Origin of the sequence: Stenotrophomonas sp. WED208 (assembly GCF_040984485.1) — a bacterium.
In the GTDB taxonomy this organism is placed as follows: domain Bacteria; phylum Pseudomonadota; class Gammaproteobacteria; order Xanthomonadales; family Xanthomonadaceae; genus Stenotrophomonas; species Stenotrophomonas riyadhensis.
Genome location: NZ_JAZARB010000001.1, coordinates 3500537 through 3557135, shown reverse-complemented (window position 1 = coordinate 3557135; position 56599 = coordinate 3500537). Strand labels below are relative to the sequence as shown.

Sequence of the window (56599 nt, the reverse complement as noted above, 5' to 3'; positions counted from 1 at the left end):
CCGGCCTGCGTGAGGTGCCGGTGGTGCGCAACGTCACCCCGCTGCATGCCTCGGCCGGCCAGCTGGAGCTGAGCCTGGAGATGACCACCGGCCTGGCCGGCTTCAACCGCATGCTGGGCGACAACGGCGTGCTGGTGCCGAGCGCGCCGCTGCCGGCCCTGCCGACGCCGATCGACGACACCACCGGTGCCCCGGTGGCCCCCCCGGTCAGCAACGAGTACCGCCTGCGATGACTCTGACCCCGGAAGCCGAAATCGCGCAGTTCCTGCGCCGCCTGAAGTACATCCTGTTCGCCGGCCTGATCGGCTGGGTGGTGTGGCTGCTGGCACCGATCCTGACCCCGTTCGTGCTGGCGCTGGCGCTGGCCTGGCTGGGTGACCCGCTGGTGGACCGCATCGAGGCCACCGGCCGCTCGCGCATGACCGGCGTGGTGCTGGTGTTCGCGGCGATGGTGCTGGTGATCGTGGCGCTGCTGCTGGTGCTGGTGCCGATGATCGAGCGCCAGATCACCACCCTGATTGCGGTCGCGCCGCAGGCACAGGCGTGGCTGATGGAAAAGGGCATTCCCTGGTTCGAGCAGAAGACCGGCCTGGAAGTGATGCAGTGGCTGGACCCGGACCGCCTGATCGAATGGGTGCGCAGCCACTGGCAGCAGGCCGGCGGTTTCGCCACCACGTTCATGGGCTACGTCTCGCGTTCGGGCTTTGCGATGGTGACCTGGGTGGTCAACATCCTGCTGCTGCCGATCCTGGCGTTCTACTTCCTGCGCGACTGGGACAAGCTGGTCGAGCGGGTGGCGTCGGTGATTCCGCGCAACCAGGTCGGCACCATCAGCGCGCTGGCGCGTGAGTCCAACGAGGTGCTGGGCGCGTTCATCCGCGGCCAGTTCCTGGTGATGCTGGCGCTGGGTGTGATCTATGCCGGCGGCCTGTCGCTGGTCGGCCTCAAGCTGGGGCTGCTGATCGGCCTGATTGCCGGCCTGATCAGCTTCATTCCCTACCTGGGCGCGACCACCGGCATCCTGATGGCGGTGGTGGCCGCACTGGTGCAGGCGCAGGGCTTCGACCTGAAGCTGCTGATCCTGGTCGGCGTGGTGTTCACCGTGGGCCAGCTGCTGGAGAGCTATGTGCTGACCCCGCGCATTGTCGGCGACAAGATCGGCCTGCACCCGGTGGCAGTGATCTTCGCGGTGATGGCTGGTGGCCAGCTGTTCGGCTTCCTCGGCATGCTGCTGGCGCTGCCGGTGGCGGCGGTGACCAACGTGCTGCTGCGCTATGCCCACCAGCGTTACCGGCAGAGCGAGCTGTACGTGGGCGAGAAGCCGGCGATCGTGCTTGATGGCGTGGTCGACGCCCCCCATATCATCATTCCGGACGACAAGGGCCCCGACCTGAAGTGATGGGTGTGCCGCAACTGCCGCTGGCCCTGCATTACCCGCGGGACCAGCGCCTGGAGACCTTCATCGGCGCGCCGGACGGCGCGCTGGCGCAGCTGCGCGCGATCGCGGTCGGTGCCAGCCACGATTGGGTCTATCTGGAAGGTGCGGCGGGCACGGGCAAGACCCACCAGGCACTGGCGATGTGCTCCAGCGCCGAGCAGGCCGGGCGACTGCCGACCTACGTACCGCTGGCCAGCGCCGCCGGCCGCGTTCGTGCGGCGCTCGATGGGCTGGAAGCGCGCGAACTGGTGGCGCTGGACGGCCTGGATGAGGTTGCCGGCAACCGCGAGGACGAGATCGCGCTGTTCGATTTCCACAACCGCGCGCGCGCTGCGGGCGTGACCGTGCTGTACACGGCGCAGAAGGCGCCGGGCGAACTGGGCCTGGTGCTGCCGGACCTGCGCTCGCGGTTGGGCCAGTGCGTGCGCGTGTTGCTGCAGCCGCTGGATGAGGAAGGGCGGGCCGCAGTGCTGCGCGAACGCGCGCTGCGGCGTGGGCTGGCGATCGACGAGGCCTCCATCGAGTGGCTGCTGTCGCATACCGGGCGTGAGCTGGGTGGCTTGATCACGCTGCTTGACTGGCTGGACCGCGAGTCGCTGGCGGCGAAGCGGCGGATCACCGTGCCGTTCCTGCGCCAGGTGCTGGAAGAAGGCCGGCCGCGTTACTGAGGGTGGGGTTTGCTTTGCAGGGCTGCGCCCTGCACCCGCCGAAGCAACGTCAACGTCAACGTCAAAAGCTGGCTTCCTGAGGGGAGGCGGGGTGGCTCAGGTTGCGGGGGACGGCGCAAGTACGTCCATGTAGCCTCGGTCGCGCCATCCATGGCGCTCACGCCCCCGCAACCTGAGCCACCCCGCCTTCGACAGGTTCCCGCGATCTGCCGGGACTGCGTACTGCATTGCTGTTGATGGGTGTCGACCTTGGTCGATACGTGTCTTGCTTGTGGTGGGTGTCGACCTTGGTCGACACCAGAGCGAGCGTAGCGACGCGACCCGCTTTTGCTTTTCTTTTTTCTTTTCCGTGGCTGGACGCCCACGGAAACTGTCAGAGGCCGGTCGGGTGGGCCATGCAGGGGCGTTGGCGCCATGGATGGCGCCATCGAGCTTACATGGACGTACTTGCAGCGTCCCCTGCATGGCCCACCCGACCGGCCAAACACGCGATCCGCTCTACGCGACCAACCACGAGGGGCTCAGCCGTTCGCCGCCAACTCAGCATCCAGCGCGCGCAGGCGATCCACGGTCCCGACATCGGTCCAGCGCCCGCGATGGTGCTGCCCCGTCATCAATCCCTGCGCCATGAAGTGCTTCTGCAGCGGCACCACCGAGAACTTCGGCGGGAGCCGCTCGCTGCCCGGCGCATCACCGATCACCGCGCGCCAGTCGGCCATGATCGATGGACGGTACACGCCGATGCCGGCATAGGTCAGGCACGCCCCTGCGCGGTCGTGGTGCAGCAGGCCCTGTGCATCCAGGCGGTAGTCACCGTCCGGGTGCTGAACCGGATTGTCGACCAGTACCAGATGCGCCTGGCCCTGCGGTTCGCGCGGCAGCGTGGCGAAATCGAAATCGGTCCAGATGTCGCCGTTCACGACCAGGAACGGGGCATCGCCCAGCACCGGCAACGCGTTGAGGATGCCGCCGCCAGTTTCCAGCGGGGTCGCTCCTTCGTACAGGAAATGCAGGCGCAGGCCCCATTGGCTGCCATCGCCCAGTGTCGCCGGAAACTGCTCGGCCAGCCATGCGGTGTTGACCACCACCTCGCGTATGCCCAGCGCCGCGAGGCGTTCCAGGTGCCAGACGATCAACGGCTTGCCAGCCACGTCCAGCAGCGGCTTGGGCGTGCGCAGGGTCAGCGGGCGCATGCGCTCACCCAGCCCAGCGGCAAAGACCAGTGCCTTCATCGGGCCACGCGCATCGGTGCGGCCAGCTCGGCCAGCGCCGGTTTGATGCGGTCGTCCAGCAGCTGCTGCAGCGGCGCCAGTTCGCGGTAGCGCGGCAGCACCTCATCCAGATAGGTGATGAAGCGCGGTGCATCGTCCAGGTAGTGACCCTTGTTGTCGCGGTAGCGCAGGCGGCAGAACAGGCCAAGGATCTTCACGTGGCGCTGGATGCCCATCCAGTCGGCATCGCGCAGGAAGGTGGCGCGGTCGGGCACCGGCAGGCCGGCGTCGCGGGCACGCTCGTGGTACTGCGCCAGCCACTCGTCCACGCGCTGCAGCGGCCAGCTCAGAAACGCGTCCTTGAACAGGCTCATCGCATCGTAGGCGATCGGGCCACGCACCAGGTCCTGGAAATCCAGCACCGCGGGGCCGTCGTCGACCGGCATCAGGTTGCGCGGCATGTAATCGCGGTGGGTCATCAGCTGGGCCTGGCCCAGCGCGTTGTCCATCAACCTGCGGTGCACCAGCTGCAGCCCTTCAATCTCGCCACAGTCCAGCTCCAGCTTCAGGTGGCGCTGCAGGAACCATTCGTCGAACAGGCCGGCATCGCGTTGCAGCAGCGCTTCACCGAACTGGCCGAAGTCGGCCGGCACCGGAATCGCCTGCAGGCGCAGCAGCTGTTCGATCGAACGGCCGAACCATTCATCGGCATTGCGCTCGTCGAGGATCCTGGCCAGGGTCGGGCCGCCGAGATCTTCCAACAGCAGGAAGCCGGCATCCAGGTCCTGCGCCAGCAGCGCGGGCACGCGCAGGCCGTTGTCGTGCAGCAGGCCGCGCATGCGCAGCCACGGCCGCGGATCTTCCAGCCCCGGCGGGGCGTCCATCACGATGTGGCTGCCGCGCGTGCTGGTGGTGCGCCAGTAGCTGCGCATGCCGGCATCGACCGAGGCGCGTTCGACCACCGCGTTGGCATCATCGAGCTGGGTACGGGCCCACTGCAGGCGCTGCGCGCTGCGCTGGGGATCAGAGGCTGGTTCGGTCATGCAGGCATATCCGGGCGCGCCGGGCGCGCCAACGTCGGCAACAGGAAGGGAAGGGGGAGCGGCGTCAGCGGCGGCCGCTGAACAGGCGCAGCACGGCCAGTACGGCCACCGCGCCCACCACCGCACCGAGGAAACCGGCCGGTTCGCCGGGGGCGTACCAGCCCATGTACTGGCCGAACCAGCCGGCCAGCAGGGCACCGAGAATGCCCAGCACGATGGTCAGCAGGCAGCCCATGCGGTTGTTGCCGGGCATGAAGAAGCGCCCGAGCAGGCCGACGAAGAAGCCCACCAGCAGGATGTACAGCCAGCTGCTGCTGCCGAACAGACCATTCATGCGCGCGGATTCCGCTTGAGTGTGGACGCAGCCTAGCAAGGCCAGGCTGCGTCCGTCACGGGTGCCGGATCAGCAGCAGCCGTGGTCGCCGTGGCGGGTGCCGCTGTCGGCAGCCACCGGCGAACCGCTGGTCTCGCCGCGCAGGCTGGCGGCGTAGTGCTCGCTGATCACCTTGGACACGCAGGCGGTGACCTTCTTGCCCATCGGGATGTGCAGGAACTCGTTCGGGCCGTGCGCGTTGGAGTGCGGGCCGAGCACGCCGGTGATCATGAACTGGGCGCCCGGGAACTTCTCACCCAGCATGCCCATGAACGGGATCGAGCCGCCTTCGCCCATGTACATCGCCGGCTTGCCGAAGAAGGCCTGGCTGGCGTCGTCGATGGCCTGGGTCAGCCACGGCGCCATCGCCGGGGCGTTCCAGCCGGTGGAGGCCTTTTCCAGGTCCAGGGTGACGTGGGCGCCGTTCGGCGGATCGCGCAGCAGCGCTTCCTTCAGCAGTTCACCGCAGGTCTTGCCATCGGCGGTCGGCGGCAGGCGCAGCGACAGCTTCACCGAGGTCTGCGGGCGCAGCACGTTGCCAGCCGATTCCAGCGCCGGCATGCCACCCACGCCGGTGACCGACAGTGCCGGGCGCCAGGTGCGGTTGAGCACCAGTTCGGTCAGGTCTTCGTTCATCGGACGCAGGCCGTCGACCATCGGGAACTTCTCGAAGATCTCGGTATCCACCACTTCCGCGGCGCGCTTGGCCTGTTCCTGGCGCTCGGCCGGAATCTCAACGTTCATGCCGTCGATCAGGATGCGGCCGGTGTCCTGGTCCTCGATGCGCGACAGCAGCTGGCGCAGCAGGCGGAAGCTGGACGGCACCACGCCGGAGGCATCGCCGGAGTGCACGCCTTCATTGAGCACCTTCACGGTGAAGTTGCCGCCGGTCAGGCCGCGCAGCGAGGTGGTGCACCACAGCTGGTCGTAGTTGGCGCAGCCCGAATCCAGGCAGATCACCAGCGACGGCTTGCCGATGCGGTCGGCCAGATGGTCGACGTAGGCCGGCAGGTCATAGCTGCCCGACTCTTCACAGGCTTCGATCAGCACCACGCAGCGCGCGTGCGGCAGGCCCTGGGCCTGCAGTGCCAGTACCGCAGCCAGCGAGCCGAAGATCGCGTAGCCGTCGTCGGCGCCGCCGCGGCCATACAGCTTGTCGCCGCGCAGGACCGGGGTCCACGGGCCGAGGTCGTCGTCCCAGCCGGTCATTTCCGGCTGCTTGTCGAGGTGGCCGTAGAGCAGGATGGTGTCGTCGCCAGTCTCGGCGCCGGTGGCCGGAATTTCCAGGAAGATCAGCGGGGTACGGCCTTCCAGGCGCACCACTTCAACCTTCAGGCCGGGCAGCTGCTGGGCCTTGGCCCAGTTCTCCATCAGGGTGACCGCCTGTTCCATGTAGCCGTTCTGCACCCAATTGGCGTCGAACATCGGCGACTTGTTGGGAATGCGGATGTAGTCGACCAACTGCGGGACGATTTCGTTGTCCCACTTGTCATTGACGAATTGGCCGAGCTTGGCGCTGTCCATCTGAAACTCCAGTTGCATGGGCTGATCCGCCCATTCTACGCCTGTGCTGCGGGTAGGGTTTTTCCTACATCACGTCGGGTATTTGGCTGGCTTACGGAAATCCGGGAAACCGATAGGCTGTGCACATGTGGTGACGGACACTGTTCCTGCCGACGGGATTGCCGGTCGGGACGGCCAGAATCACAGGGAGATACACGTCGTGCCTTGGTTTGTCGTGTTGAGGGCACTGGTGCTGGTCGTGGGGATCGCTGGGGCGCATGCCGCCGAACCGATCGACATCAACCGCGCCGATGCCCAGGCGCTGCAGCAGGGATTGACGATGGTCGGAGCCGCCAAGGCCGAGGCAATCGTCGAGCACCGGCGCAGACACGGCCCGTTTCACCGCGTCGAGGACCTGACGCAGGTGAAGGGGATAGGGAAAGCAATCGTCGAACGGAATCGACAGCGGATCACCGTAGGCAACAGGCTGTTGCCAGCGGATCCGGTACCCGGATCGGTACCGGTGCGGACCGTACCCAGGCGCTGACAGCAGGAATCGTCGGAACCGGCAGGAGGCTGGTTCACTGGACACGGGCAGGAAGTCCGTGACCACCGACCGCCGCAGGATGCGGCACCAATCACCAGGATGGTGGCATCACAGACCTGTGGAAGGGGCTGAGATACAAACAGGACAGACGCGGCCGCGTGCAGGATGCATCGCTACCCCCACTGCGCAGGATGCGAGGGGGCGGCAGCAGGCCGACAAGGACGTAACGATTGCCCGGTACGACACATGGCTGTGTCGCCGGGCAGTTTCATTTCCGGCGCCTGGTTTTGCCGTGGCCACCACGGGCCGATGGTGTACGGTGGCCGCTCCGCATGGAAAGGACACCGCTGGATGTTTCCGCACCGCCCCACCACCCTGATGCTCGCCCTTGCACTGGCCCTGCCGCTGCTGGCCCAGGCTGCCGCGTCGACGCCGGCTGCCAAGCCCGCAGCTGCCACTGCCGGCAGCGCCGACGTGCGCGGGCCGACCGATCTCAAGCCGGGCGAATACCTGTGGCATCCGGAAATCTCGCCGACCGGCCCGATCGTGCTGGTGGTCAGCCTCGATGAGCAGCGCGCCTACGTCTACCGCAACGGCATTGCCATCGGCCTGACCACGATCAGCTCGGGCAAGGCCGGGCATGAGACGCCGACCGGTGTGTTCACCATCCTGCAGAAGGACAAGGACCACAAGTCCAACCTCTACAACAGCGCGCCGATGCCGTACATGCAGCGGTTGACCTGGGATGGCATCGCCCTGCATGGCGGCAGCCTGCCCGGTCATCCGGCCTCGCATGGCTGCGTGCGGCTGCCGCAGGCCTTCGCGCAGAAGCTGTTCAGTGAAACCCAGCGCGGCGATACCGTGGTCGTGGCCGATGCCAAGAGCTCGCCGATGACGCTGGCCTATCCGTCGGTGCTGGCACCGGTCAACGCGCGCGGCCAGGCCCTGCCGGAGACCGAGGGCGGGGCGCCGGCGCAGGCCTGGTGGGATGACAGCGCGGCCCCGGCCGGGCAGGTCGGCATCCTGGTCAGCCTGCACGACCAGCGCCTGTACGTGCTGCGCGATGGCGTGATGATCGGCGAGTCGCCGCTGAAGGCCGACGCCTTGCCGGCGTTCCAGGGCACCACCCTGTTCGTGATGGGGCAGGGCTACAGCGATACGCCCAGCCCGTTGGACGCGAACCAGCGCCTGCACCAGTGGACAGCCTATCCGCTGCTGGGCCAGGACCGTGCCCAGGCAACCCCGGACCTGCTGGCCACGCCCTCGCTGCCGATGGCGCTGCCGGCCGATTTCGCCCGCCAGCTGTACCAGGTGCTGGTACCGGGCACGACCCTGCTGGTGACCTCGCTGCCGGCGGTCCGCCCAAGCCCGGCTGAATCCGGAATGCAGCCGGTCTTGGAATCCGAGCCGCCAGGGTCCACCCTCAAGGGCAACTGAGTCTCTCGTTGTGCCCATGACTGCATCCCGCCTGTGCCGGCTGGCCGCGTTCGGCCTGCTGGCGACCTCGGCCAGCGCCCCGGCGCTGGCACAGACGCCCGCCCTCGCCACCAGTGCCGATGATCTGGCTGCCCTGCTGTCGCGCAGTGCGCCCAAGGCCGACCGCCACGTGTTGCAGCTGGCGGCGCACGCCATGCGCTGCGCGCTGCAGCGGCCGGAGCTGGGCATCAATGGTGATCGCCTCAGCGTGATCGATTATTCGCGGCCGTCCACCGAGCCGCGTCTGTGGGTGTTCGACCTGGCCCACCAGCGCCTGCTGTTCGAGGAATGGGTGGCGCATGGCCGCAACAGCGGTGAGAACCGCACCGAACACTTCTCCAACCGCGATGGCAGCTTCATGTCCAGCCTCGGCGCGTTCACCGCGCAGGAGACCTACGTGGGCGGCAATGGGTATTCGCTGCGCCTGGCCGGGCTGGAGCCGGGCTTCAACGACCGCGCGCGCGAACGCGCCATCGTCATCCATGGCGCCCCCTACGTGAACCCGGCGACCGCGCAGCTGCAGGGACGGCTCGGCCGCAGCCTGGGCTGCCCTGCGGTACGCCTGTCGGTGGCCAAGCCGCTGATCGACGCATTGCGCGGCGGCACGATGGTGTTCGCCTACTACCCCGACCAGGACTGGCTGAAGCACTCGCAGCTGCTGGGCGGCGAGTGCGGTGGCCAGGGCACGCTCGCCGCGCGGTGATGCACGACGGCGCGCGGCATGATGCAATGCGCCGATGAACATCGACTCCCTGCTGCACACTCCGAGCCAGGTGATCTCCAGCCTGGACTATCGCCGCGAACGTTGGCGCAACGGCCTGGGTTGGACCCGCGAGATCCTGCGCCTGCCCGCGCAGGGGGATGACTGGGCGCTGCGCCTGTCGGTGGCCGAAATCGAACAGGATGCCGCGTTCTCTGCCTTCCCCGGCGTGGAGCGCGAACTGGTGTTGCTGCAGGGCAATGGTGTGCGTCTTCGTTTCGAGGATGGCCGTGTGGCCGAGGTTCTGCCGCCGCACGGGCGCGTGCGCTTTGCCGGCGAGGACGCGCTGCACGGCGAACTGGTCGATGGCACCACCCACGACTTCAACCTGATGTGGAAGCGCGAGTTGCTGCAGGCCGAACTGCTGCACCGGCCGCTGGTGGGCACGATGTTCTTCTTCTGCGAACCGGGCGTGGCCTGGGCGCTGCATCTGCTGGCCGGCCAGGCGGAGTTTGGTGCCGACAGTGGTTTGCCGGCGCTGCAGGCGGGAGACACTGCGTGGTTGGCGGCCGGTGAACGGCAACGCCATGCGTTGCAGGGAGGTGGCGAGTTGTTGGCGATACGGGTGAGTGCGGCGGCGGGATGATTCCTGGGCGCCGGTTGGCACTATCCACGCATGGCGTGGATCTACTGCAAATGCGGTTGCCACCATGCCTGGACACGCCGTTGTAGATCCACGCCATGCGTGGATGCGGCCACCGATGCCGCGTCACGGTGCGAACCAAGGTTCGCACCCACCAGAAAGCGGTTCGCACCCACCAAGAATCGGTTCGCACCCACCAGGATGCGGTGGCCTCAATACACATCGCGCCGGTAACGACCGGCCAGCAACAGCGCTTCCTTGCCCGCGGTACCCAGCACCTGCTCGATCACTGCATCCACCGCCGGGGCCATACCCTGCAGGCTGCCGCAGACCAGGATCGTGGCGCCTTCATCCACCCACTGGCGTAGCGTTGCCGCTTCGGCCAGCAGCCGGTCCTGCACATAGCGGTGCGCACCGCCATCGCGGCTGAACACTGCATCCAACCGCACCAGCGTGCCGTCGGCCAGCATCGCCTGCAGTTCTTCACCGAAGTGGAAGTCATGCGCGGCGGTGCGCTCACCGAACAGCAGCCAGGTGCGGCGTGCGCCACTGCGTACGCGTTCGTGCAGATGCGCGCGCAGGCCGGCGATGCCGGTGCCGTTGCCGATCAGCAGCAGCGGCACGTCGGCGGCCAAGCCGTGGAAATTGTCGTTGCGGCGCAGACGCAGCTGTACCGGTTCGCCGATGGCAGCGTGGTCGCACAGCCAGCCGCTGCCAATGCCGGGTGTACCGTCAGCGCGCAGCTGGCGGCGCAGCAGCAGCTCAACCGCACCGTCGGCCATGACCGAGGCGATGGAATACTCGCGATGCGGCAGCGGTTGCAGGGTCGCCAGCAAGGCAGGCAGATCACCCGGGGGAACCAATGAGGGCAGGTGCGAGCGCGCGACACGGGCCAGCAACGTCTGCCCATCATCCAGCACGGTGTCCGCGTCGAAGCGTTGTGCATCCAGCCAGGCACGCACGGTGTGCGATGCGTGCTGCGGGCCGATCTCGGCGATGTCACCGGCCTGCCACTGCGCATTTGCATCGGCCGGGGGCTGCAGGCGCAACCAGTACACCGGACCACCGGGGCTGCCCGGGTTCAAATGCTCGCGTTGCAGCAGCGTCCACGGCTGGTACTCGGCCGGACTCCAGTCGGGCAGTTCGCTGGCGTTACCGCCGAGTTGTCCCAGCAACTGTTGCCAATGACGCAACGCTGCCGGATCGGCGTTGTCGACCTCGATGGCGTCGAACAGCGGATGCGCGCCGTGTTGGCGCAGCCAAGTGTCCAGCTGGTGGCCGAATCCGCAGAAGTGGCCATAGCTGCGGTCGCCCAGCGCGAGCACCCCGTAGTGCAGGTGCTGCAGCGGGGGCGGGGTGGCCATCACTCCGCGCAGGAACGGCAGGGCGTGGTCGGGTGGATCGCCTTCGCCGGTGGTGCTGGCAATGAACAGCGCGCGCTGGCTGGAAGCCAGCAGTGCTGCATCCACCTCATGCAGCCCGCGCACGCGCACTGGCACGCCGGCACCGCGCAGGGCCTCGGCGCTGCGTTCGGCCAGTTCGCGGGCGAAGCCGGTCTGGCTGGACCAGACCAGCAGGATGGGCGCGGTGTCTCCGGTTGCGGCGTCGTCGCGCGGGCGCCCACGCCACCACAGTGCCGCGCAGGCCAGCGCATACAGCACCGTGGCGAGCACCGCGATCTGCGAGTGCCGCGCCGGTGGTGCGCCCCGCCACCACGCTTCGCCGAGATGCAGGCGAAGCAGTGCCCAGCCGATCGCTGCCAGCAGGAGCAGAACCAGTGCGTTGCCGAGCCAGGCGCGCGATGGACGTGCGCTCATGCGTCCTGCTCGTCGAGCAGGCGCTGGAAGGCGCTGCTGAGGAATTCCTGCGGGCCGTCTGCCGCACGCTGCAGGTAGCGCGCAGCCAGTCCTTCGCGCTCGGCCAGTGCCATGCCCTGTTCGCGACCGAGTACGGTCAGTGCGGTGGCCCATGCATCGGCGTGCATGGCGTCGTCGGTTACCACCGTGACCGCCGCTGCAACCTGCCGCACCGGTCTGCCCGAGCGCGGGTCCAGGCTGTGACTGTAGGCCTCGCCATCGGCCTGGTACTGGTGCCAGCGATCACCGGAGGTGGCCACCGCCTTGCCGTCCAGCGCCAGCACCCGTGGCGGGGTATCGGTGTGCACGTCTTCTTCGGGTGCGGATTCCACCAGCACGCGCCACGGCTGGCCGTCCGGTTTGCGGCCGTAGCCGGCCAGTTCGCCGCCGACTTCGATCAGCGCGGCAGTGATGCCTTGTCCACGCAACCAGGCGGCCACGTGATCGACGCCGAAGCCCTTGGCGATCGCAGAGAGATCCAGTTCCAGTCCACCCGGTTGCAGCAGCGCATCGTCCTGCCACTGCAGGCGCTGCCAACCGCAGTGATCACGCGTGGCCTGCAGGGTAGCGTCGTCGGGCTGGCGGCGTTCGCCGGCATGTGCCCCGAAGCCCCACAGTGCAACCAGCGGACCGATGGTGGGATCGAAGGCGCCGCCACTGGCGGAAGCGATGGCCTGTGCGCAGGCCAGAACGTGACGGGTTTCGGCCGGCAGCACGCACCATTGGCCGGCGTCGGCGCGGTTGTAGCGACTCAGATCCGAACCACGCTCCCAGGTGCTCATCTGCGCGACCACCTCGTCCAGCCGCGCCTGGATGCCAGCATGCAGCGGGTGCAGGTCGCGCTGGCGCGACGCGACCAGCGACACGCTCCAGGTGGTGCCCATGGTGGTGCCACCGAGGCGGGCGATGTCGAGCAGGGAATCGGTCATGGTGGTGTGCTGCAGGCGCGATGCCGGGGCGTGCCCGGCATCGCGGTCCACGTCATTACTGCGGCAGCACTTCCAGCGTGGCGACGTAGCTCAGGCGGCGCTTGGCGGCCTGCTTCACCGAGGTCTTGTTGTCTTCGGTGCCGGTCTCCAGCCAGTACATGCCGGCTTCCGGCCAGGTCACCCTGATCTCGCCCTTGGCATCGCTGGTGACCTTCAGCTCGTCCTGCGCGTTGCGGTAGCGGGTGGCGCCACGCACGATCTCGAACTCCAGGCCGGCGGTCGGCTTGCCGTCGACCAGCACGCGGAAGGTGGCTTCCTCACCGGCGAACAGATCGTTCGGGTGGCCGACGGCGACCAGCTCGATACCACGGTTGGTCGGCTTCAGCGCGGTGTCGTTCGGGGCGCCGTTGGTGACGAAGGTCTCCACGCGGCCGACCGACTGGCTCACTTCCAGCTTCTTCGCATCCTTGGGCAGTTCGCCGAAGGTAGCCACGCTGCCGCGCCAGCGCTTGCGCTCGCCGTTCTGCTCGTAGGTGGCGAACAGGCCGTCATTGACCGACGCGATGCGGTAGGTGCCCGGCTGCTTCAGCTCGACATCGAACACGCTGCGGTACTTGCCGGTGGACGCGTTCTGCGGCTGCACGGTGCTGCCGTCCGGCGCGGTGATCACCAGCGACTCCAGGCGCAGCGGCACGTGGTTGAAATAGAACAGGTCGTTGGAGACCGCACCGTCGACGGTGATCCACGGCGCATTGCCGGCGATCACGGTCTGCGAGGGCAGCAGCCAGGCCTTGTGGGCCAGGGCGGAGAAGGGAAGGGCAGCGGCCAGAGCGGCGGCGAGGACGAGCGTGCGCTTCATGCGGAAGACTCCAGTTGGAAGGGGGCGGATCCCTTTCCATCGGAAAGGGCTCTGACCCCGGGGGATAGGGCGATGGGGTCAGAGCCCTTCCTGCGGAAGGGATCCGACCCCGGGTCAGGCGGTTAAGGTTTGACGGCGAGGGTGACCTGGCCCAGTTCGGTGGCGCCCTGCGCCTTGCCGTTCTGCGCGGCGGTGGCCGGCCAGGTGAAGGGGATCTTCAGCAGTTCACGGCCGCCGACTTCGCGCACCGCTTCCACCACCAGGGTGTAGTTGCCCGGAGCCAGCTGCTTCAGCGCCGGCTGCTTGTCGTTGAACGACAGCGCGTGCTTGCCGGCCGGGCGGGTCGGGCCGGTCACGCCGTCCACCGGCACCTGCAGGGTGCGGCCGCTCTTGCGCCACCACTGGCGCAGGTCCGGCAGCCACTTGGTGCCGTGGCCTTCGCTGTTGCTGGTCTGCTGGTACCAGACCGACAGGTTGGCCGCGACCTTCTGGTCGGCGCCTTCCAGCCACACCGCCACGTACGGGCGGTGGTACTCGGCCACGTTGAGCTTGGGCACTTCGACGTTGATGTCGAGGGTGGTGGCATAGGCCGGCGAGGTGGCCAGCAGGCCGCTGAGGGCGATGGTCAGGGTGACGCGCATGGGGCGGCTCCGGAAACGAACGAAGGAAAGTCAGTGGATCAGCAGCAGGGCGATCAGCAGCGGGATCATCAGGCCGAGGCCGACCAGCGGCCAGGTCATGCGCCGCTGCCGTGCATGCAGGTGAAGCAGGAACAGGCCGGTGATGCAGAACACCAGGCAGGCCACGGCGAACAGATCCAGGAACCAGCCCCACGCCGGGCCCGCGTTGCGGCCCTTGTGCAGGTCGTTGAGGTAGGACACCGCGCCGCGCGAGGTTGATTCGTACTCCACCGCGCCGGTCGCGCGATCGATGCTCAGCCAGGCGTCGCCACCCGGGCGTGGCAGTGACAGGTAGATCTCTTCAGCCGACCACTCGGCCGGGCGCCCGCCGATGGCGATGCCCAGCTGCGTGTCCAGCCATTGCCGGGCCGGGCGCGGGATCGGCGCGTTGCCATCCTCGCGCGTGCCCAGCTGGCCCAGCAGCGCGGCCGGCAGTTCCAGATGCTGGTTCTGCACCTCGGGCTTGGCCTCGATCTTCGCGGCATGGTTGAGGGTCAGGCCGGTCACCGCAAACAGCAGCATGCCGATCAGGCAGACCGCCGAGCTGATCCAGTGCCACTGGTGCAGCGTCCGCAGCCAGAAGCCACGGTTCTGTTGCTGCTGCACGGTGGAAGAGGCAGGACGGCTCACGGCACGGTTCGAGGCGGACGGGGACTGCCCATTACATCATTGATGAGAATAGCTCGCAATTGCGTATCGTTCTGTATCCCTGGGGGATTGCCGGCCAGCGGTCGGCACTACCGACTGGCCGGCAATCCCACGGATCAGTAGATCCACGCCATGCGTGGATGGAGCGGTGCCGACCAAGGTCGGCACCCGCCAGGGCAGGGCGCAGAGATCAGAACTTCGCGTTCAACGAAATCCAGTAGCTGCGGCGCTGGTCCTTGGTCGCGTAGTCGTCCACGCAGCTGAACTCGCTGGGATTGAGCAGCAGGCACGACTGCGAAACGAAGTCCTTGTCGAACAGGTTGTTGACCCGCGCGTTGACCGTCAGCCACGGCGTGGCCTTCCAGCTGCCACCGAGATGGAAGATCGTGTAGTCCTCGTAATAGCGCACGTGGCGGGCGCCGGCACTGTCGATGAGGGTGTCGCGATAGCGGTCGTAGCGGCCTTCGCCGATCAGCGACAGGCTGATCGCTTCGTTGATCTGCCAGTTGAGGCTGGCGTTGGCCATGTGCTTTGCCGGCGTGGTGCCAGAGATCGGGCGTCCCTTGTCGGGGCCGCTGGTCTGCTCGCTCTTGGTCCACGTGTAGTTGCCGCGCAGCTGCAGGTTGTCGAGCAGGTCGACATGACCGGCCAGTTCTGCGCCGCGGGTCTCGGCCTTGTCGATGTTCACGCTCTGGGTGAAGGTGCTGTAGCCCAGTGCCGCCCAGCCCGGGCCGATGTCCACGCAGTAACCGCTGCCGGCGCGGGCCACTTCGCAGTTCGGGAACGTGCCACCGCTGGCGATCTTGTCTTCGAACTTGTTGAAGAAGCCGGTGACATTGAAGCCCCAGCGCTGGCCTTCGTAGTACGCGGCCAGCTCGTAGTTGGTGCTGGTTTCAGGCTTCAGGTTCGGCGAACCCACCAGCGGCAGCACGCCCTGGCCACCGAAGCCGGTGATGCCCGGGAACAGCTGGTCGGGACGCGGCGTCTTGTAGCCGGTGCTGACGCCACCCTTGAAGGTCCAGGCGTCAGTGGCGTTCCACACCAGGTAGCCGCGCGGGCTGACATGGCTGCCGAACACGTTGTGGTCGTCGTAGCGCAGGCCGAAGGTGGCGGTGAGAGTGTCGGTCAGCGACCAGTTGTCCTCGGCGAACAGCGCCCACATGCGGTGCTTCTGCTTGGTGTTGCTGCGGTAGCCGGCGCCATCCATGCCGAACACGCCGTCGATCATGTCGGTGTCGTTGTACTGGCCGCCGACGGTCAGCTTGTGCGCGCCGAAGTCGAGGTCGAGCATGGTGTCGAGCACGTAGCCTTCCAGCTCCATGGTGCGCAGCGGACGCGGCAGGAATGCCTGCAGGCGTGCCATCTCACTCGGGTTGAGGGCGGCCAGTGCATTGCCACGGCCGGCCGCGCAGTTGTTGGCGCCGCCGGTGCGGCGGCAGACGTCGTTCCACAGGGTCTGCAGGTTGGCGCGTTCGTCCAGGGTCAGCGGCAGCGAGCGGCCCAGGTTGCTGCTCTTGCTGTGGGTCAACGAGGTCTGCCAGGTGCCGAAGCTGTAGCGGCCCTGGTGGGTCAGCGACAGCTGGTCGCGCTCGTAGCGCTGGTAGGCGGTGTAGCCCACGCGCGGCTGCACAACGCGGCGGGTGACGGTGCCGCTGCCGTTCGGATTGGGGATGACCGCATTGCCGACGCGCCACAGGCTGGCCAGGCTGTCGAGGGTGCCGGTCTGGCCCTCGCTGTTGTCGTACTTCTGCCGCGACACGTCGTAGTCCAGCCACAGTTCGTGGTCATCGTTGACGTGGAAGTCCAGGCGTACGCCGGTGTTCAAGTTGGTGTTGGCCACCGACTTGCCACCGCCGCCGAAGCCGATGCTGCGCTCCCACAGGCTGCCGTCGGGCAGGGTCAGTGCATCCCACTCCGGATTGGAGGCCTTGGCGTCGTAGTAGCTGCCGCGTACTGCCAGACTCAGGCGGTCCTTCAGCAGCGGGCCGCTGAGGTAGACGTCGGTGGTGCGTGCATCGCCGAACTGATCGTCCTGCTGCACGGTGAAGCCCTGGGTGAGTGCGCCGTGCCAGCTGTCCTGGTTGCGACGGGTGATGATGTTGATCACGCCGCCCATTGCATCCGAACCGTACAACGTGGACATCGGGCCGCGCACCACTTCGATGCGCTCGATGGCATCCAGCGGCGGCAGGTAGGCGAACTGGCCACCGCCGAAGTTGTTCGGATACAGCTGGCCGACATTGCTCTGGCGGCGGCCATCGATCAGCACCAGCGTGTATTCGGAGGGCAGGCCACGCATCGAGATGGTGGCGCGGCCGTTCTTGTCGCTGGCTTCCAGGCCGACGTCGATGCCTTCGACGTCGCGCAGCGCGTCGACCAGGTTGGTGTAGGGGCGCTTGCTGAGTTCTTCGCGGCTGACCACGCTGATGCTGGCCGGGGCGTCGACCACCTTCTGCTCGAAGCCGGAGGCGGTGACCACCACCTTGTCCAGGGTCTGCGGAGCGCCGGAGGCGTCACCATGGGCGAAGGCAGGGGCGGACAGCGCCACCAGCACGGCGCTGGTCAGCAGGGGGCGGGACAGGGACGAACGGACACGATGGCGCTGGGCCATGGCAGTTACCTCGAAGGATGCAGGGTGGTGCGACGCCGTGCGCGAAGGGCGCGGCAGGCACGGAAGGCCCGGTCAGGGGCGGCAGGGATGAAGCAGGCAGCGGCGTACAGGCGCGACCGCGCAGGCGGTCACGTCGGGCCGTGGATCAGGCGAGCGGCGGCGCCTGGCCGCGTTGCTGGCGACGCCCGGGCGCATCGGCCCAGGGCGTGTCCGGAGCGGCCAGCGGCCAGTCCGGGCGCACGCCGGGCATGGCCGGCGTGGCGGGTACGAGTTCGAGTTCAGTGCGCAGCCATTGGCTCGCCAGCAGCAACGGCGGACGTGCCTTCTCGGTGGATTTCACCGGAGCCGCAACACAGCGGCGCAGCTTGGCCGGTGCCTCTTCCTGCAGGGGGCCTTCGCCACCGCGTTCTTCCAGCGGCATCTGCACGGCCATTCCGGCCTGGGCGTGCGGCAGCAGCGGCAGGGTGCCCAGCAGCAAGCCCAGCATCGCCACCCACGCCAGCAGGCTGGCCAGCGCAGGACGCTGGCCGCGCATGGCGGTGCCCATCTTGCGATGGATGAGTGGACGAGGGCGAAGCGGGCGCAGCAAGCGGGGGTCCCCAGGGGTCTGCCGGCAGCGGCCGGCATCAACGGGGCGTGATTGTAATGAGAGCTGTTAGCCGTTGCAAATGAGAATGATTGCCAAAATGTCGCAGGGCGGCCCGGTGGGGCTCAGACTTCGCTCCAGCGCCGCAGCAGGTTGTGGTACACGCCGGTCAGCTGCAGCACCGCCTCGGCGTCGCCGCCGGTCTGCCGCAGACGCTCGATCGAGCCATCCATTTCCCACAGCAGGCGCCGCTGCACGTCGTCGCGGATCATGCTCTGCACCCAGAAGAACGAGGCCACGCGCGCGCCGCGGGTGACCGGCCGCACCTGGTGCAGGCTGCTGGACGGATACACGATCAGGTCGCCGGCCGGCAGCTTTACCTCGTGCTCGCCGTAGGTATCGCTGATGATCAGCTCGCCGCCCTCGTACTCCTCGGGCGCGGACAGGAACAGGGTGCAGGAGATGTCCGAGCGCAGCTGCTCGCCGTTGGCCAGGTTCATCACCGCACCATCGACGTGGAAGCCATAGGTGCCGCCACCGCTGTAGCGGTTGAAGCGCGGCGGCAGGTACTTCAGCGGCAGCGCCGCGCTGAAGAACAGCGGGTGCCGGGCCAGCGCGACAAGGACGATTTCGCCCAGTTCGCGGCGCAGCGGCGAGGCCTCGGGCAGCTGCTGGTTGTGCTTGGCCTGTGCGCCCAGGTGGCCCACGGTTTCGCGGCCATCGGTCCAGTCGGCGGCGTCGAGGCGGCGACGGAAATCGGCCACCTGGTCGGCGCTGAGAATGTCGGGGATGTGCAGTAGCATGCGGGACTCCTCAGAGGGACAGCGGTGCGACCAGGGCGCGCACCTGTGGATGCGGCGACGCGGCCAGTTCCGGCACGATGTGCGCCATGAACGCCGGGCTGCCGTGCGCCAGTGCGAGCCGCAGCCAGTGCACGGCCTGTTCGATCTGGCCGGCCTGCAGCAGGATCGAGGCGTAGTTGGCCTGGCCGCGGAAATCACCGGCTTCGGCGGCGCGTTGGTACCAGGCGAGCGCCGCCTGCGGATCGGGTGCGGTATCCAGCCCGTCTTCGAGGTGGCGGGCCAGCAGGTTCATCGATTTGGCATGGCCCAGGTGTGCGGCACGGGTATACAGGGCCAGTGCCTGTGCGCGGTCCTGCGTCACGCCGCGGCCGGTGGCCAGCAGGTTGGCCAGGTTGTACAGGCCCCAGTCCAGCCCGGTGTCCGCCGCGCGCCGGTACCACACCGCGGCCAGCGTGGGATCGGGCGCGGTGCCCTGGCCCAGTTCGTGGCAGCGGCCCAGCATGTTCATCGCCATCGGCGCGCCGTTGTTGGCGGCGGTTTCGTACCAGAGCAGTGCCGCCGAGGCGTCTTGTGTGGTGCCTTTGCCTTCCATGTGCATCTGCGCGAGCAGCAGTTGTGCGTCGACCTGACCGGCCTGCGCGGCATCGCGAACGTGCGCGAACGCCGCTGCCGGTTCGTGCTGCAGCAGTTCGGCCAGGGCGTCGCTGTCGATGGGAGTACGGGTAACCATGGAGTGAGTATCGCCGGAAACAAAAACGGCGGCAGGAGACCCTGCCGCCGTGGTGGAGCGGAGTTACATCAGAACTTCACGTTCAGTGCCAGCGTGGCAGAGCGACCCGGGGCGATGCTCGCGTAGTGCGAGGCATAGGCCTTGGTGAAGTAGGTCTTGTCGGTCAGGTTCTGCACGTTGAGCTGCAGGCTGATGTTGTCCTGGATCGCGTAGCTGGCCATCGCGTCGAAGCGGGTGTAGCTCGGGATCCACTTGGTGTTGGCAACGTCACCGTACTGCTTGTCCGAGTAGAACGCGCCGGCGCCGACGGTCAGGCCGATCGGGAAGCGGTAGGTGGTCCACAGGTTGGCGCTGTGCTTGGCGGTGTTCGGGAACTCGTTGCCGTTGTTCGGCGACGGCACGTAGACGTTGGACGGGCAGGTGCGGCCCACCGGTGCACCACAGACGAAGCCGTTGTCCTTCAGTTCCGAGTCCAGATAGGTGTAGCCGCCGTACAGGCTCCAGGCGTCGGTCAGCTGTCCGTTGAAGCCCAGCTCGAAGCCATTGATTTCCTTCTTGCCGGCGTTCTGGTTGTTGCCGTTGTCGACGGCCACGCGCGCGTTGTTCAGCACGGTGTGGAAGATCGCAGCGGTCAGGTTCAGACGGTTGTTGAACAGGTCCCATTTGGTACCCAGTTCGAGGTTCTTCGTATCCTGCGGCTTGAGGTTGGCGATGCCTTCGTTGAGGCCGTCCGCGCCATCGCCGCCATCCATGCCCGGCGGAGTCGAGGAGGTGCCGTACGACAGGTAGATGCTGCCGTTGGCCATCGGCTTGAAGACGACGCCGGCCTGATAGTTCAGGAAGTCGTTGTCGTTGCGCGCACGGGTCGGGGCCTTGCCCTGCACCGGCGTGGTCAGCGTTGCGGAGTAGTCGTCGTAGCGCAGGCCGACGTTGAAGCTCCACTGTGCATTGAGCTCGATGGTGTCGAACAGGTAGGCCGACTTGGTCTTGGTGCGCTGCTCGACGTCCAGCGCCTTGTCGCTGCGGTACACCGAATGGGTGGCCGCCCACGGATCGCGTGGGTTCGGGTTGGCGAAGTCGGTGCAGTTGTAGCCGGTGGCCGCGCCCGTGGTCGGGCACTTGCTGTTGCCGGTCAGCGGGTTGCTGGTGCCCGGCGTCATCAGGTAGCTGCCGCGAGTCATCTTCTCGTCGCTGTATTCCACGCCAGCGCTGTAGCTGTGCTTGAGCGCGCCGGTCTGGAAGGCGCCGGTCAGGCCCAGCTGGTCGGCGAAGCTCTTGACGTCGACGGCACGGGTGTTGGTACGGCGCCACAAGGTGCCGTAGTTGTTCGGGTTGCCCTGGCTGTCGTCCGGCTGGGTCCACAGGTAATCATTGCTGGTGTTGCCCAGACGCGCGATGTTGCGCAGCTTGTGGCCGCCGAAGTCGTAGCTGGCATCCAGGGTGCTGATGTCGGCACGGGTGCGCTGGAAGTCACGGTCGACCAGGCCGTAGTAGTTGTTGCGGTCCGGGACCATCGGGCGGCCATCGACCCACTTCGAGGGCGGTGCACCGTTCGGGTTGCCATACGGGAAGCCACCCGCGTCCGGCAGGTCATCGCTCTGCATGTGGTAGTGGCTGGCGATCAGCTGCGCCGGGCCGTTCAGGCCGAACGCGATCGACGGTGCGATGCCCCAGCGGCTGACATTGGCAGCGTCACGGCCGGCGATGTCCGACTCGTGCTTCATCAGGTTCAGGCGGGCGGCGATGCCATCGCCCAGCACGTAGTTGGCGTCCACGGTGCCGCGCGCGTAGCTGTCGGTGCCGATGCCCATGCTGGCGCTGGTTTCGTTCTTCAGCTTCGGCGTCTTGCTCACCAGGTTCAGGCTGCCACCACCGGAGTCACGGCCGCCGTAGGCCGAGCTCGGGCCCTTGACCACTTCCACCTGCTCCAGGTCGAAGATCTCGCGGGTCTGCGAGCCGACGTCGCGCAGGCCGTCGACGAAGATGTTGCTCTGCGAATCGAAGCCACGGATGAAGGGGCGGTCGCCGGTCGGGTTGCCGCCTTCGCCGGCGCCGAAGGTGATGCCCGGCACCATGCGCAGCGCATCCTGCAGGTTGGTCGCACCGGTTTCGGCGATCAGCTTCTCCGACACGATCGACACCGACTTCGGGGTGTCCAGCAGCTCGGCGGTGAACTTCGGCGAGGACGGATTGAACCAGCTGCCGCGTACCTGCACCTTGTCCAGGTCGGTGGCCTTGCGGGAGCCGTCGGCGCTGTCGGCGGCCTGGGCGGCCAGCGGTGCGAAGCCGGCGGCCAGGGTGGCGGTGGCGAGCAGGGAAACGCGCGGAGCGTGCTTGCGGGACGTGATGTGGGTCATGGCTGTAGGTAGTGGCTTGGATCGGGAAATGGCGAGGGCGAGCCAGCGCAGATGGGCATGCGGCGACAGGCGGGAAGTGGGTTCTGTAGAGCCGAGCCATGCTCGGCTGGCAGGAAACGCAATCAGGCGCACGGCAACGGCCGCAAGGCGCCTCAGCTGGCGTGCGGTGCGGGCGGAGCGTGGCCGGGGTTCAACCGCAGTGCGGAATCATGCAACTGCCAGCGCAGGGCATCGGAGCGCCACAGCGGGATACGCGCGACCAGAGTAGCGCGTGCAGGGACCAGACCGGTGCAGGGCGAGGTGCCCTCGCCATCGAACGGAGGCTCCGGTGCTGGTACGGCGTGCTGCGGGCATTCGTCGGCTGGCGATTGCGGCAGCGGCATCGCCTGCAGCAGATCTTCAGCGTGTGCCTGCCAGCCGTGCGCGGCCGGATCGCTGCCACGCCCTTCGTGCAAGGCCGACCAGCCCAGCAGCAACGTCAGCAGCACGGCCACGAGCAGCGGCCACCCTTGGCGGGCGAGCTGGCACAGCGTGGCGGTGGGCGCGGGCGAAGCCATGGCGCAGGGGCGATGTCGTTACGAAGATGTTACGTAGAATAACATCAACGATAATGATTCGCATATGCGCAATCGGGTGGGCGATCTGGATGGCCCGGAAAGGCCCTGGGGCGCCGCTCAGGACACTCTGGTAGACCCGCCCCATGGGTGGATGCTCTTCGGCAGGGGCGTCCGAGGGCATTCCCTGCAGGCCGAACGCCGTTTCAATCGCGGTCGTCGCGGGTCCAGACCGCGTCGTGCTCGCGCTTCACAGGGAACTTGGGCACAGGGCTGTAGGCCGGGGCGCACAGGGCACGGCCGTCGCGCACGTCGAAGCGCGCACCATGCAGCACGCATTCCACGCTGCCTTCGCTGGTGTTGAACTCCCCCGAGGACAGCTCGAACTCCTCATGGGTGCACTGGTCTTCCAGGGCGTACAGCTCGCCGTCGAGGTTGAACACCACGATCGGCGTGCCGGTCACCTCGTCGAACACGCTCTTCATTTCACCCGGCAGCAGTTCGGCGCCGGCGCAGACGAAGGTCCAGGCCTCGCTCACGCGACGGCTCCGGCCAGCGGCTTTTCCAGGATCTCGAAGCGCAGGTCGTCGCGCTTGGGAATACCGAAGCGTTCGTCGCCATAGGGGAACGGCTTCTTGATGCCGGTGCGCTGGTAGCCGCGGCGTTCATAGAAAGCGATCAGCTCGTCGCGCACGTCGATCACCGTCATCTGCATCACCGGCACGTTCCATTCGCGCGCCGCATGCGCTTCGGCAGCCTCCATCATCTGCTTGCCGACCCCGCCGCCCTGCTGGGCCGGGTCGACCGAGAACATGCCGAAGTAGCCCTTGCCGTCGACATCGGCGACGTGGGCGCAGGCCACCAGCTGGCCCTCGCGTTCGGCCAGCAGGATGGTGGAGCGCGGGCGGTCCAGGTCGGCCTGGATGCCCTCGGCATCGATGCGGGCGCCGTCCAGCAGGTCGGCTTCAGTGGTCCAGCCAACGCGGCTGGCGTCACCCCGGTAGGCCGAGGTGACCAGGGCGATCAGGGCGGGGATGTCGGCCGGCGTGGCGGCACGGAAGGTCAGAGTGGTCATGGGCACATTCTAGGTGGGGTGGGGGCGGGCGCAAATGGGGAGGTAGGGTCAGATCCCTTTCGCAGCGCGAAAGGGATCTGACCCCGGCGTCTACTGACCCAACAGCAGGCTATGGACCGACTGGCACGGGCGCGGAATCGGCAGATGCTCGGGGTCAGATCCCTTTGTGCAGCAAAGGGCTCTGACCCCTCAGCCCCAGGAAACGCTCATGCCACGCCCCCGAAGGATCGATGCGCCCGGATACCCGCAACATGCCGTTCAACGTGGCAACAATCGCCAGCCCGTGTTCTTCACGGATGGCGACCGCGTCGCCTACCTGCGTCTGCTGTGTCATCACGCAGATCAGCAGCACTGCCGGATTCACGCCTATGTGCTGATGGACAATCACGTCCATCTTCTGGCGACGCCTGATGTCTCTGGCGGGCTGTCGCGGATGATGCAGGCCGTGAGCCGGGCCTACGTACGTCGGGTGAATGGTCAGCAGGGCCGCACCGGCACGTTATGGGAGGGGCGCTTCCACTCCACGGTGGTGGATACGGATCGCTATCTGCTGGCCTGCCAGCGCTACATCGAGCTCAACCCGGTTCGGGCGGGGAAGGTGGCTCATCCTGGTGACTATCGCTGGTCGAGCTATCGCGCGAATGCACGGGGACGGGCAAATGCACTGCTCGTACCGCATTCGGCATTCGAGTTCATTGCTGCTGATGCGGATGAGCGGCACAGACGCTATGCGGAGTTCATCGCGCAGGGCATTCCTGCCGGGGATCTGGTGGCGATGCGTGGCGCGCTGCAGTCGCAGCGGCGGCTGTCGGGGCCGTTGATGGGGTCAGAGCCCTTTCGCGATGCGAAAGGGATCTGACCCCGATGTGCCGGGCTCAGCCCAGCAGCTTGCGCACCTTGGTCAGCGCGGTCATGAAGCGCTCGATCTCGGCGTGCGTGTTGTAGAACGCCAGCGAGGCACGGCAGGTGGCGGCGACACCAAAGTACTGCAGCAGCGGGTGCGCGCAGTGCTGGCCTGATCGCACGGCCACGCCTTCCAGGTCGAGCAGGGTCGCCAGGTCGTGCGCATGCGCACCGTCGATCAGGAACGAGACCACGGCGGCCTTCTCCGGCGCTTCGCCGATGACGCGCAGGCCGTCGACGCGGCGCAGTTCTTCGGTGAAATGCGCCAGCAGTTCGGCTTCGCGCGCTTCCACGTTCTCCTGGCCAAGCTGCTGCAGGTAGTCGGCAGCTACGCCCAGGCCGATGAAGCCTGCGATGTTCGGGGTGCCGGCTTCGAACTTGTGCGGGGCATCGTTGAACACGGTGCCGTCGAAGCTGACTTCCTTGATCATCTCGCCGCCGCCGAGGAACGGCGGCATCGCGTCCAGGTGCTCGCGGCGCGCCCACAGCGCACCGGTGCCGGTCGGACCGCACATCTTGTGGCCGGTGATGGCGTAGAAGTCGCAGCCGATCGCGGCGACGTCGACCTTGCGGTGCGGCACGGCCTGCGAGCCATCGACCACGGTGATGATGCCGCGCTTGCGCGCTTCACGGCAGATCTCGCGCACCGGATTGACCGTACCCAGCACGTTGGAGACATGGGTGACCGCCAGCAGCTTGACTTCCGGGGTCATCGCAGCGCGCAGCGCATCCAGGTCCAGCGCGCCATCAGGGGTGATCTCGGCTACGCGGATGGTGGCGCCGGTACGCTGCGCGACCAGCTGCCACGGCACGATGTTGGCGTGGTGCTCCATGCGCGTGATCAGGATCACGTCACCAGCCTTCAGTCGCGGCAGCGCCCACGAGTAGGCCACCAGATTGATGGCGAAGGTGGTGCCACTGCACAGCACCAGGTCGCTGGGGCGCACGTTGAGGAAGCGCGCCAGCTTGTTGCGTGCGCCTTCATAGGCATCGGTGGCTTCGCTGCCCAGTGCATGCACCGCACGGCTGACGTTGGCGTTGTAGCGGCGGTAGAACTCGTCCACCGCGCCGATCACCTGCACCGGCTTCTGGCCGGTGTTGGCATTGTCGAAATAGACCAGCGGCTTGCCGTGCACTTCACGCATCAGCAGCGGGAAGTCGAGGCGGACGCGGTCCCAGTCGGGCGCGCCGGTGCGTTTTTCGATCGGGCGCGGCGTGGACAGGTTCATGCCACACCCGCCTCGGCCAACGCCTTGTCCAGACGGCGTGCCAGCTGCGCACGCAGTGCATCGAGCAGGATCTTCAGCGGTTCATGGCAGAACGCGGCGCTGAGCAGAGCCTGTGCCTGGGCCTGCGGCAGGCCGCGCGAGCGCAGGTAGAACAGCGCATTGGCATCGAGCTGGCCGACGGTCGCGCCGTGCGCGGCCTTCACTTCATCGGCGTCGATCACCAGCGTCGGCTGGGTGTCGATCTCGGCATCGGCCGACAGCAGCAGGTTCTTGTTGGACAGGTTCGCGTCGGTGCCGTCGGCGCCTTCGCGGATCTGGATGCCACCATGGAACACCACGCGGCTGCGGTTGGCGGCGACGCCACGCCACAGCAGTTCGCAGGCGGTATCGCGCGCGATGTGGTCGATGCCCAGGCGGGTTTCGACATGGCGGCGGCCATTGCCGAGCAGCACGCCGTTGGCGGTCAGCTGGGCGTTGTCGCCTTCCAGGCGGACGTTCAGTTCATGGCGGCTGAGCGCGGCGCCCAGTTCCAGGTCGACACGGTGGTACTGCGCGTCGCGGGCCAGTACGGCGTCGGTGCGCAGGAAGCTGGTCTGGCGCGCGCTGCCGGCCTGCACGCGGGCGTGCTTGAGCACGGCATCGCGGGCGACATGGGCATGCAGCACGGTGTTGTCCAGGTGGGCGGAGTCGCCCACGCTGAAGCGGTGCTCGACCACGCCGAGGCTGGCGCCGGCCCGCAGTTCGATCAGGTGGCGATGGTGCCAGGCCAGGTCGGTATCGCCGGCGACGCTGGCAAATACCAGCTGCAGCGGTACCTCAACCTGCACGCCTTCGTCCACGCGCAGCACTACGCCTTCATCAGCCAGCGCGGCGTTGAGGCGGGCGAAAATCTCTTCGCTGCGCTCGTAGCGGCGGCCAAGGAAACGCACGGCGTCTTCGCCGGAGGCCAGTGCGGCCGACAGCGGCTGCAACTGCACGCCGGCCGGCAGGCCCTGCACGTCGCTCAGCGCGGCATCCAGGCGGCCGTTGACGAACACCAGGCGCGGCGCCGGAATGTCCTCCAGCAGCGCGGCGTCCAGGGCCGGGCCCTGCAGCGGTGCCGCGGCGAACGCACGACGCTCCAGCTGGCGCAGCGAGGTGTACTTCCAGGCTTCGTTGCGGGCGGCCGGCAGGCCGTCACGCAGGGCCGCGTCCAGCACTTCGCGGCGCGCATCGCTGCCGCAGAAGGCCTGGGCCATCGAATCGAGCAGCGCGCTCATCAGACGGCCGCCTCGCGCACCACGCGATCCTTGAGGAAATCGTAGCCGTGCGCTTCCAGTTCCAGTGCCAGTTCCGGGCCACCGGTCTTGACGATGCGGCCATCGGCCAGCACGTGCACCACGTCCGGCTTGATGTAGTCCAGCAGGCGCTGGTAATGGGTAATGACCAGGAACGAACGGTCGGCGGCGCGCAGTGCGTTGACGCCGTCGGCCACGCTCTTCAGCGCATCGATGTCCAGGCCCGAATCGGTTTCGTCCAGGATCGCCAGCTTCGGTTCCAGCACGGCCAGCTGGAAGATCTCGTTGCGCTTCTTCTCGCCACCGGAGAAGCCTTCGTTGACGCCACGGTGCAGCAGTTCATCCTTCAGGTGCAGCACGGCCAGCTTCTGGCGCACCAGCTTGAGGAACTGCATGGAATCGAGTTCGTCCTCACCGCGCGCCTTGCGCTGGGCATTCAGTGCCGCGCGCAGGAAGTAGGTGTTGTTCACGCCCGGGATTTCCACCGGGTACTGGAACGCCAGGAACAGGCCGGCGGCGGCGCGCGCTTCCGGGTCCTGCTCGAGCAGGTCGGTGCCTTCAAACTGCACGCTGCCTTCGGTCACTTCGTAGCCGTCGCGGCCGGCCAGGACATTGCCCAGGGTGGACTTGCCGGCGCCGTTCGGGCCCATGATGGCGTGCACCTGGCCGGGCTTCACATCCAGCGACAGGCCCTTGAGGATTTCCTTGTCGCCGATGCGGGCGTGGAGGTTTTCGATCTTCAGCATGGTGGGGATTTCCGTGGGGCGGGCCGCAGCCCGCCGGTAAAGAGAATGCGTTTGCGAGGGGCAGGGGCGGGCGGTCAGCCCACCGAACCTTCCAGCGAGACTTCCAGCAGCTTCTTGGCTTCCACCGCGAACTCCATCGGCAGTTCGCGGAACACCTGCTTGCAGAAGCCGTCGACGATCATCGACACCGCGTCTTCCTGGCTGATGCCACGGGCGCGGCAGTAGAACAGCTGGTCGTCGGAGATCTTGGAGGTGGTGGCCTCGTGCTCGACGGTGGCGCCCGGGTTCTTCACCTCGATGTAGGGGAAGGTGTGGGCGCCGCACTGCTTGCCGATCAGCAGCGAATCGCACTGGGTGTAGTTGCGCGCGCCGTCGGCGTTGCGGTCCACCCGCACCAGGCCGCGGTAGGTGTTCTGGCCACGGCCGGCACTGATGCCCTTGCTGACGATCTTGCTCTTGGTGCGCTTGCCGATGTGGATCATCTTGGTGCCGGTGTCGGCCTGCTGGCGGTGATGGGTCAGCGCCACGGAGTGGAACTCACCGACCGAGTCGTCGCCCAGCAGCACGCAGGACGGGTACTTCCAGGTGATCGCCGAGCCGGTCTCGACCTGGGTCCAGGTGACCTTGCTGCGCGCGCCACGGCATTCGGCACGCTTGGTGACGAAGTTGTAGATGCCGCCGACGCCGTTCTCGTCGCCCGGGTACCAGTTCTGCACCGTGGAGTACTTGATCTCCGCGTCTTCCAGGGCGACCAGCTCGACCACTGCGGCGTGCAGCTGGTTCTCGTCGCGCATCGGCGCGGTGCAGCCTTCCAGGTAGGAGACGTAGGCCTTGTCCTCGCACACGATCAGGGTGCGCTCGAACTGGCCGGTGTGGCCGGCATTGATGCGGAAGTAGGTGCTCAGTTCCATCGGGCAGCGCACGCCCTTGGGAATGAACACGAAGCTGCCATCGGAAAACACCGCCGAGTTGAGCGCGGCGAAATAGTTGTCGCCCACCGGCACCACGGTGCCCAGGTACTGGCGGACCAGCTCCGGGTGTTCCTTGATGGCCTCGGACATCGAGCAGAAGATGATGCCCTTCTCGGCCAGTTCCTTGCGGAAGGTGGTACCGACGGACACCGAATCGAACACCGCGTCCACCGCCACGCCGGCCAGCTTGGCGCGCTCATGCAGCGGCACGCCCAGCTTGTCGTAGGTGTCGAGCAGCTCCTTCGGCACGTCATCCAGCGAGGCGTACTTCGGGCCCTTCGGCGCGGAGTAGTAGCTGAGCGCCTGCAGGTCGATCGGCGCGATCTCCAGCTTGGCCCAGTCCGGCATCGGCATGGTCAGGAAGTGGCGGTAGGCGTCCAGGCGCCACTGCGTCATCCACTCCGGCTCTTCCTTCTTGGCCGACAGGGCACGGATGGTGTCCTCGTCCAGACCCGGCGGCAGGGAGTCCGATTCGATCTCGGTGATGAAGCCGGCCGAATACTTGCGGCCGAGCTGCTCGTGGATCTCGCGGTTGGGGGTGTCGTCGTGGGCGACGTTTTCGATGGTTTCGGTGGCCATGGGGGGGCTGCCTACGGATCAGGAGACGACGTCGACAGCGATGGTGCGGCGCTGTTCGTCATCGACAAGGGGGAGAGGGGGCAGGATCTGCGCGAGGCTGACATCGCGCAGGGCCTCGGAGACCACGTCGTTGATCAACCGCCAGCTGCTGCGCGCGCCGCACTTGGGGGCCATGCCGCACTGGTGGTGGTCGTGGCTGCATTCGGTCAGGGCCAACGGCCCTTCCATCGCTTCGACCACTTCGAACAGCGAGATCTCGATGGCCGCGCGGGTCAGCCGGTAACCGCCACGGACGCCGCGCAGGCCTTCAACCAGGCCGGCCTGGGCCAGCGGCTTGAGCACCTTGCTGACGGTGGGCGGCTCCAGACCGGTGAATTCGGCCAGCTCGGTGGCACTGAGCACCTCGCCCGGACGGGCGGCGAGCACGGTCAGTACGACGGTGGCGTAATCGGTGAGTTTGGTGACGCGCAACATGGGGATGCGAGTGGTTCTTAAAGCGGACTGAAATTGTACGCTTTTATTCGCCGCCATCCAACCCGGGCATTCAGCCGGTGCTGGGGCCGGGCCGGGAGGACACACCGGCGCCGTTGCCAGGGCGCAATGCTGCGCCAACGGGGTGATTTTCGCAATCACCCGGAATGGGCGAGAATCCCGGTTCCATTCGCTGCAAACAGCCCGTGCCGATGCCGAAGAAGATCCAAGCCCGCAAGTCCGCCATCCATGGCAACGGCGTGTTCGCCGTGGCCCCGATCAAGCAGGGCGAGCGCGTGATCCAGTACAAGGGCCTGCTGCGCAGCCACGGCGACGTCGATGCCGATGACAGCGGCGACGTCGAAAGTGGCCATACCTTCCTGTTCACCCTCAACGACGACTGGGTGATCGATGCCAACTACAAGGGCAATGACGCGCGCTGGATCAACCACAGCTGCGACCCGAACTGTGAGGCGGTGATCGAGGAAGACGAGGACGGCGACAGCCGGGGCGACAAGGTGTTCATCGAGGCAGTGCGCGATATCAAGGCCGGCGAGGAGCTGACCTACAACTACGGCATCACCCTGGCCGAGCGTCACACCGCCAAGCTGAAGAAGATCTGGGAGTGCCGCTGCGGCTCGCCCAAGTGCACCGGCACCATGCTGCAGCCCAAGCGCTGACCCACAGCGGGTAGTGCCGGCCGCTGGCCGGCACACATGTGAAAAGCGTGCCGGCCAGCGGCCGGCACTGCCTTATTTACCCAGTACGCCTGCCGGCACCAGATTGCCCAGGTTCTGGTTGAAGGTGACCACCAGCTTGCCGTTCTTCACCTGTGCCGACTGTACCTGCAGGGCGCCGAGCAGGCCGGCCACGGCCGGGTCCAGCTTGTAGATCGGTTCGCGCTGGGCGTAGTCGCTCAGCCAGGCATTGAGCAGGCCGCGGGTGCGCGAATCGAGGCGACCGCCCTGGTTGGCCGGGGTGAAGTCATCCACGCTGGGCTGCTGCAGGTGGAAGCCCTGGGTCTGCGCGTCATAGCGCAGGCCGCTGCTGAGCTTCACCGTTCCCAGCTTGGACGGGTTGCCACCAGCGGTGGCCAGAGCAACATCCATGCCCAGGTTCAGCCGCTCGCCGGCCGGAAGGCTCAGCTGTGGATGGCTCATGGTCAGCGCGATCAGGCCGCCGAGGGCGTCCTGCGTGCGTGGGAAGCTGCCATCGAGGTACTGCTGCACGTCACTGGCACCGACCGACAGTTCGCGGCCGGAGATGGAAGGGGCGGCCTGCGCGCCGATCGCAGCGGCGATCAGCACGGTGGAGGCGGCAAGGCGGGTCATCAGGGAACGCAGGCGCATGGCGGTGACCGGTGGATATGAATGGACGAATCAAAGAGTAGCCGTGCCGGCTGAATCGCGCGTGCATGCCGCTGCAACGGTTCAGTCCAGCGACGGGCGCAGTTGCGCCGACTGGATCTGCCAGGCGCGACCGTCGCGGCTGGGTTGCACGCGGTACCAGCCGCCAAAGCGGAAGGTGCCTTGTGTGGTGACCGCGCGGATCCGCACCGGTACCTCCAGCAGCCGGGGGGGCTGCTGGTCGTCGCGTGCGATCGGGGGCTCGCTGTCCAGGCGCAGCGTGCGCAGGTCCTGCAGCTGGCGCAGGACGGCATCGTCTGCGTGCCGCGGATCGGCGGGCGGGAATGCCCAGGCGGCGTCGCTGGTGCCGCGGTCGCGGTTGAGCAGCGCGATCACGTAGCGGTTGAGCATCACCGAAGGGGGGGCGGCGTCGGTGTCCACTGCAGCAAACAGCGGATCGACCGTCGGTGATTGCAGGGCGGATGTGGCGGTTTCCGCGTTGGCCTGTACCTCCGCGCTGGCGGCTGCGGGGGGCGGGGCCGGTGTTGGATCCGATTGCGCTGCCGGCCGGGAACAGCCCAGCAACACCAGTGGCGAAATCAGCAACAGGAACCTGCGCATGCCTGCCTCCTCCCCGAGGCGACGTGAAGGAGCGCAGTGTATCGGCTGCGCCGGTATCAGCGGGAGGAGGGCAGCTGTTCCAGCGCGTCCAGGGCCGGCAGTACCTGTGCTGCGATGGCGGCCAGCGCGTGACCGTCGGATTCGGCATGGCGCTGCACGATGTCGCGCAGCAGCTGGGTGGCGATCACCAGGGTGGCGCGCTCGTCGCCGCTGAGACCTGCCGTGCGCGGCGCTCCTTCCAGCAGGCGCATCAGGTCACGGCTGGCACGGTGTTCCAGTTCGATGGTGCAGCGCCCGGTGCACTGCAACCCGTCCTTTTCGATCGGGGTCACCGAGATCCGGTAGCGGGTGGAGGGGCTGGCCATGAGGGGGTGCTCGCCGTAGCTGTGGAGGATGTGCCCACCATAGGCAAGGCCGCGGCCGACAGCGACGGCCGGCGCTGCACGCAGTGTTCCACCCGGTACGTTCCGGTACTGCGGCAGGTCGGGCGCAGCCAATGCTGGCGGGCCTGTACGGGCATTCCCGGGATTGCGGCAACGCTGTGTTGCGGACCGTGGTTGGGACAAAAAAAACGGGACGGCCAGAGCCGTCCCGTCGGAATCCGCGTTGGGGCGCGCGCTTACAGCGCGGCGTCCTTCAGCTTCTTCAGCGGACGCACCTTCAGCTTGGTGGTGGCCGGCTTGGCGGCGAACCACTGCTCTTCCTTGGTGAACGGGTTGATGCCCTTGCGCTTCGGCTTGGCCGGCACATTGACGGTGGTGATCTTCAGCAGGCCCGGCAGGGTGAACGAGCCAGCGCCCTTCTTGTGCACCGAGGAGGCGACGGCGCTTTCCAGCGAGGCCAGCACAGCGCGGACGTCCTTGGCGATGACGCCGGAGGCTTCAGCGATGTGTGCAACCAGGCCGGACTTGGTCAGCACTTCCTTGATCGGCTTCGGAGCGGCCGGCTTGGCGGCTGCCTTCGTCGCGACTTTCTTCACTGCCTTCTTCGGGGCAGCCTTCTTAGCGGTCTTTGCCATGGTTTCCTGTTCCGTGAACGGTTGGTTGTTTGGTCGGCGCCGAACCCCGTCGGCAAGCGCAATGTAGGGCAACTCTCGGGCGCCGCCAATAGCCTGAAGCGCGGAAAGTGCATGTTTTTTCATATCCAGGCCGATTCAGTACATGGCCGGCCGTGGGGGATGGGGGCGCGGCAGCGTGCGTGATGGCCGGTGCCCGTCCATCGGCGGAATGCGCGAAACCACTGAAAACAAGGGGGAAATGCGCAGATGGCTGGCGAAGAAGTGTCCATCTGTCCGGTTCCCTGCGGACGTTCGGCATGCGGCGGAGCGACGCAGGGCTAACGCGTGCCGTGCGAGGGTGACCGTTCATCACCGCCACGCAGGAGCAGCATATGGGAATCTCGCGACACGCCACCGCGCACTGGGAAGGCGATCTGAAGTCGGGCAAGGGACAGTTGAGCACGCCGCAGAGTGGGCTGCTGGACAAGACCCGCTACGGCTTCAACAGCCGCTTCGGTGACGAGAAGGGCACCAATCCGGAAGAACTGATCGCTGCCGCGCACGCCGGCTGTTTCACCATGGCGCTGTCGGCCAAGCTCGGCGAGGCCGGCTTTACCCCGACCTCGCTGGATACCGAAGCCAAGGTCGATCTGTCATTGGAGGGCGGCCCGCAGCTGTCGCAGATCCGGCTGAAGGTGAAGGCGGTGGTGCCGGGCATCGACGCGACGCAGTTCCGTGCGATTGCCGATGACGCCAAGCAGAACTGCCCGGTATCCAAGGCGCTGAGCGCAGTGCCGATCAGCCTGGAAGCCGAGCTGGGCTGAGCGGCCGCTACCTGTAGAGCCGAGCCCGCGCTCGGCTCTACCGCTTGCGGATCACCAATCGATGGTGCCGCTGATCACCGTCTGCACCTGGCCGCCCGACCAGACCTCGCCGTCCTCGTCGACTAGCAGCGTCAGGCGTGCGTCGTGGCCGACTTCGCGGCCCTGGCTGACTTCGAACGGTGCACGACCACGGGGCAGGGCATCGCGCAGGTCCAGCCATGCGGCCAGCACCGCATTGGCGGCACCGGAGGCGGCGTCCTCGAAGCGGCGTCCATTGCCGACGAAGGCACGTACCGCCAGATCGAAGCCCTCACCGCCATCGCTGAAGGCGTAGGCGAACACACCCATGCTGTCGGTGGACTCGGCCAGTGCGGCTACGGCATCCCAGTCCGGACGCAGGGCACGCAACGCGGCTTCATCGGCCACCTGCACCACCCACCAGCTACGCCCGCCCTGCATCCGCGCCGGCGGCAGGGAGCCCAGCGGCCAGTCCTTCAGCGCCGCCTGCATACGAGGATCGGTCGCCTCGGCAGTCTCGGCCAGCTGCGCGCGCGGCGTGCGGATGGCGATGCGCTGCTGCGCACCCTCACCGCTGACGCGCAGCGGCAGGGCACCGGCAATGCCGTCCTGCACCAGCACACCATCGACCGCTGCGGCCAGGCCGGCCTGCAGCACCGCATGCGCGGTGCCGACGCTGGGGTGGCCGGCAAACGGAACTTCCTTCTGCGGGCTGAACATGCGCAGCCGGTAACTGGCACCGGCGACCTGCGGCGGGAACACGAAGGTGGTCTCGGGCAGGCGCGTCCAGCGTGCGATGGCCTGCATGCTGGCATCGTCCAGGCCCTCGGCATCGAGCACCACGGCCAGCGGATTGCCGGCGCCGGCGCGCGGGGAGAACACATCCAGCTGCAGGAAACGGCGTGCGGGCATCGGGGAAACTCCAGAATCAGGTAGCGCGCAGCTTAGCGCGCCGTTGTAGAGCCGAGCCCATGCTCGGCTGTGTTGGGGTGTGAGAAGAAGCAGCCGAGCGTGGGCTCGGCTCTACATCCAGCTGATCTGGCCGTCGATGACCGGCTGCACCTGGCCGCCGATCCAGACCGTGCCCTGTGCATCGACCTCGACCTGTACGCGGCCATCGCGGCCCACTTCGCGGCCCTGGCTGGCCACGTAGCGGCCCTCGCGGCCCGGCAGGGCATCGCGCTGCCGCAGCCAGGCGCCGATCAGCGCATTGGCGCTGCCGGTCACCGGGTCCTCGGGTACGGCGGCCGCATCAGCGGGGCAGAATGCGCGCACCACCCGGGTATGGTCGGTGCCGGCTTCGTCGGCGAACACGGCCAGGCCGGTGGCATCGGTGGCGAGGCTCCAGTCGGCCAGCGCGGCCATGTCCGGCGCCAGGTTGCGTACGGCGGAGGCGTCGCGCAGCGGCAGCAGCCACCAGCGTGCGCCGTTGTCCCAGAGTTCGGGTACGTGCCCGCTGGCAGCCAGCGCCAGCAGCGCTTCCGGCGCTCTGTCCGCCGCTGTGTCCAGTTGCTGCGCCGGTGGGCTGGCCAGCTGGATCTGCAGTGCCTCGGCCGGGCCGCTCACCCGTACCGGCAGCAACCCCGCCGCGCATTGCTGCAGCAGGGCACCGTCGCGCGGTTGCGCCAGGCCGCAGCTCACCGCCGCCCAGGCCGCGCCGACGCTGGGGTGGCCGGCGAAGGCCAGCTCACGGGTCGGGGTGAAGATGCGGATGTGGTAATCGGCGCCGGGCGCACTGGGGTGCAGGAAGAACACCGTCTCGGACAGGTTCAGCCAGGCGGCCAGGGCCTGCATCTGCTCGCCGGAGAGCCCATCGGCGTCCAGGATGGCGCCCAGTGGGTTGCCGGTGCCGGGGCGGGGGGCGAAGACATCGAGCTGCAGGTAACGGAGGACGGCCATCTACGGGGATATTGCGCTTAGAATCAAAGGTTCCGCCCCTGAGGGCGGCTTCCCCACATTCTACATAGCCAATCCATGTCAGCTTCCCCCCTTGTCGATCGTTGGATCGTACTGAAGTTCGGCGGCACCTCGGTGTCGCGTCGTCATCGCTGGGACACGATCGGGAAGCTGGCGAAAAAACGTGCGGAAGAGACCGGCTCGCGCGTGCTGGTGGTGGTGTCGGCGCTGTCCGGGGTCACCAACGAACTGACCGCGATCGCCGATGGCGCGCCGGACAGCCGTGATCGCGTGGCGGCGCTGGTCGAACGCCACGAGGCCTTCCTGGTTGAACTCGGCCTGGGCCGCGAGGTGCTGGCCGAGCGCCTGGCGGCGCTGCAGGGGCTGCTCGACGACGCGCGCGCGGCCACCCGGCCGCTGCAGTGGCAGGCCGAAGTGCTGGGCCAGGGCGAACTGCTGTCCTCCACCCTGGGCGCGGCCTATCTGCACGCTTCGGGCCTGGACATGGGCTGGATGGATGCCCGCCAGTGGCTGGACGCGATGCCGCCGCAGCCGAACCAGAGCGACTGGTCGCAGCGGCTGTCGGTGAACTGCCAGTGGCGTGCCGATGCGGAGTGGATGCAGCGCTTCCGCGCGCAGCCGACCCGCCTGCTGATCACCCAGGGCTTCATTTCGCGGCATGCCGATGGTGGTACCGCCATCCTCGGCCGCGGTGGCTCGGATACCTCGGCGGCGTACTTCGGTGCGCTGCTCGGTGCCAGCCGCGTGGAGATCTGGACCGATGTGCCGGGCATGTTCAGTGCCAACCCGAAGGACGTGCCGGACGCGCGCCTGCTGACCCGCCTGGACTATTACGAGGCGCAGGAAATCGCCACCACCGGCGCCAAGGTGTTGCACCCGCGCTCGATCAAGCCGTGCCGCGATGCCGGCGTGCCGATGGCCATCCTCGATACCGAGCGCCCGGAACTGCCGGGTACCAGCATCGATGGCAGCGCTGCACCGGTGCCGGGCGTGAAGGCGATCAGCCGCCGCAACGGCATCGTGCTGGTGTCGATGGAAGGCATCGGCATGTGGCAGCAGGTCGGCTTCCTGGCCGATGTATTCAACCTGTTCAAGAAGCATGGCCTGTCGGTGGACCTGATCGGTTCGGCCGAGACCAACGTCACCGTGTCGCTGGACCCGTCCGAGAACCTGGTCAACACCGATGTGCTGGCTGCGCTGTCGGCTGACCTGTCGCAGATCTGCAAGGTGAAGGTGATCGTGCCGTGCGCGGCGATCACCCTGGTTGGCCGCGGCATGCGTTCGCTGCTGCACAAGCTGTCAGACGTGTGGGCGACCTTCGGCCGCGAGCGCGTGCACATGATCTCGCAGTCGTCCAACGACCTGAACCTGACCTTCGTCATCGACGAAGCCGATGCCGATGGCCTGTTGCCGATCCTGCACGCCGAGCTGATCGACAGCGGTGCGATGCCGGTGGAAGAGACCGAAGTGTTCGGCCCGCGCTGGCGCGAGATCGCCGGCACCGTGCGCCCGCGTGGCACGCCGTGGTGGCGGGGCCAGCGTGCGCACCTGCTGCAGCTGGCCGATGCTGGCACGCCACGCTACGTCTACCACCTGCCGACGGTGCGCGCCCGCGCCCGCGCGCTGGCCGCGATCAAGCCGATCGACCAGCGCTACTACGCGATCAAGGCCAACAGCCACCCGGCCATCCTGCAGCTGCTGGAAGCCGAAGGCTTCGGCCTGGAGTGCGTATCGCACGGCGAACTGAAGCACGTGTTCCAGCACCTGCCGGAACTGTCGCCCAAGCGCGTGCTGTTCACCCCCAGCTTCTGCCCGCGGAGCGAGTACGAAGCCGCTTTCGCGCTGGGCGTGACCGTTACCGTCGACAACGTCGAAGCACTGCAGCGCTGGCCGGACCTGTTCCGCAACCGCGAGCTGTGGCTGCGCGTGGATCTGGGCCGTGGCGAAGGCCACCATGCCAAGGTCCGTACCGGCGGCAAGGACTCCAAGTTCGGCCTCCCGATCGCCCGCGTCGATGAGTTCGTGCGCGCGGCCACCGATCTGGGCAGCCGCGTGGTCGGCCTGCATGCGCACCTGGGCAGCGGCGTGGAAACCGCGCAGCACTGGCGCCTGATGTGCGATGAGCTGGCAGGTTTCGCCCGCCGCATCGGCAGCGTGCACACCATCGACATCGGCGGTGGCCTGCCGATTCCGTACAGCGACGAAGACGAGCCGTTCGATCTCGACGCCTGGGCTGAGGGCCTGGCCGAGGTCAAGGCGCTGCATCCTGCATTCCGCCTGGCGATCGAGCCGGGCCGCTACCTGGTGGCCGAATCCGGCGTGCTGCTGACCCATGTCACCCAGGTGGTGGAGAAGGACGGCGTGCGCCGCGTCGGTCTGGATGCTGGCATGAACGCACTGATGCGTCCGGCCCTGTACGACGCCTGGCACGACATCGAGAACCTCAGCCGCCAGGGCGGCTATGCCGAAGCGGCGTTCGATGTGGTCGGCCCGATCTGCGAATCCAGCGATGTGTTCGGCAAGCGCCGCAAGCTGCCGGTGTCGACCGCGCCGGACGACGTGATGCTGATCGCCGACGCCGGCGCGTACGGCTATTCGATGGCCAACACCTACAACCAGCGGATGCTGCCGCGCGAAGACGTGATCGAATGACCACCGCGCGCGCCCTGCACCCGCCCACCGACACGCCCCGCGCAGCTGCGCGGGCCCGTGCCTGACCGGATACACCATGACTGCTTTCGATAAACACCAGGTTTCCCGCTTCCGCTTCGTCCGCTGCGAATTCGCCGCGGACACCGGCGTGGCCAAGCTGGTCTACGCCTTCGATGACGGCCCGGAGATGGTGGAAACCATCACCGTGCCGGGCGCCCCGTTCGTGCTGGACGAAGCGCGTAGCGCCGCCGTGCAGCGCGCGCTGCAGCTGCTGCACCTGATCGCCGGTGTCAGCTATTACAAGGCGGGTGTGCCGGAGACGGTCAGCATCGACAGCTACACCATCGATGCCGATACCGCTGCGCTGGTGGAGACGGTCTACCTCAATGGCCTGGGTGAATTCGCGTACCGCAATGGCCTGAACCTGCGCGGGCGCTTCCGCCTGCCGGTGCAGGGTGACGCCGTGCAGGCGCCGGTACTGGGCCTGCAGCCGCACGCGCTGGTGGCGATCGGTGGCGGCAAGGATTCGCTGGTCAGCATCGAAGCGCTGCGCCGCGCCGGCGTGGACGAGACCGTGACCTGGATCGGTGGCTCGCAGCTGATCCGCGCCTGTGCCGAGCGTACCGGCCTGCCCACGTTGAACCTGGGCCGCGCGCTGGCGCCGGAACTGTTCGAGCTGAACCGCCAGGGCGCCTGGAACGGCCATATCCCGGTCACCGCGGTGAACTCGGCGATCATGGTGCTGGCCGCGCTGCTGCAGGGCGTGGACCAGGTGGTGTTCTCCAACGAGCGTTCGGCCAGCTACGGCAGCCAGATTCCGGGCACCGGCGAAGTGAACCACCAGTGGTCCAAGGGCTGGGCGTTCGAGCAGGCGTTCGGTCGCCATGTGCAGGCGCACGTGGCGGCGGACCTGAAGTACTACTCGCTGCTGCGTCCGATGTCAGAGCTGGCGGTGGCCCGCCAGTTCGCCAAGACCGACTTCTACGACGCGCACTTCTCCAGCTGCAACCGCAACTTCCACATCCTCGGCGAGCGCCCGGTGAACCGCTGGTGCGGCGTCTGCCCGAAGTGCCATTTCGTGTTCCTGGCGCTGGCCCCATTCATGCCGAAGACGCGCCTGGTGCGCATCTTCGGCCGCAACCTGCTGGACGATGCCGAGCAGGCCGGCGGTTTCGACGCGCTGCTGGAATTCCAGGACCACAAGCCGTTCGAGTGCGTGGGCGAAGGCCGCGAATCGCGTGCGGCGATGGCGACCCTGGCGCAGCGCCCGGAGTGGAAGGAAGACGTGCTGGTGAAGCGCTTCTGCAATGAGATCCAGCCGCAGCTGGATGCCGCCGAACTGGAACTGGCACCGCTGCTGCAGCTGCAGGGCGAGCACCGCGTTCCGGCTGCGCTGTGGGAACGGGTGCGTGAAGATTTCGACGCTTGAAGGAAAGCGCGTCGCGCTGTGGGGCTGGGGCCGTGAGGGCCGCGCCGCGTTTGCGGTACTGCGTGCGCGCCTGCCCGCGCTGCCGCTGAGCCTGTTCTGCCCGGCGGCCGAAGTGGAGGCCGCGCGTGCGGAAACACAGGGCGTGCTGGACGTGCGTGGCGAGCCTTCTGCTGAAGCGCTGGCCGCGTTCGACGTGGTGATCAAATCGCCCGGCATCAGCCCCTACCAACCGGTCGCGCTGGCGGCGGCGGGGCAGGGCACCACCTTCATCGGTGGCACCGCGCTGTGGTTTGCCGAGCATGCAGGTGCCGATGGCATCGTGCACGACACCGTGTGCGTGACCGGTACCAAGGGCAAGAGCACCACCACCGCGCTGGTCGCACATCTGCTGCGTGCCGCCGGCCACCGTACCGGCCTGGTCGGCAACATCGGACTGCCGCTGCTGGAAGTGCTGGACCCGCAGCCCGCCCCCGAATACTGGGCGGTGGAACTGTCCAGTTACCAGACCGGCGAGGTGGCGCGCAGTGGCGCCCATCCGCAGGTGGCGGTGGTGCTGAACCTGTTCCCGGAGCACCTGGACTGGCACGGCAGCGAGCAGCGTTACATCGAGGACAAGCTGCGGCTGGTGACCGAAGCTGCGCCGCGCATCGCCGTGCTCAACGCCGCCGATCCGCACCTGGCCGCGCTGTCGCTGCCCGACAGCGAGGTGGTCTGGTTCAACCAGCCGCAGGGCTGGCACATGCGTGGCGATGTCGTGCACCGTGGTGAACAGCCGGTGTTCGATACCCGCAACACGCCGCTGCCGGGCCGCCACAACCGCGGCAATCTGTGCGCGGTGCTGGCCGCGCTGGAAGCGCTGGGACTGGATGCGGTGGCGTTGGCGCCGGCGGTGCAGGACTTCCGTCCGTTGCCGAACCGCCTGCAGCGCATCGGCGTGGTCGATGGCCTGACCTACGTGAACGATTCGATCAGCACCACGCCGCATGCCAGCCTGGCCGCGCTGGAGTGTTTCGCCGGCCAGCGCATCGCGCTGCTGGTGGGCGGCCATGATCGTGGCCTGGACTGGACCGATTTCATGCAGCACATGGCGCACGACGTGCCGCCGGTGGAGATCGTGACCATGGGCAGCAACGGCCCGCGCATCCACGCCATGCTGCAGCCGCTGGCCGATGCTGGTCGCTTCGGCCTGCATGCCGCCGGCGATCTGCCGGAGGCAATCGCTTTGGCGCGTTCTGCGCTGGGTTCTGAGGGCGGGGTGGTATTGCTGTCGCCTGGCGCACCCAGTTTCGGCGCCTACCGTGACTACGTGGCGCGTGGCCGCCACTTCGCCGAGCTGGCCGGTTTCGATCCGGACAGCATCAGTGCGATTCCGGGGTTGGGCATCGCCTGATCCGCGGGATCGGGGTCGGATCCCTTTCCGCAGGAACGGGCTCTGACCCCAGCGGGATCCTGTACGCCCATCCACGCATGGCGTGGATCTACTGTAGCGCCGTGCCCATGCTCGGCTGGGTTCAATCCTCGTCCTGGTCGATGAACGCGTAATCGCGATCAATCAGCTGCTGCAGATACGCATCGAAGCTGGGTGCGATCACCGCATAGCTGTCCGGATCGTGCAGGTAGCGCACCACCTGGCCGACCGTGCCGCCCGGTGCCGGGTCGAAATCCAGGTACAGCATCGACGTGCCGCCGTTGTTCATGCAGTGCGAGAAGCACAGGCGGTGGTTCATCGGCAGATCGGCGTCGATGCCCTCACCCAGGATCTCCGGCTCGTCATCCAGCCACTCTTCGTAGATGGAACGGATGCTGTCGTCCCACTGCTGCTGGTCTTCGAAGATCTGCGCAACCGAACGCAGGTAGTAGGGATAGCCGCCGTCCTCCACGTCCGAGCCGAGCACCAGCACGCAGACCTCGCCGCCTGGATACTCGCGGAAATGGGTGCCATCCACGCGCGACAACAGTTCCATCAGGCTGTCAGGGACCTGTGGCCACTGCGCACGCAGGCGCTGCAGGTCTTCGCCGCTGGCGCCCTGCACGTGGGCCCACTGCGGGGCATCCTCGGCAGGCAGGCGGGGGATCAGGCCAGACAGAAAGCGATCAACAAGGTTCATGCAGAAAAAGGGGGACGGAGGGGATTAAGTCGTATCCAACCACACCTGCGTCACGTCGCCAATGCAGAATGCGACGCGGGAGGGGCGAATACGGCTTAATCCCCTCCGTCCCCTTTTTCTTGCGGAGCAGGCGAATGAATCGTTGGCGATGCGGTGTGGCGGTGATGCTGGGGCTGGCAGCGATGCCGGCATGGGCGGCGATGAAGACCCAGCCGGTGGAATGGAAGCATCAGGGCACGACCTTCAGTGGTGTGCTGGTCTACGACGATGGCGGGCATGACAAACGCCCGGGACTGGTGATGGTGCCGAACTGGAAGGGCGTGAACGAATCGGCGGTCGAGAAGGCCAAGCAGCTGGCCGGCGATGACTACGTGGTGCTGGTGGCCGATGTCTACGGCAAGGGCGTGCGGCCGAAGACCGATGCCGAGGCCGGCCCGATCGCCAGCAAGCTGCGCAACGACCGGCCGCTGCTGCGCGCACGTGCGCTGGAGGCGGTGAACGTGCTCAAGGCGCAGGCCGGCAAGGTGCCGCTCGATACCCGTCGGATCGGTGCGGTGGGCTTCTGTTTCGGTGGCACCACGGTGCTGGAACTGGCCCGTGCCGGCGCGCCGCTGGCCGGTGTGGTCAGCCTGCACGGCGGGCTGGGCTCGCCGCTGCCGGCGCAGGCCGGTGGCACGCACCCGTCGGTGCTGGTGCTCAATGGCGCCGACGACACCAGCGTGACCGCCGAGGACATCGCCGGTTTCCAGAAGGAAATGAACGCGGCCAAGGTCGACTGGGAATTCACCAACTACAGCGGCGCGGTGCACTGCTTCGCCGAGCGCGATGCCAACAGTCCGCCAGGCTGCCAGTACAACGAACGGGCGGCCAAGCGCGCCTGGAAAGCGCTGGATGAGTTCTTTGAGGAGCGTTTCGAGAAACGTTGATCCGTGCAGCGGTAGTGCCGGCCGCTGGCCGGCAACCTCATGATGCTGCGGATGTCATCGGGAATGCCGGCCAGCGGCCGGCACTACCGAAGGCGGTCAATGCGAACGCTGCACCGCGTAGCGGGCCAGGCCGCGCAGGGCGGCGACGGCGTCGTTGTCGGCCAGACCATCGAGCGCACGTTCGGCGGCTTCGGCGTATTCCTCGGCGCGACGGCGGCTGTACTCGAGGCCGCCGGTGGCACGGATCGCGGCCAGCACTTCCGGCATCGCCGAGGCGTCGCCGTCCTGCACGATGGTGCGCAGGCGCTCGCGGGTGGCGGCGTCCGAATGGGCCATGGCGTGGATCAGCGGCAGCGTGGCCTTGCCCTCGGCGAGGTCGTCACCCAGGTTCTTGCCCAGCTCCTCGGCATTGGCCGAGTAGTCCAGCACGTCGTCGGCGATCTGGAACGCGTAGCCCAGGTGCATGCCGTAGTCGAACAGGGCCTGCTGGGTGGCTTCGTCCACACCGCTGGCCAGCGCGCCGAGGCGGGTGCCGGCAGCGAACAGCACCGCGGTCTTGCGTTCGATCACGCGCAGGTAGGCGGCTTCGTCGGTATCGGGGTTGTGCACGTGCAGCAGCTGCAGCACTTCACCCTCGGCGATGCGGTTGGTGGCATCGGCCAGGATCTGCATCACCGACATGCGTTCCAGCTCGACCATCAGCTGGAAGCTGCGCGAGTACAGGAAGTCGCCGACCAGCACGCTGGGCGCGTTGCCCCACAGCGCGTTGGCGGTGCTGCGGCCACGGCGCAGGCTGGATTCGTCCACCACGTCATCGTGCAGCAGGGTGGAGGTGTGGATGAACTCGATGATCGCCGCCAACTGGTGGTGATCCGGGCCGGCGTGGCCGACCGCGTGGCCGGCCAGCATGACCAGCATCGGGCGCAGACGTTTGCCGCCGGCGGAAATGATGTGGTCGGCGATCTGGTTGATCAGCACGACGTCCGAGGACAGCCGGCGCCGGATCAGGGCGTCGACGGCGGCCATGTCGGCCGCGGCAAGCGACTGGATCTGGGGCAGGCCCAGGGCGGGACGGGTGTCTTCGGTGATGGTCATGCGATCAGGCTTTCAGGCTCATCGCTGATTATAGGCGTTGCCTGTGAATTCGGGCGCAAACCGGGCTGGCCGACGTCCCCGGCCCGGCCACGGCTGCCGCCTGCGTGAATACGTATGCAGGTTGCGCCATGCCCGGGAGGGCGCCGCTAAGCTTGCCGGAACAGGATTTAGGCCCGCTTCCGGCGGGCCCTGCATGCCCGGAGGGGGGCTGTCGATGTCGCACTATCCATGGTGGCGCGGAGCCGTCATCTACCAGATCTACCCGCGCAGCTACCTCGACGCCAACGGCGATGGCGTGGGCGACCTGCCAGGCATCATCCAGCGCCTGGACCACATTGCCGCGCTGGGCGTGGATGCGATCTGGATTTCGCCGTTCTTCAAGTCGCCGATGGCCGACTTCGGCTACGACATCGCCGACTACCGCGACGTCGACCCGCTGTTTGGCAGTCTGGACGACTTCGACCGTCTGCTGGCCAAGGCCCACGGCCTGGGCCTGAAGGTGATGATCGATCAGGTACTGAGCCACACCTCGATCGAGCACGCCTGGTTCCGCGAGAGCCGCCAGGATCGTAGCAACCCGAAGGCGGACTGGTACGTCTGGGCCGACCCGCGCGAGGACGGCACGCCGCCCAACAACTGGCTGTCGCTGTTCGGCGGCTGCGCCTGGCAGTGGGAGCCGCGCCGCGAGCAGTACTACCTGCACAACTTCCTGGTCGACCAGCCGGACCTGAACTTCCATCACCCGGACGTCCAGCAGGCGACCCTGGACAACGTGCGCTTCTGGCTGGACCGCGGCGTGGATGGCTTCCGCCTGGATGCGATCAACTTCTGCTTCCATGACGCGCAGCTGCGCGACAACCCGGCCAAGCCGGCGGAGAAGCGCTTCGGTCGCGGCTTCAGCCCGGACAATCCGTACGCCTACCAGTACCACTATTACAACAACACCCAGCCGGAGAACCTGCCGTTCCTGGAGCGGCTGCGCGCGCTGCTGGACGAGTACCCGGGGGCGGTCAGCCTGGGCGAGATCTCCTCGGAGGACTCGCTGGCGACCACGGCTGAGTACACCCGCGATGGCCGCCTGCACATGGGCTACAGCTTCGAACTGCTGGTGGACGACTACAGCGCGGCCTATATCCGCGACACGGTCTCGCGGCTGGAAGCGGCGATGACCGAAGGCTGGCCGTGCTGGGCGGTTTCGAATCACGACGTGGAGCGGGCGGTCAGCCGCTGGGGCGGCCACCCGGCCGACCCGCGGCTGGCGCGGATGCTGGTGGCGATGCTGTGCTCGCTGCGCGGCTCGGTCTGCCTGTACCAGGGCGAGGAACTGGGCCTGGCCGAGGCCGAGGTGCCGTTCGAGGCCCTGCAGGACCCCTATGGCATCACCTTCTGGCCCAACTTCAAGGGCCGCGACGGCTGCCGGACCCCCTTGCCGTGGACCGACGCGCCGCTGGCCGGTTTCACCGCCGGCCAGCCGTGGCTGCCGATCCCGCCCGAGCACCGCGCCGCGGCCGTGGCGGTGCAGGAGCGCGACCCGGACTCGGTCCTGGCCGCGTTCCGCGGGTTCCTGGCCTGGCGGCATAGCCAGCCGGCACTCCTGCATGGCAGCATCCGATTCATCGAAAGCGCCGAGCCAGTGCTGCTGTTCGAGCGTATGCTTGCAGATGAAACCCTCCTGCTGGCCTTCAACCTGTCGGCCGAAGCGGTGAGCCATCCGCTGCCGCCGGGCAACTGGCAGCAGGTGGCGGTGCCGGGCCCGGATGCGGGCACGGTGCAGGGCAATGAACTCCAGCTGCCGCCGCGCGCGGTGTATTGCGCCCGACGCAGCTGACCGTTTTCTCCGGTGGCGGTACTTGCGGGGACGGGGCCGAAGCGCCCCGTCCCTTTTTTGTGGGTGGGATTGTGGTGAAGGGCATCCACGCATGGCGTGGATCTACCCAGCGACACCCTAACCAGTAGATCCACGCCAGGCGTGGATGGGCCTTGCCGACCGACCGCCGGCATTCGCGCAAAAGAAAACCCGCTGCCTGCACAGCGGGTTTCCGGTCCTGCTCCCCTTGTGTTGCCGGCCAGCGGCCGGCACTACCCGGTCGTGGTCAGAACTTGTAGTTCACGCCCAGCATGTAGGTGCGGCCCCACTCGATGTATTCCAGCGGGCGGTCCTTGCTGCCGGCGTAGGTGCGGTACGGCTCGTTGGTCAGGTTGCTGCCCTGCAGCAGCAGGGTCAGCCCGCGCAGGCTGCTGCTGTCGCTGAAGGTGTAGCTGACCTGTGCATCGGTCACGTTCTCGCCCACCACGTAGCGCAGCGTGCGATTGCCGTTGAAGTTGCCGATCTCACCGATGAAGTCCGAACGGCGGCGCTGGCTCACACGTGCTTCAAAGCCGCTGCGCTCGTAGTAGGCGGTGAAGTTGTACACGCGCTTGGACAGTCCCGGCAGGCTGATCGGGTCGGTGCCCACACTGGAGGCGCTCTCCGGATCCAGGATGGTGATGTCGCTCTTGTTGAAGGTCGCGCTGGCCTGCACGCCGAAGCCGCGCAGGCTGTCGGTCAGCATCTCCAGCGGGAACGACCCGGTCAGCTCCAGCCCCTTCAACGTGCCGCCCTTGCCGTTCTGCGGCGTGGAGAAGGTGCCGGTGGTCAGCACCGGTTCGGTCATGCCCGGTGGTGGCACGTAGTTGCCCAGCAGGCCGCTGAAGTCGTAGTTGTCCACCGACTGCGTGTAGACGTAGCTCTTCAGGTCCTTGTAGAAGATCGCCGCAGCCACGTAGGCCTTCTCGCCGAAGTATTTCTCATAGGACAGGTCCAGCGCGGTGGCGCGCCACGGATCCAGCAGCGGGTTGCCGCCACTGCCGCCGGGGCGGCCGTTGTTGGTATCCACGCCGAATTCCAGGCCGGCACGCATCTGGTCCACGCGCGGGCGTGCCACCTGCTTGGCGGCGGCGAAGCGCAGCGTCTGCTGGTGCGGGAACATGAACACCAGATTCAAGCTCGGCAGCCAGTCCTTGTAGGTCCTGCCGGCAGAGAAGGGCTGGATGTTGCTGCCTGCCGGCTGCGAGCTGTCCCAGTAGCGCGAATCCGAGCTCTGGTCGGTGTGCTGCATCTGCACGCCGATGTTGCCGCGCACGCCGACCACGCCGATGTCGGTGTTGATGTTCAGGCGTGCCCACGCCGTGGTGATCTTCTCCTCGACTGTCCACGACTTGGGAATCAGATAGTCCAGGTTGTCGACCGGGTTGAAGGTCATGTAGCGACCCACGGCTGCCGGCACGTTCCACGACGGGATGTAGCCGATGCCGGCGAAACCGAGATTGACTGGGCGGTACTGCAGGTCCGGAGCGATGGTGGATTCGCCTTGGGCGCCGAGCAGGATGTTGCCTTCGGCCTGGGACTTCTGCTTGCGACGGTCGGCATAGTTCACGCCCACGTCCACATCCGAGAACCAGCTGGACATGGCTTCGGGAACCGGCAGCGTCGCCGCCAGCTTGGCGCCCTTCAAGCGATCTTCCACCTCCGGCACCTTGCCGTAGCCGGAACCATAGATCGTGTTGGTCAGGAACAGGCTGCCCGGATTGGAATAGTCGCGCCCCGGCGTGATCTGCGAGAAGCTGTTGTTGTTCACCACCAGGCCGATCGTGTCGAACTGCGGGCGCGGCACCAGTTGCAGGTTGTTTTCCAGGTTGATCTCGCGGCGGGTTGCCTTCGAATAGTTCAGGTCGGCGACCAGCTTCACGCCACCGACGTTGAACTCGTTGTTCCAGCCGAACGCATCGATCTTGTCCTTGCGCTTGTTGTACATGCCGCGCACCAGCGGGTACGCATTGTTGATCGTGCCACCGGTGAAGCTGCCATCGGCATTGCGGCCGACATTGCTGAACACCGGCAGGATCGCGTTGGGATTGTTGCTGTCCTCGCCGTTGCCGCTGAGGCTCAGCTCGAACTGGTTGGCGGTGTCGATCTGCTCGGCTTCGGTGTGGAACGCATCGAAGGTGCTGGTCCAGCTGTTGCTGGGGCGGAACTGGATCGTTGCCATCACACCGTCGCGCTTGTTGTTGCCGGTACGGCGCAGCGCCTTGATGCCATCGGTGAAGTAGGTGCCAGGTGCGATTCCGCGACGCTCGCCCTTGTCGGTGTGTTCGGTGGTCCACGGCTCGTACAGGCCGACCTGGTTCTCCTGGATCGGCATGTCGCTGTGCGCGTAGCCAATGGCGATGCCCAGGGTGTTGTCGAAGAACTGGTCGATGTAACTGGCGCTGAAACGGTTGCCATACGGATCGATGTTGGCGGCGCGGCCCAGGGAGCTCTTCTGGTAGCGGCCGCTGACTGCGATCACGCGCTCGCCGAAGCTGAGCGGGCGCGCGGTCTGCATGTCAATGGTGCCTGACAGGCCCTGGCCGACCAGGGCGGCATCCGGGGTCTTGTAGACGGTTACGCCATTGACCAGCTCGGACGGGTACTGGTCGAACTCGACGCCGCGGTTGTCGCCGGTGCTGACCACTTCACGGCCATTGAGCAGGGTGGTGGCGAAGTCGGGCGACAGGCCACGCACGCTGATCACCTGTGCACGGCCGGCCACGCGCTGGGCAGCCAGGCCGGGCAGGCGCGAGATGGATTCGGCGATGCTGACGTCGGGCAGCTTGCCGATGTCTTCGGCGGAAATCGCTTCGACCACCGAGGTGGCGTCCTGCTTGATCGCGATTGCGTTCTCGATGCCGCGGCGGATGCCGGTGACCTGCACCGTATCCAGGTTGGTGGCGGCGGTGGCGGCCGGCGTGGTGGTGTTCTGCGTGGACTGTGCCGACGCCAGCGTCGGCGCCAGGACAACGGCCAGCGCGATGCTCAGCGCGCTGCGCTTGTGGTTCAACATTTTCCCCTCCCAGGCAATGTTGCAGATCGATTCGTGAACGTCCCGGCGTGACCGTGGACGTGCGACGCGGTGGCCGCTGTCGTCGCCGCTATGGTAGGCAGCGCGTTCTTCGCGGGAATCACCCTGCATACGTATTCAATGGCGTTTGCAGGGGTGTAATCGCTTTCAGGTACCTCGTGCGGTAGTGCCGGCCGCTGGCCGGCAATCACGATCACCGGGTTGCCGGCCAGCGGCCGGCACTGCCGGGGCATTCAAAGCGGCGTGAAACGAATGGCCTGCCCGCCACCCGGCGCAAGCACAAGCGTCAGTGCATCGGCGCTGGTCACCTCACGGGTTTCGCGCGCGAACGCGAATGGATTGCTGCGGAAATCAGCACCGACGCCATCGCGGTAGATTTCGGCGCGGTAGCGCACGCCCGGTTCCAGGAAGCCCAGAGATACCGGCAGCACACGGCCGTGCTCGTCGGTGATGCTGCCGAGGAACCAGTCGCGGCTGTTGCGGTCGCGGCGCACGATCGTCACGTAGTCGCCCACTTCGCCATCGAGCACGCGGCTCTGCTCCCAGTCCACCGCGACGTCTTCGATGAAACGGAATGCCTCGCGATGCTGCAGGTAGTGCTCGGGCAGGTCGGCGGCCATCTGGATCGGGCTGTACAGCACCACGTACAGCGCCAGTTGGCGTGCCAGCGTGCTGGGAATGGCCTGGCCGTGGCGGCCCTTCAGGCTGAGGATGCCGGGGGTGTAATCCATCGGCCCGGCCAGCATGCGGGTGAACACCAGGTTGACCTCATGTTCCGGCGGGTTCGGCGGCTGGCCCCAGGCGTTGTACTCCATGCCACGTGCGCCTTCGCGCGAGATCCAGTTGGGATAGGTGCGGCGCAGGCCGGTGTCCTTGATCGGCTCATGCGGGTTCACCGACAGGTGCCGCCGCGCCGCTTCCTGGACCACCTTCAGGTGGTGGCGCGCCATGAACTGCCCGTCATGCCACTCACGCCACAGCGGGCCGCCCGAGGGATTGCGGCGGTCGACCTGGCCGTCGTCACAGACGTAGCCGGTCTTGAACTGGTCCACGCCCAGCCGCGCATACAGGTCCAGTGCGGTACCCAGCTGGTCCTCGTAATGCTCGATGGCACAGCCGGTTTCGTGGTGGCCGATCAGATGCACATCCTTCTTCAGGCCATACGCTGACAGCGCTTCAATGTCGAAATCGGGTGTGGCACGGGTGAAATCGAAGTCGTAGCCATTGCCCACCCACATGCCGTCCCAGCCCGGATTCCAGCCTTCCACCAGCACGCCACGGAAGCCGTGCGCGGCGGCGAAGTCGATCACCTTCTTCGTCTTGGCGGTGGTGGCCGCATGCTTCGGCCCGGTCGCCCAGCTCTCGTTGTCCAGGTGCATTGACCACCACACGCCCAGGTACTTGGCCGGTTTCACCCAGCTCACATCGCCCAGTGCATTGGGCTCGTTGAGGTTGAGGATGAGGTCTGATTCGACCAGGCCACCTGCACGGTCGGCAATCTGCAGCGTGCGCCACGGCGTGGCGAAGGGCAGGGCGCGGCGCACCTTCCAGCCTTCTGCCGAGGGCGACAGCTGCGCGCGCAGGCGCTGGCCCTCGGTTCGCCGCAGCCACATGCCGGCATAGTCCACCAGCGCGGCCTCGTGGATCGCCACGTGCAGCCCATCGCGGCTGCGCAGGGTCATTGGCGTATGCACCAACGGCACCTCATTCAACGGCGTGCGCCGGTACAGGTACTCGTAGTGGATCGGTTCCCCGGCAGGGATCCACCACGCGGTGGAATCCTGTGCGATGGCGAACTCGGTCAGCTCGTCATCGATGATCGCTTCGCGCAGGTTCGGCTGCTCGGGGAATACGTAGCGGAAGCCGAGGCCATCGTCGTAGATGCGGAACACCACATCGAGCCGGCGCTTGCTGCCGGTGGTCTCGGCCAGATGCACGGTCAGCTCATTGAAACGGTTGCGGGTAATCCGGCGCTCGCCCCAGGGCTGTTCCCAGCTGTCATCGACGCTGCGTTGCTGCTGGCCGAGCAGGGCGAAATCGCGGTCCAGGCGGCCATCGCGCAAGGCAAAGCCCAGCTTCGAATCTTCCACGACTGTCTCGCCGAAACGCTCGACGCGATAGCGCGCCGTGCCGCCGTCCAGCACCATGCTGGCCTTGAGCATCCTGCCAGGCGATTCGACAGTGACGACCTGCGGCGCGGCCTGCGACAGCGTGGTCATTCCCAGCAACGCCAGGCCGAATACGTGCGCGAGCACAGTGCGTACAGCAGTGGACGACATCGGCATTTCCCCTCCCAAGGCGCCGTTGGCAGACCCGGACCATAAGCCAGCGCGGCAGGCCCGCTACCGCGCAACGCCATGAATACGTATGCAGCTGGACGCAGCCGACAGCCCCGCGTCTACCATGGGGCCAAGGCACCTTGAGGGAGGGGCCGCGCCCGCCCGCCGACAACGACGGTGCGGACCTACAACGCGTGCAGAGAGGGAGGGAGGCCGACGGGCGCAAGCCGGTCCGCCGCTTCGATGCTGAAGATCATTTGCCTGACCGCTGCCCTGGGGGCAGCGCTGGGATCGACCGCGCAGGCGGCCGACCTGCAATTCGACGGCCGCCATGCGCGTGCCGAAGCCGCTGCCAACGGCAGCTTCGTGCTGCATGCGCCGAAGGGAGAGGTACGTATCGCGCCCATGCCGATGCGCAGCCAGACCGGCAGCGTGATGTTCGATGCACTGTTCGCGCTGGCCCAGCAGGAGATGGACCAGGACCGCGTGGATGCGATCCGTGATCCCGCCTTCGACGAAGGCCGGCCGGTGCCGTGCGAGTGCTTCCAGACCGGCGCGCGCTGGCCCTACGTGTGGACGCGTGATGTCAGCTTCGCCGCCGACCTGGCGCTGGCGCGGCTGGATCCGCAGCGCACCCGGCAGTCGCTGCAGTTCAAGCTGTCGGCAGCGCGCGATGGCCATACACCCGGCCTGTTCGTCGCGCAGGACACCGGTTCCGGCGGCAGCTGGCCGATCAGCAGCGACCGCGTGGTGTGGTTCCTGGCGGCACGTCACCTGCTGGAAGATCGCGCGTTTGCCGACCAGGTCTGGCAGGCGCTGCAGGGCACGCTGGCGCAGGATCGCGCGATGGTGTTCGACGCGCAGATGGGCCTGTACCGTGGCGAGACCTCGTTCCTGGACTGGCGCGAGCAGACCTATCCGGACTGGACCCGTGAGGACGTGCGCTTCATCGGTGACTCCTACGCACTGTCCACCAATGTGCTGCACTACCAGGCGCTGCGCCTGGCCGAACGGCTGGCCAGCCAGCACGGCGACGCCCGCGCGGCCGACTACAAGGCGTGGGCCGATGCGTTGGCGCAGCAGATCGATGCACGCTTCTGGCGCGAGGATATCGGCCAGTACATGAGCTACATCGGCGAAGCCGCGCACCCGGTGCCGTACGCCAAGGTCGATCTGCTTGGCCTGTCGCTGGGCATCCTCGCCGAGGTGCTGCCGCCGGAGCGCGCGCGCCGTGCACTGGCTGCCTACCCGATGGGGCCAGCCGGCAGCCCGGTGGTGTGGCCGCAGGAGGCGCAGCAGCCGATCTACCACAACCGCGCGATCTGGCCGTTCGTCAGTGCCTACTCGCTGCGTGCGGCACGGCAGCTGGATGATGCACCACGCATCGCCGCCGAGATCCGCTCGCTGATGCAGGGCGCCGCGCTGGCCGGTTCCAACATGGAGAACTACGAGCTGGTCAGCCAGGCCGTGCATGTTGACGAGGGCGCGTTGAGCGGCCCGGTGGTCAACTCCGAACGCCAGCTGTGGTCGGTGGCCGGCTATCTGTCGATGGTGGTCGAGGGCGTGTTCGGTGTGCAGGACGATGGCCGCGTGCAGCCCAAGTTGCCGGCCGTGCTGGTGCCAGAACTGTTCGGCACGCGCCCTCGCATCACGCTGGAAGCCAACGGCAAGCGCTATGTGCTGGAGCGCCCGCAGAACGTGGGCGATGGCCTGCTGGTGGCCGGCAGCACCACCACGCGTGGCACGACCACCACGGTGGAGCTGGTCGCCGCCCCGGCAGCAACCGGTTTTTCTGCCACGACTGCGGATGCCAACGCGCGTGCGCCAGCTACACCGACTGCGCCGCAGGCCACCCGCAAAGGCACTGGCTGGAGCGTGCCGGTTGCGGCTGACCAGACGCTATGGAAGGACGGCAGGCATGTCGCCGCCAGCAATGGCCAGGTGCACATCAGCGACGATGGCCTGCAGCACTGCCTCAGCCTGACCCGGCGCGTGGGTGCATTGGAATCACTGCACAGCCCGACGCGCTGCGTCGGTCCGCAGCAGGTGCTGAAGGGCGATGATCGCTGGCAGTTCACCTCGGCCAGGGCCGGGCAGGTGCGCCTGCGCCTGCAGTACCGCAACCCGAACGGGCCGATCAACACTGGCGTCACCGCTGCGGTCAAGCAGCTGGTGCTGCAGTGCCCGGGCCAGCCGTTGCAGCAGCATACGGTCACCCTGCCGCACAGCGTGGCGATGCAGGACTCGACCTCGGCGACATTCACGGTGCCCAAGGGGCAATGCACGGTCGCGCTTGAAGAGGGCTTCAACATGAGCGCGCTGCAGCACTTCGCGCACTACACCGGCGGCAAGGGTGGACGCGATGGTGTGCTCAACCAGGCCCAGGTGCAGGCGCTGAAGGTGGCGCCGGTGGCGATGGAAGAGGGCGCACGATGAGTCGTCCCGCCAAACCGCAGTTGTCGTTCTGGCAGATCTGGAACATGTGTTTCGGCTTCCTCGGCATCCAGTTCGGGTTCGCCCTGCAGAACGCCAACGCCAGCCGCATCTTCGAGACACTGGGCGCGGACATGGACGCGGTACCCGGGCTGTGGATCGCGGCGCCACTGACTGGCCTGCTGGTGCAGCCGGTGATCGGTTACCTGTCCGATCGCACCTGGACGCGCTGGGGCCGTCGCCGCCCGTTCTTCATGATCGGTGCGGTACTGACTACGCTGGCGCTGCTGGTGATGCCGAATTCGCCGACGCTGTGGATCGCCGCCGGTACCTTGTGGGTGCTGGACGCCTCGATCAACGTGTCGATGGAACCGTTCCGCGCCTTCGTCGGTGATCAGCTGGCACCACGCCAGCGGCCGGCCGGCTACGCGATGCAGAGCTTCTTCATCGGCGTGGGCGCCATCGTCGCCAGCTTCCTGCCCTTCATCCTCGCCCGCTTCGGGGTCGCCAATACGGCCGCCGCAGGCGAAGTGCCCGATACCGTGCGCTATGCGTTCTACTTCGGCGCGGTGGTGCTGCTGGCGGCGATCACCTGGACCGTGGTCAGCACCCGCGAGTACTCGCCGGCAGAGCTGGCCGGATTCGATGACGCCGAGCCGCCGGCGCACCACGCAGGGGCTGCGATCAGTGGCCCGGCACCGTGGGCACAGGTGGCCGTATGGCTGGGGCTGGGCGTGCTGCTGGCGCTGCTGATCGCCTGGCGGCAGGGCGACAGGATGCTGTACGTGCTGGCCGGCCTGTGTGCCGGCTATGGCCTGCTGCTGGCGGCCGCGCGTGCGCTGCCGGCCACGCATATGCTGGCCGCCATCGTCGGTGACCTGCGCGCGATGCCGGTGACCATGCGTCGTTTGGCGTGGGTGCAGTTCTTCTCGTGGTTCGCGCTGTTTGCGATGTGGATCTACACCACCGCCGCGGTGGCGGGTACCCACTTCGGCTCGACCGATCCGCAGTCAGCGGCCTACAACGAGGGCGCCAACTGGGTGGGCGTGCTGTTCGGTGCCTACAACGGCTTCGCCGCGCTGGCCGCAGTACTGATCCCGCCGATGGTGCGTGCGATCGGCCTGCGCTGGAGCCACCTGGTCAACCTGTGGCTGGGCGGCGCCGGCCTGGTCTCGCTGATGTTCATCCGCGACCCGCACTGGCTGCTGCTGTCGATGGTCGGTGTCGGCTTCGCCTGGGCGTCCATTCTTTCGCTGCCCTATGCGCTGTTGTCCGACAGCGTGCCGGCCTCGAAGATGGGCGTGTACATGGGCATCTTCAATTTCTTCATCGTGATCCCGCAGCTGGTTGCGGCCAGCGCGCTCGGCTTTGCCCTGCGCGCCTGGCTGGGTGGCCAGCCGATGCATGTGCTGGTGCTGGGCGGCTGCAGCCTGTTCGTTGCCGGCCTGTGCGTGCTGCGGGTTCCGTCCCGTCCGGAGGTGGTGTGATGCGTGGTGCGCTGTCTGTTGCTGTTTCCCTGGTACTGCTGGCCGGCCATGCGGCGGCCGCGCCACGCCCGGACTATGTGGGCACCACCGAACCGTTCGCCAGCGATGCGGTGTACTTCGTGGTCACCGACCGCTTCGTCAACGGCGACCCGTCCAACGATCATCGCGACCAGGGCGGCACGCATCGCACCTTCGATATCCCGGTGCCGTGCCCGGACAAGGTGGACGGCAACATCGGCTATCTCGGCGGTGACTTCCGCGGCGTGCTCGACAATGCGCAGTACATCCGCAACCTCGGCTTCGGCGCGGTATGGATCACGCCGATCGTTGACAACCCGGACGAGGCGTTCACCGGCAGCAAGCCGATCAGCTGCACCAGTACGCTGACCGATCGCGGCAAGACCGGCTACCACGGCTACTGGGGCATCAACTTCTACAAGCTCGATGAGCACCTGCCCAGCAAGGACCTCGACTTCGCGGGGTTGACCAAGGGCCTGCATGGCGCGGGCCTGAAGGTGGTGCTGGACATCGTCGGCAACCACGGCTCGCCAGCCTGGACCATGCCGACGCGGCAGCCGCAGTTCGGCCAGATCTTCGACAAGGACGGAGCGCTGATCGCTGATCACCAGAACCTGCCGCCGCAGAAACTGGACCCGAAGCACAACCCGCTGCACGCGTTCTACAACAACGTCGGTCCGGTCGACAGCAAGGAGGGATCGATCTTCGACGGCAACCTCGCCGAACTGTCCGACTTCAACCAGGACAATCCGGCGGTGATGGACTACCTGGTCGGCGCTTACCTGCAGTGGACCGCGCAGGGCGTGGACGCGTTGCGCATCGACACCATCGGCTGGTTGCCGCACCCGTGGTGGCATGCCTTCGTCAAACGCATTCGCGCCGAGCACCCAGGCATGTTCATGTTCGGCGAAGCGTTCGATTACGATGCCGCGCGCATTGCCGAGCACACCTGGCCGGCCAACGCCAACGTCAGCGTGCTCGATTTCCCGTTGCGCGGCGCACTGGAACAGACCTTCGGCACCGCCGGCAAGGGCTTTGAAACCCTGGCCGAGCCGCTGCACCTGAGCGGTGGGCCGTACGCCAACCCGTACGAGCTGATGAGCTTCTACGACAACCACGACATGCCGCGGCTGCAGGCCAGCGACAACGGCTTCATCGATGCGCACAACTGGCTGTTCACCGCGCGCGGTATTCCGGTGGTCTATTACGGCTCGGAAACCGGCTTCATGCGTGGTCGCGCCGAGCATGCCGGCAATCGTGCCTACTTCGGTCAGCCGCGCGTGGACGCTGCCCCGCAGAGCCCGATCTTCGCGCCGCTGCAGCGCATCGCCAGGCTGCGCGCAGCCACCCCGGCCCTGCAGCGCGGCCTGCAGGTGAACGAACGCCTGCAGGGCGATGAGGCGGTGTTCCTCCGCGTGCTGCAGCAGGGCGACGTGGTGCAGACCGCGCTGGTGCTGCTGAACAAGGGGGACCAGGCCAGAACCTTCACCGTAGCGCGTTACGTGCAGGCGGGCCGGTGGCGCGATGCACTGGACGGCGGTTGGTTGCAGGTGGATGCCTCCCTGAAGGCCGACGTGCCCGCGCACGGCGTGAAGGTCTACGTGCTGGACGCCGCCGTGCAGCAGCCGGCATTGCAGGCCGAGCTGGACAAGGCGATGGCCGACCAGAAGGCGCGGGATCAGCGGCTGGGGCGGTAGTGCTGGCCGCTGGCCGGCAACCCATGAATCCATGGCACCTGCCTACCGCTCTGGTGGGTGCCAACCTTGGTTGGCACGCTTTTCGAGCAGTCGAGCAAGCTCGACTTTACAATAGGCACCCCTCACGCCCCGCCGTACCGCCATGACCGACCTCGCCGCGCAGACCCCGATCGAAACCCTGCTGAAGGCGGCGATGGACGGGACGGTGCCGATCCGCGCCTTCATGGAGGCCTTCGTCGCCTCCGAGGTGGTGCTGCTGACCGGCAGTCTGGTCACCCCGGACGGCAGCGGCTTCGACCCGCTGCTGTTCGACAAGCAGGGCACCCTGCACGTGGCCGTGTTCACCGACCCGTCGCGGGTGGGCATCTACAGCCAGCAGGCCGAACACCAGATCCGCTGGCTGATG

The 56599-nt window shown here is 67.2% G+C and carries 51 protein-coding genes (2 of these 51 cut by a window edge); 19 read left to right on the top strand and 32 right to left on the bottom strand.

Going from position 1 to position 56599, the window contains the following annotated elements; genetic code table 11:
- The 3 genes in view from VPH47_RS16070 to hda are tightly spaced (each overlapping or abutting the next) and all read left to right on the top strand, a layout consistent with a single transcriptional unit that may run on beyond the window.
- A protein-coding gene (locus VPH47_RS16070) for a DUF2066 domain-containing protein (protein ID WP_110711440.1) crosses the window boundary here: on the top strand, positions 1 to 233 show its 3' portion. It extends 907 nt beyond the left edge of the window; 233 of the gene's 1140 nt are visible here — the last part of the coding sequence; the start codon falls outside the window, past its left edge; the stop codon is at positions 231 to 233.
- Complete coding sequence (locus VPH47_RS16065) at positions 230 to 1399, top strand: AI-2E family transporter (RefSeq protein ID WP_110711442.1); 1170 nt, start codon at positions 230 to 232, stop codon at positions 1397 to 1399. Before VPH47_RS16070 ends, VPH47_RS16065 begins: the two co-directional genes overlap by 4 nt.
- A complete protein-coding gene (gene hda / locus VPH47_RS16060; protein ID WP_071228071.1) occupies positions 1399 to 2106 on the top strand; it encodes a DnaA regulatory inactivator Hda in 708 nt (235 codons plus the stop codon). The genes VPH47_RS16065 and hda overlap by 1 nt, the downstream gene beginning before the upstream one ends.
- A 521-nt stretch (positions 2107 to 2627) precedes the next feature.
- On the opposite strand, the gene murU is transcribed toward hda, so the two are convergent.
- The 4 genes from murU to VPH47_RS16040 form a co-directional block, all read right to left on the bottom strand.
- Positions 2628 to 3338, bottom strand: a complete 711-nt coding sequence (gene murU, locus VPH47_RS16055) for an N-acetylmuramate alpha-1-phosphate uridylyltransferase MurU (protein ID WP_368851251.1) — start codon at positions 3336 to 3338, stop codon at positions 2628 to 2630.
- On the bottom strand, positions 3335 to 4360 hold the full coding sequence (locus VPH47_RS16050; RefSeq protein ID WP_110711446.1) for an aminoglycoside phosphotransferase family protein: 1026 nt from the start codon (positions 4358 to 4360) through the stop codon (positions 3335 to 3337). The genes murU and VPH47_RS16050 overlap by 4 nt, the downstream gene beginning before the upstream one ends.
- Before the next feature lie 64 nt (positions 4361 to 4424).
- Positions 4425 to 4694, bottom strand: a complete 270-nt coding sequence (locus VPH47_RS16045; RefSeq protein WP_005415577.1) for a GlsB/YeaQ/YmgE family stress response membrane protein — start codon at positions 4692 to 4694, stop codon at positions 4425 to 4427.
- 69 nt (positions 4695 to 4763) lie between these two features.
- The gene (locus VPH47_RS16040) at positions 4764 to 6257 is read right to left on the bottom strand and encodes a M20 family metallopeptidase (protein WP_368851600.1); all 1494 of its coding nucleotides are present in this window, start codon (positions 6255 to 6257) and stop codon (positions 4764 to 4766) included.
- 199 nt (positions 6258 to 6456) lie between these two features.
- On the opposite strand from VPH47_RS16040, the gene VPH47_RS16035 reads away from it, so the two are divergent.
- The 4 genes from VPH47_RS16035 (at position 6457) to VPH47_RS16020 (ending at position 9605) form a co-directional block, all read left to right on the top strand.
- Positions 6457 to 6783 carry a helix-hairpin-helix domain-containing protein gene (locus tag VPH47_RS16035; RefSeq protein WP_014036262.1) on the top strand — a complete coding sequence of 109 codons (327 nt, stop codon included), beginning with the start codon at positions 6457 to 6459 and terminating at the stop codon, positions 6781 to 6783.
- Positions 6784 to 7134: 351 nt separating this feature from the next.
- Complete coding sequence (locus tag VPH47_RS16030; protein WP_368851250.1) at positions 7135 to 8220, top strand: L,D-transpeptidase; 1086 nt, start codon at positions 7135 to 7137, stop codon at positions 8218 to 8220.
- 16 nt (positions 8221 to 8236) lie between these two features.
- Positions 8237 to 8962, top strand: a complete 726-nt coding sequence (locus VPH47_RS16025; protein WP_368851249.1) for a murein L,D-transpeptidase catalytic domain family protein — start codon at positions 8237 to 8239, stop codon at positions 8960 to 8962.
- A gap of 34 nt (positions 8963 to 8996) precedes the next feature.
- Positions 8997 to 9605 carry a HutD family protein gene (locus VPH47_RS16020; protein ID WP_368851248.1) on the top strand — a complete coding sequence of 203 codons (609 nt, stop codon included), beginning with the start codon at positions 8997 to 8999 and terminating at the stop codon, positions 9603 to 9605.
- 209 nt (positions 9606 to 9814) lie between these two features.
- Here VPH47_RS16020 and VPH47_RS16015 read toward each other — a convergent pair whose 3' ends face one another.
- The 13 genes from VPH47_RS16015 to VPH47_RS15955 all read right to left on the bottom strand — a co-directional run bounded on the left by VPH47_RS16015 (position 9815) and on the right by VPH47_RS15955 (position 23290).
- Positions 9815 to 11419: a sulfite reductase subunit alpha gene (locus VPH47_RS16015; RefSeq protein ID WP_368851247.1), complete on the bottom strand. Its 1605-nt coding sequence runs from the start codon at positions 11417 to 11419 to the stop codon at positions 9815 to 9817.
- Positions 11416 to 12387, bottom strand: a complete 972-nt coding sequence (locus tag VPH47_RS16010) for an FAD:protein FMN transferase (RefSeq protein WP_368851246.1) — start codon at positions 12385 to 12387, stop codon at positions 11416 to 11418. Before VPH47_RS16010 ends, VPH47_RS16015 begins: the two co-directional genes overlap by 4 nt.
- A 55-nt stretch (positions 12388 to 12442) precedes the next feature.
- Entirely contained in the window at positions 12443 to 13246 is an 804-nt protein-coding gene (locus VPH47_RS16005; RefSeq protein ID WP_368851245.1) for a DUF4198 domain-containing protein, read from the bottom strand.
- A gap of 122 nt (positions 13247 to 13368) precedes the next feature.
- Positions 13369 to 13887 carry a DUF2271 domain-containing protein gene (locus tag VPH47_RS16000; protein WP_004147429.1) on the bottom strand — a complete coding sequence of 173 codons (519 nt, stop codon included), beginning with the start codon at positions 13885 to 13887 and terminating at the stop codon, positions 13369 to 13371.
- A 30-nt stretch (positions 13888 to 13917) separates the two neighbouring features.
- On the bottom strand, positions 13918 to 14556 hold the full coding sequence (locus tag VPH47_RS15995) for a PepSY-associated TM helix domain-containing protein (protein WP_071228079.1): 639 nt from the start codon (positions 14554 to 14556) through the stop codon (positions 13918 to 13920).
- 208 nt (positions 14557 to 14764) lie between these two features.
- Positions 14765 to 17185, bottom strand: a complete 2421-nt coding sequence (locus VPH47_RS15990) for a TonB-dependent receptor (protein ID WP_368851244.1) — start codon at positions 17183 to 17185, stop codon at positions 14765 to 14767.
- 145 nt (positions 17186 to 17330) lie between these two features.
- Positions 17331 to 17732 (bottom strand): hypothetical protein, encoded by a 402-nt coding sequence (locus VPH47_RS15985; RefSeq protein ID WP_368851243.1) that lies wholly within the window; start codon positions 17730 to 17732, stop codon positions 17331 to 17333.
- Between the two features lie 164 nt (positions 17733 to 17896).
- Complete coding sequence (locus VPH47_RS15980; RefSeq protein WP_368851242.1) at positions 17897 to 18574, bottom strand: Fe2+-dependent dioxygenase; 678 nt, start codon at positions 18572 to 18574, stop codon at positions 17897 to 17899.
- 10 nt (positions 18575 to 18584) lie between these two features.
- Positions 18585 to 19304 (bottom strand): tetratricopeptide repeat protein, encoded by a 720-nt coding sequence (locus VPH47_RS15975; RefSeq protein ID WP_368851241.1) that lies wholly within the window; start codon positions 19302 to 19304, stop codon positions 18585 to 18587.
- Between the two features lie 68 nt (positions 19305 to 19372).
- On the bottom strand, positions 19373 to 21661 hold the full coding sequence (locus tag VPH47_RS15970) for a TonB-dependent receptor (RefSeq protein WP_368851240.1): 2289 nt from the start codon (positions 21659 to 21661) through the stop codon (positions 19373 to 19375).
- Between the two features lie 152 nt (positions 21662 to 21813).
- Positions 21814 to 22218, bottom strand: coding sequence for a hypothetical protein (locus VPH47_RS15965; protein WP_368851239.1), 405 nt, complete (start codon positions 22216 to 22218; stop codon positions 21814 to 21816).
- Between the two features lie 203 nt (positions 22219 to 22421).
- Positions 22422 to 22754 (bottom strand): non-heme iron oxygenase ferredoxin subunit, encoded by a 333-nt coding sequence (locus tag VPH47_RS15960; protein WP_180854105.1) that lies wholly within the window; start codon positions 22752 to 22754, stop codon positions 22422 to 22424.
- Positions 22751 to 23290 (bottom strand): GNAT family N-acetyltransferase, encoded by a 540-nt coding sequence (locus tag VPH47_RS15955; protein WP_153856451.1) that lies wholly within the window; start codon positions 23288 to 23290, stop codon positions 22751 to 22753. The genes VPH47_RS15960 and VPH47_RS15955 overlap by 4 nt, the downstream gene beginning before the upstream one ends.
- 208 nt (positions 23291 to 23498) lie before the next feature.
- On the opposite strand from VPH47_RS15955, the gene VPH47_RS15950 reads away from it, so the two are divergent.
- Entirely contained in the window at positions 23499 to 24149 is a 651-nt protein-coding gene (locus VPH47_RS15950) for a transposase (protein WP_368851238.1), read from the top strand.
- A gap of 16 nt (positions 24150 to 24165) precedes the next feature.
- On the opposite strand, the gene VPH47_RS15945 is transcribed toward VPH47_RS15950, so the two are convergent.
- The 5 genes from VPH47_RS15945 to VPH47_RS15925 form a co-directional block, all read right to left on the bottom strand.
- A complete protein-coding gene (locus VPH47_RS15945) occupies positions 24166 to 25422 on the bottom strand; it encodes a cysteine desulfurase (RefSeq protein WP_368851237.1) in 1257 nt (418 codons plus the stop codon).
- Positions 25419 to 26681 (bottom strand): Fe-S cluster assembly protein SufD, encoded by a 1263-nt coding sequence (gene sufD, locus VPH47_RS15940; protein ID WP_368851236.1) that lies wholly within the window; start codon positions 26679 to 26681, stop codon positions 25419 to 25421. Before sufD ends, VPH47_RS15945 begins: the two co-directional genes overlap by 4 nt.
- A complete protein-coding gene (sufC, locus tag VPH47_RS15935; protein WP_110711472.1) occupies positions 26681 to 27445 on the bottom strand; it encodes a Fe-S cluster assembly ATPase SufC in 765 nt (254 codons plus the stop codon). Before sufC ends, sufD begins: the two co-directional genes overlap by 1 nt.
- Positions 27446 to 27519: 74 nt before the next feature.
- On the bottom strand, positions 27520 to 28995 hold the full coding sequence (gene sufB, locus VPH47_RS15930; RefSeq protein ID WP_010483551.1) for a Fe-S cluster assembly protein SufB: 1476 nt from the start codon (positions 28993 to 28995) through the stop codon (positions 27520 to 27522).
- Between the two features lie 18 nt (positions 28996 to 29013).
- Positions 29014 to 29469 carry an SUF system Fe-S cluster assembly regulator gene (locus tag VPH47_RS15925; RefSeq protein WP_110711474.1) on the bottom strand — a complete coding sequence of 152 codons (456 nt, stop codon included), beginning with the start codon at positions 29467 to 29469 and terminating at the stop codon, positions 29014 to 29016.
- A gap of 209 nt (positions 29470 to 29678) precedes the next feature.
- Between VPH47_RS15925 and VPH47_RS15920 the strand changes: the two genes are divergently transcribed.
- A complete protein-coding gene (locus VPH47_RS15920) occupies positions 29679 to 30146 on the top strand; it encodes an SET domain-containing protein (protein ID WP_110714274.1) in 468 nt (155 codons plus the stop codon).
- Between the two features lie 72 nt (positions 30147 to 30218).
- Here the strand turns inward: VPH47_RS15920 and VPH47_RS15915 are convergent, their stop codons facing one another.
- From VPH47_RS15915 to VPH47_RS15900, 4 genes are all read right to left on the bottom strand, one after another.
- Positions 30219 to 30815 (bottom strand): DUF1439 domain-containing protein, encoded by a 597-nt coding sequence (locus VPH47_RS15915; RefSeq protein WP_049413438.1) that lies wholly within the window; start codon positions 30813 to 30815, stop codon positions 30219 to 30221.
- A gap of 81 nt (positions 30816 to 30896) precedes the next feature.
- A complete protein-coding gene (locus VPH47_RS15910; RefSeq protein ID WP_164162000.1) occupies positions 30897 to 31433 on the bottom strand; it encodes a hypothetical protein in 537 nt (178 codons plus the stop codon).
- 56 nt (positions 31434 to 31489) lie between these two features.
- The gene (locus tag VPH47_RS15905) at positions 31490 to 31798 is read right to left on the bottom strand and encodes a DUF3861 family protein (protein WP_110714275.1); all 309 of its coding nucleotides are present in this window, start codon (positions 31796 to 31798) and stop codon (positions 31490 to 31492) included.
- A 254-nt stretch (positions 31799 to 32052) separates the two neighbouring features.
- Entirely contained in the window at positions 32053 to 32451 is a 399-nt protein-coding gene (locus VPH47_RS15900) for an HU family DNA-binding protein (protein WP_010483539.1), read from the bottom strand.
- A gap of 371 nt (positions 32452 to 32822) precedes the next feature.
- Here VPH47_RS15900 and VPH47_RS15895 point away from each other — a divergent pair, with 371 nt between their 5' ends.
- Positions 32823 to 33254: an OsmC family protein gene (locus VPH47_RS15895; protein WP_005408443.1), complete on the top strand. Its 432-nt coding sequence runs from the start codon at positions 32823 to 32825 to the stop codon at positions 33252 to 33254.
- A 51-nt stretch (positions 33255 to 33305) separates the two neighbouring features.
- Here VPH47_RS15895 and VPH47_RS15890 read toward each other — a convergent pair whose 3' ends face one another.
- Positions 33306 to 34184 carry a PhzF family phenazine biosynthesis protein gene (locus tag VPH47_RS15890; RefSeq protein WP_368851235.1) on the bottom strand — a complete coding sequence of 293 codons (879 nt, stop codon included), beginning with the start codon at positions 34182 to 34184 and terminating at the stop codon, positions 33306 to 33308.
- Between the two features lie 111 nt (positions 34185 to 34295).
- Complete coding sequence (locus VPH47_RS15885; protein ID WP_368851234.1) at positions 34296 to 35171, bottom strand: PhzF family phenazine biosynthesis protein; 876 nt, start codon at positions 35169 to 35171, stop codon at positions 34296 to 34298.
- Positions 35172 to 35246: 75 nt separating this feature from the next.
- Between VPH47_RS15885 and VPH47_RS15880 the strand changes: the two genes are divergently transcribed.
- The 3 genes from VPH47_RS15880 to murD all read left to right on the top strand — a co-directional run bounded on the left by VPH47_RS15880 (position 35247) and on the right by murD (position 40660).
- Positions 35247 to 37841, top strand: coding sequence for a bifunctional aspartate kinase/diaminopimelate decarboxylase (locus VPH47_RS15880; RefSeq protein WP_100437481.1), 2595 nt, complete (start codon positions 35247 to 35249; stop codon positions 37839 to 37841).
- A 76-nt stretch (positions 37842 to 37917) separates the two neighbouring features.
- Positions 37918 to 39270, top strand: a complete 1353-nt coding sequence (gene murL / locus VPH47_RS15875; RefSeq protein WP_368851233.1) for a UDP-N-acetyl-alpha-D-muramoyl-L-alanyl-L-glutamate epimerase — start codon at positions 37918 to 37920, stop codon at positions 39268 to 39270.
- The gene (gene murD, locus VPH47_RS15870) at positions 39251 to 40660 is read left to right on the top strand and encodes a UDP-N-acetylmuramoyl-L-alanine--D-glutamate ligase (RefSeq protein ID WP_368851232.1); all 1410 of its coding nucleotides are present in this window, start codon (positions 39251 to 39253) and stop codon (positions 40658 to 40660) included. Before murL ends, murD begins: the two co-directional genes overlap by 20 nt.
- Positions 40661 to 40781: 121 nt before the next feature.
- Here murD and VPH47_RS15865 read toward each other — a convergent pair whose 3' ends face one another.
- The gene (locus tag VPH47_RS15865; RefSeq protein ID WP_368851231.1) at positions 40782 to 41378 is read right to left on the bottom strand and encodes an SMI1/KNR4 family protein; all 597 of its coding nucleotides are present in this window, start codon (positions 41376 to 41378) and stop codon (positions 40782 to 40784) included.
- Positions 41379 to 41512: 134 nt separating this feature from the next.
- Between VPH47_RS15865 and VPH47_RS15860 the strand changes: the two genes are divergently transcribed.
- Positions 41513 to 42304 (top strand): dienelactone hydrolase family protein, encoded by a 792-nt coding sequence (locus tag VPH47_RS15860; protein WP_368851230.1) that lies wholly within the window; start codon positions 41513 to 41515, stop codon positions 42302 to 42304.
- A 96-nt stretch (positions 42305 to 42400) separates the two neighbouring features.
- On the opposite strand, the gene VPH47_RS15855 is transcribed toward VPH47_RS15860, so the two are convergent.
- On the bottom strand, positions 42401 to 43399 hold the full coding sequence (locus VPH47_RS15855) for a polyprenyl synthetase family protein (protein WP_110711491.1): 999 nt from the start codon (positions 43397 to 43399) through the stop codon (positions 42401 to 42403).
- Positions 43400 to 43613: 214 nt separating this feature from the next.
- On the opposite strand from VPH47_RS15855, the gene VPH47_RS15850 reads away from it, so the two are divergent.
- Positions 43614 to 45227, top strand: a complete 1614-nt coding sequence (locus VPH47_RS15850) for an alpha-glucosidase family protein (RefSeq protein WP_110711493.1) — start codon at positions 43614 to 43616, stop codon at positions 45225 to 45227.
- A 265-nt stretch (positions 45228 to 45492) separates the two neighbouring features.
- Here VPH47_RS15850 and VPH47_RS15845 read toward each other — a convergent pair whose 3' ends face one another.
- Complete coding sequence (locus VPH47_RS15845) at positions 45493 to 48261, bottom strand: TonB-dependent receptor (protein ID WP_368851229.1); 2769 nt, start codon at positions 48259 to 48261, stop codon at positions 45493 to 45495.
- Between the two features lie 251 nt (positions 48262 to 48512).
- A complete protein-coding gene (locus tag VPH47_RS15840) occupies positions 48513 to 50564 on the bottom strand; it encodes a glycoside hydrolase family 97 protein (RefSeq protein ID WP_368851228.1) in 2052 nt (683 codons plus the stop codon).
- Between the two features lie 237 nt (positions 50565 to 50801).
- Between VPH47_RS15840 and VPH47_RS15835 the strand changes: the two genes are divergently transcribed.
- The 4 genes from VPH47_RS15835 to VPH47_RS15820 all read left to right on the top strand — a co-directional run.
- Positions 50802 to 52994, top strand: coding sequence for a Six-hairpin glycosidase-like protein (locus VPH47_RS15835; RefSeq protein WP_368851227.1), 2193 nt, complete (start codon positions 50802 to 50804; stop codon positions 52992 to 52994).
- The gene (locus VPH47_RS15830; RefSeq protein ID WP_110711498.1) at positions 52991 to 54478 is read left to right on the top strand and encodes an MFS transporter; all 1488 of its coding nucleotides are present in this window, start codon (positions 52991 to 52993) and stop codon (positions 54476 to 54478) included. The genes VPH47_RS15835 and VPH47_RS15830 overlap by 4 nt, the downstream gene beginning before the upstream one ends.
- Positions 54478 to 56193 carry an alpha-amylase family glycosyl hydrolase gene (locus VPH47_RS15825; protein WP_368851226.1) on the top strand — a complete coding sequence of 572 codons (1716 nt, stop codon included), beginning with the start codon at positions 54478 to 54480 and terminating at the stop codon, positions 56191 to 56193. Before VPH47_RS15830 ends, VPH47_RS15825 begins: the two co-directional genes overlap by 1 nt.
- A gap of 142 nt (positions 56194 to 56335) precedes the next feature.
- On the top strand, positions 56336 to 56599 hold the 5' portion of the coding sequence (locus VPH47_RS15820; protein ID WP_368851225.1) for an SseB family protein. Its footprint extends 123 nt past the window's final position; 264 of the gene's 387 nt are visible here — the first part of the coding sequence; the start codon lies at positions 56336 to 56338; its stop codon lies off the right edge, out of view.

Coding starts and splice junctions, on each gene's coding strand:
- VPH47_RS16020 (WP_368851248.1), top strand. CDS start 8,997: ATGAACATCGACTCCCTGCTGCACACTCCGAGCCAGGTGATCTCCAGC.
- VPH47_RS15965 (WP_368851239.1), bottom strand. CDS start 22,218: ATGGCTTCGCCCGCGCCCACCGCCACGCTGTGCCAGCTCGCCCGCCAA.
- hda (WP_071228071.1), top strand. CDS start 1,399: ATGGGTGTGCCGCAACTGCCGCTGGCCCTGCATTACCCGCGGGACCAG.
- sufC (WP_110711472.1), bottom strand. CDS start 27,445: ATGCTGAAGATCGAAAACCTCCACGCCCGCATCGGCGACAAGGAAATC.
- VPH47_RS16015 (WP_368851247.1), bottom strand. CDS start 11,419: ATGAGCGCACGTCCATCGCGCGCCTGGCTCGGCAACGCACTGGTTCTG.
- VPH47_RS15840 (WP_368851228.1), bottom strand. CDS start 50,564: ATGCCGATGTCGTCCACTGCTGTACGCACTGTGCTCGCGCACGTATTC.
- sufD (WP_368851236.1), bottom strand. CDS start 26,681: ATGAGCGCGCTGCTCGATTCGATGGCCCAGGCCTTCTGCGGCAGCGAT.
- VPH47_RS16065 (WP_110711442.1), top strand. CDS start 230: ATGACTCTGACCCCGGAAGCCGAAATCGCGCAGTTCCTGCGCCGCCTG.
- VPH47_RS15990 (WP_368851244.1), bottom strand. CDS start 17,185: ATGGCCCAGCGCCATCGTGTCCGTTCGTCCCTGTCCCGCCCCCTGCTG.
- VPH47_RS15890 (WP_368851235.1), bottom strand. CDS start 34,184: ATGCCCGCACGCCGTTTCCTGCAGCTGGATGTGTTCTCCCCGCGCGCC.
- VPH47_RS15925 (WP_110711474.1), bottom strand. CDS start 29,469: ATGTTGCGCGTCACCAAACTCACCGATTACGCCACCGTCGTACTGACC.
- VPH47_RS15860 (WP_368851230.1), top strand. CDS start 41,513: ATGAATCGTTGGCGATGCGGTGTGGCGGTGATGCTGGGGCTGGCAGCG.
- VPH47_RS15955 (WP_153856451.1), bottom strand. CDS start 23,290: ATGACCACTCTGACCTTCCGTGCCGCCACGCCGGCCGACATCCCCGCC.
- VPH47_RS15910 (WP_164162000.1), bottom strand. CDS start 31,433: ATGCGCAGGTTCCTGTTGCTGATTTCGCCACTGGTGTTGCTGGGCTGT.
- VPH47_RS15895 (WP_005408443.1), top strand. CDS start 32,823: ATGGGAATCTCGCGACACGCCACCGCGCACTGGGAAGGCGATCTGAAG.
- VPH47_RS15980 (WP_368851242.1), bottom strand. CDS start 18,574: ATGCTACTGCACATCCCCGACATTCTCAGCGCCGACCAGGTGGCCGAT.
- VPH47_RS15845 (WP_368851229.1), bottom strand. CDS start 48,261: ATGTTGAACCACAAGCGCAGCGCGCTGAGCATCGCGCTGGCCGTTGTC.
- VPH47_RS15975 (WP_368851241.1), bottom strand. CDS start 19,304: ATGGTTACCCGTACTCCCATCGACAGCGACGCCCTGGCCGAACTGCTG.
- VPH47_RS15880 (WP_100437481.1), top strand. CDS start 35,247: ATGTCAGCTTCCCCCCTTGTCGATCGTTGGATCGTACTGAAGTTCGGC.
- VPH47_RS15970 (WP_368851240.1), bottom strand. CDS start 21,661: ATGACCCACATCACGTCCCGCAAGCACGCTCCGCGCGTTTCCCTGCTC.
- VPH47_RS15945 (WP_368851237.1), bottom strand. CDS start 25,422: ATGAACCTGTCCACGCCGCGCCCGATCGAAAAACGCACCGGCGCGCCC.
- VPH47_RS15830 (WP_110711498.1), top strand. CDS start 52,991: ATGAGTCGTCCCGCCAAACCGCAGTTGTCGTTCTGGCAGATCTGGAAC.
- VPH47_RS15885 (WP_368851234.1), bottom strand. CDS start 35,171: ATGGCCGTCCTCCGTTACCTGCAGCTCGATGTCTTCGCCCCCCGCCCC.
- murL (WP_368851233.1), top strand. CDS start 37,918: ATGACTGCTTTCGATAAACACCAGGTTTCCCGCTTCCGCTTCGTCCGC.
- VPH47_RS15835 (WP_368851227.1), top strand. CDS start 50,802: ATGCTGAAGATCATTTGCCTGACCGCTGCCCTGGGGGCAGCGCTGGGA.
- VPH47_RS16045 (WP_005415577.1), bottom strand. CDS start 4,694: ATGAATGGTCTGTTCGGCAGCAGCAGCTGGCTGTACATCCTGCTGGTG.
- VPH47_RS16030 (WP_368851250.1), top strand. CDS start 7,135: ATGTTTCCGCACCGCCCCACCACCCTGATGCTCGCCCTTGCACTGGCC.
- VPH47_RS15915 (WP_049413438.1), bottom strand. CDS start 30,815: ATGCGCCTGCGTTCCCTGATGACCCGCCTTGCCGCCTCCACCGTGCTG.
- murU (WP_368851251.1), bottom strand. CDS start 3,338: ATGAAGGCACTGGTCTTTGCCGCTGGGCTGGGTGAGCGCATGCGCCCG.
- VPH47_RS15920 (WP_110714274.1), top strand. CDS start 29,679: ATGCCGAAGAAGATCCAAGCCCGCAAGTCCGCCATCCATGGCAACGGC.
- VPH47_RS16040 (WP_368851600.1), bottom strand. CDS start 6,257: ATGGACAGCGCCAAGCTCGGCCAATTCGTCAATGACAAGTGGGACAAC.
- sufB (WP_010483551.1), bottom strand. CDS start 28,995: ATGGCCACCGAAACCATCGAAAACGTCGCCCACGACGACACCCCCAAC.
- VPH47_RS15865 (WP_368851231.1), bottom strand. CDS start 41,378: ATGAACCTTGTTGATCGCTTTCTGTCTGGCCTGATCCCCCGCCTGCCT.
- VPH47_RS15900 (WP_010483539.1), bottom strand. CDS start 32,451: ATGGCAAAGACCGCTAAGAAGGCTGCCCCGAAGAAGGCAGTGAAGAAA.
- VPH47_RS16025 (WP_368851249.1), top strand. CDS start 8,237: ATGACTGCATCCCGCCTGTGCCGGCTGGCCGCGTTCGGCCTGCTGGCG.
- VPH47_RS16010 (WP_368851246.1), bottom strand. CDS start 12,387: ATGACCGATTCCCTGCTCGACATCGCCCGCCTCGGTGGCACCACCATG.
- VPH47_RS15855 (WP_110711491.1), bottom strand. CDS start 43,399: ATGACCATCACCGAAGACACCCGTCCCGCCCTGGGCCTGCCCCAGATC.
- VPH47_RS16000 (WP_004147429.1), bottom strand. CDS start 13,887: ATGCGCGTCACCCTGACCATCGCCCTCAGCGGCCTGCTGGCCACCTCG.
- VPH47_RS16005 (WP_368851245.1), bottom strand. CDS start 13,246: ATGAAGCGCACGCTCGTCCTCGCCGCCGCTCTGGCCGCTGCCCTTCCC.
- VPH47_RS15985 (WP_368851243.1), bottom strand. CDS start 17,732: ATGGGCACCGCCATGCGCGGCCAGCGTCCTGCGCTGGCCAGCCTGCTG.
- VPH47_RS15825 (WP_368851226.1), top strand. CDS start 54,478: ATGCGTGGTGCGCTGTCTGTTGCTGTTTCCCTGGTACTGCTGGCCGGC.
- VPH47_RS16050 (WP_110711446.1), bottom strand. CDS start 4,360: ATGACCGAACCAGCCTCTGATCCCCAGCGCAGCGCGCAGCGCCTGCAG.
- VPH47_RS15950 (WP_368851238.1), top strand. CDS start 23,499: ATGCCACGCCCCCGAAGGATCGATGCGCCCGGATACCCGCAACATGCC.
- VPH47_RS15905 (WP_110714275.1), bottom strand. CDS start 31,798: ATGGCCAGCCCCTCCACCCGCTACCGGATCTCGGTGACCCCGATCGAA.
- VPH47_RS15850 (WP_110711493.1), top strand. CDS start 43,614: ATGTCGCACTATCCATGGTGGCGCGGAGCCGTCATCTACCAGATCTAC.